This is a genomic window from Xenophilus sp. Marseille-Q4582 (genome assembly GCF_916700565.1).
Taxonomy (GTDB): Bacteria; Pseudomonadota; Gammaproteobacteria; order Burkholderiales; family Burkholderiaceae_C; genus Xenophilus.
This window is the reverse complement of record NZ_CAKAKO010000002.1, coordinates 901,368-958,446: the sequence shown is the minus strand read 5'-3', so window position 1 is coordinate 958,446 and position 57,079 is coordinate 901,368. Positions and strand designations below refer to the sequence as shown.

At 70.5% G+C, this 57,079-nt stretch carries 45 protein-coding genes, 1 tRNA gene, 3 pseudogenes and 1 other annotated feature (2 of these 50 only partly in view); of the genes and pseudogenes, 29 read left to right on the top strand and 20 right to left on the bottom strand.

Annotation, left to right across the window (positions count from 1 at the left end; translation table 11 throughout):
- The 4 genes from LG388_RS09675 to LG388_RS09660 all read right to left on the bottom strand — a co-directional run.
- Nucleotides 1-2,765: the 5' portion of a bifunctional cytochrome P450/NADPH--P450 reductase gene (locus LG388_RS09675; RefSeq protein ID WP_225782590.1), read on the bottom strand. Its footprint begins 472 nt before the window's first position; the window shows 2,765 of its 3,237 coding nt (coding positions 1-2,765); the start codon lies at nt 2,763-2,765; its stop codon lies beyond the left edge, outside the window.
- A 97-nt stretch (nt 2,766-2,862) separates the two neighbouring features.
- Nucleotides 2,863-4,110, bottom strand: a complete 1,248-nt coding sequence (locus LG388_RS09670) for a branched-chain amino acid ABC transporter substrate-binding protein (RefSeq protein WP_225782589.1) — start codon at nt 4,108-4,110, stop codon at nt 2,863-2,865.
- 60 nt (nt 4,111-4,170) lie between these two features.
- Entirely contained in the window at nt 4,171-5,148 is a 978-nt protein-coding gene (locus LG388_RS09665) for a tripartite tricarboxylate transporter substrate binding protein (RefSeq protein ID WP_225782588.1), read from the bottom strand.
- A 101-nt stretch (nt 5,149-5,249) separates the two neighbouring features.
- The gene (locus LG388_RS09660; RefSeq protein WP_225782587.1) at nt 5,250-5,945 is read right to left on the bottom strand and encodes a TetR/AcrR family transcriptional regulator; all 696 of its coding nucleotides are present in this window, start codon (nt 5,943-5,945) and stop codon (nt 5,250-5,252) included.
- Nucleotides 5,946-6,041: 96 nt separating this feature from the next.
- On the opposite strand from LG388_RS09660, the gene LG388_RS09655 reads away from it, so the two are divergent.
- The 5 genes from LG388_RS09655 to LG388_RS09635 all read left to right on the top strand — a co-directional run bounded on the left by LG388_RS09655 (nt 6,042) and on the right by LG388_RS09635 (nt 14,551).
- A complete protein-coding gene (locus LG388_RS09655) occupies nt 6,042-7,664 on the top strand; it encodes an AMP-binding protein (protein ID WP_225782586.1) in 1,623 nt (540 codons plus the stop codon).
- Between the two features lie 121 nt (nt 7,665-7,785).
- Nucleotides 7,786-11,172: a carboxyl transferase domain-containing protein gene (locus tag LG388_RS09650; protein ID WP_225782585.1), complete on the top strand. Its 3,387-nt coding sequence runs from the start codon at nt 7,786-7,788 to the stop codon at nt 11,170-11,172.
- 66 nt (nt 11,173-11,238) lie between these two features.
- Nucleotides 11,239-12,648, top strand: coding sequence for a GDSL-type esterase/lipase family protein (locus LG388_RS09645; protein ID WP_225782584.1), 1,410 nt, complete (start codon nt 11,239-11,241; stop codon nt 12,646-12,648).
- A gap of 155 nt (nt 12,649-12,803) precedes the next feature.
- Nucleotides 12,804-13,232, top strand: coding sequence for a YXWGXW repeat-containing protein (locus LG388_RS09640; protein WP_225782583.1), 429 nt, complete (start codon nt 12,804-12,806; stop codon nt 13,230-13,232).
- 356 nt (nt 13,233-13,588) lie between these two features.
- The gene (locus tag LG388_RS09635; RefSeq protein WP_225782582.1) at nt 13,589-14,551 is read left to right on the top strand and encodes an IS110 family transposase; all 963 of its coding nucleotides are present in this window, start codon (nt 13,589-13,591) and stop codon (nt 14,549-14,551) included.
- 16 nt (nt 14,552-14,567) lie between these two features.
- Here the strand turns inward: LG388_RS09635 and LG388_RS09630 are convergent, their stop codons facing one another.
- The 5 genes from LG388_RS09630 to LG388_RS09610 all read right to left on the bottom strand — a co-directional run bounded on the left by LG388_RS09630 (nt 14,568) and on the right by LG388_RS09610 (nt 17,395).
- On the bottom strand, nt 14,568-15,002 hold the full coding sequence (locus LG388_RS09630; protein WP_225782581.1) for a PaaI family thioesterase: 435 nt from the start codon (nt 15,000-15,002) through the stop codon (nt 14,568-14,570).
- Nucleotides 15,003-15,006: 4 nt separating this feature from the next.
- Nucleotides 15,007-15,255 carry a GlsB/YeaQ/YmgE family stress response membrane protein gene (locus LG388_RS09625; RefSeq protein ID WP_225782580.1) on the bottom strand — a complete coding sequence of 83 codons (249 nt, stop codon included), beginning with the start codon at nt 15,253-15,255 and terminating at the stop codon, nt 15,007-15,009.
- 47 nt (nt 15,256-15,302) lie between these two features.
- A complete protein-coding gene (locus tag LG388_RS09620; RefSeq protein ID WP_225782579.1) occupies nt 15,303-16,151 on the bottom strand; it encodes a creatininase family protein in 849 nt (282 codons plus the stop codon).
- Nucleotides 16,152-16,172: 21 nt separating this feature from the next.
- A protein-coding gene (locus tag LG388_RS09615) for an IS5-like element ISStma16 family transposase (RefSeq protein WP_086009121.1) occupies nt 16,173-16,965 on the bottom strand; the annotation gives its coding sequence in 2 pieces (ribosomal slippage) (nt 16,173-16,707 and nt 16,706-16,965; 795 coding nt in all).
- A 103-nt stretch (nt 16,966-17,068) separates the two neighbouring features.
- Nucleotides 17,069-17,395, bottom strand: coding sequence for a hypothetical protein (locus tag LG388_RS09610; protein ID WP_225782578.1), 327 nt, complete (start codon nt 17,393-17,395; stop codon nt 17,069-17,071).
- A 242-nt stretch (nt 17,396-17,637) separates the two neighbouring features.
- Here LG388_RS09610 and LG388_RS09605 point away from each other — a divergent pair, with 242 nt between their 5' ends.
- The 5 genes from LG388_RS09605 (at nt 17,638) to priA (ending at nt 25,435) form a co-directional block, all read left to right on the top strand.
- Nucleotides 17,638-18,381 (top strand): alanyl-tRNA editing protein, encoded by a 744-nt coding sequence (locus LG388_RS09605; protein ID WP_225782577.1) that lies wholly within the window; start codon nt 17,638-17,640, stop codon nt 18,379-18,381.
- Nucleotides 18,382-18,463: 82 nt separating this feature from the next.
- On the top strand, nt 18,464-20,698 hold the full coding sequence (locus LG388_RS09600) for a protein-disulfide reductase DsbD (RefSeq protein ID WP_225782771.1): 2,235 nt from the start codon (nt 18,464-18,466) through the stop codon (nt 20,696-20,698).
- A 139-nt stretch (nt 20,699-20,837) separates the two neighbouring features.
- A complete protein-coding gene (locus tag LG388_RS09595; RefSeq protein WP_225782576.1) occupies nt 20,838-21,530 on the top strand; it encodes a thioredoxin family protein in 693 nt (230 codons plus the stop codon).
- Nucleotides 21,531-21,745: 215 nt separating this feature from the next.
- Nucleotides 21,746-22,870, top strand: a complete 1,125-nt coding sequence (hemE, locus tag LG388_RS09590) for a uroporphyrinogen decarboxylase (protein WP_225782575.1) — start codon at nt 21,746-21,748, stop codon at nt 22,868-22,870.
- A 393-nt stretch (nt 22,871-23,263) separates the two neighbouring features.
- The gene (priA, locus tag LG388_RS09585) at nt 23,264-25,435 is read left to right on the top strand and encodes a primosomal protein N' (protein WP_225782574.1); all 2,172 of its coding nucleotides are present in this window, start codon (nt 23,264-23,266) and stop codon (nt 25,433-25,435) included.
- A 332-nt stretch (nt 25,436-25,767) separates the two neighbouring features.
- Here the strand turns inward: priA and LG388_RS09580 are convergent.
- A protein-coding gene (locus LG388_RS09580; protein WP_225782573.1) for an IS3 family transposase occupies nt 25,768-26,993 on the bottom strand; the annotation gives its coding sequence in 2 pieces (ribosomal slippage) (nt 25,768-26,705 and nt 26,705-26,993; 1,227 coding nt in all).
- Nucleotides 26,599-26,715, bottom strand: a sequence feature (AL1L pseudoknot). Its footprint overlaps the gene before it by 117 nt.
- A gap of 9 nt (nt 26,994-27,002) precedes the next feature.
- On the opposite strand from LG388_RS09580, the pseudogene LG388_RS26805 reads away from it, so the two are divergent.
- From LG388_RS26805 to LG388_RS09560, 4 genes and pseudogenes are all read left to right on the top strand, one after another.
- Nucleotides 27,003-27,128: pseudogene (locus tag LG388_RS26805) on the top strand (DUF2188 domain-containing protein); the annotation flags it as partial.
- Between the two features lie 81 nt (nt 27,129-27,209).
- Nucleotides 27,210-27,398 (top strand): annotated as a pseudogene (locus LG388_RS09570) (transposase); the annotation flags it as partial.
- Between the two features lie 187 nt (nt 27,399-27,585).
- Nucleotides 27,586-28,674 carry an IS5-like element ISCte5 family transposase gene (locus LG388_RS09565; RefSeq protein WP_225781276.1) on the top strand — a complete coding sequence of 363 codons (1,089 nt, stop codon included), beginning with the start codon at nt 27,586-27,588 and terminating at the stop codon, nt 28,672-28,674.
- Nucleotides 28,675-28,882: 208 nt separating this feature from the next.
- Nucleotides 28,883-29,694, top strand: a protein-coding gene (locus tag LG388_RS09560) for an IS5 family transposase (protein ID WP_225782572.1) whose coding sequence is annotated in 2 segments (ribosomal slippage) — nt 28,883-29,219 and nt 29,219-29,694 — 813 coding nt in all. Because the reading frame shifts where the segments join, the coding sequence is not laid out codon by codon here.
- Here LG388_RS09560 and LG388_RS26800 read toward each other — a convergent pair.
- A complete protein-coding gene (locus LG388_RS26800) occupies nt 29,691-29,843 on the bottom strand; it encodes a twin-arginine translocase TatA/TatE family subunit (protein WP_225782571.1) in 153 nt (50 codons plus the stop codon). The two genes, LG388_RS09560 and LG388_RS26800, sit on opposite strands and share 4 nt — an antisense overlap.
- Before the next feature lie 280 nt (nt 29,844-30,123).
- Between LG388_RS26800 and LG388_RS09550 the strand changes: the two genes are divergently transcribed.
- Nucleotides 30,124-31,029, top strand: a complete 906-nt coding sequence (locus LG388_RS09550) for a phytanoyl-CoA dioxygenase family protein (protein WP_225782570.1) — start codon at nt 30,124-30,126, stop codon at nt 31,027-31,029.
- Nucleotides 31,030-31,050: 21 nt separating this feature from the next.
- Here the strand turns inward: LG388_RS09550 and LG388_RS09545 are convergent, their stop codons facing one another.
- Entirely contained in the window at nt 31,051-32,037 is a 987-nt protein-coding gene (locus LG388_RS09545; protein WP_225782569.1) for an AEC family transporter, read from the bottom strand.
- A gap of 262 nt (nt 32,038-32,299) precedes the next feature.
- Here LG388_RS09545 and LG388_RS09540 point away from each other — a divergent pair, with 262 nt between their 5' ends.
- The 3 genes from LG388_RS09540 to LG388_RS09530 are packed head-to-tail and all read left to right on the top strand — an operon-like array spanning nt 32,300 to nt 36,020.
- Complete coding sequence (locus LG388_RS09540) at nt 32,300-34,378, top strand: ATP-dependent helicase (RefSeq protein WP_225782568.1); 2,079 nt, start codon at nt 32,300-32,302, stop codon at nt 34,376-34,378.
- Complete coding sequence (locus tag LG388_RS09535) at nt 34,375-34,815, top strand: hypothetical protein (protein ID WP_225782567.1); 441 nt, start codon at nt 34,375-34,377, stop codon at nt 34,813-34,815. Before LG388_RS09540 ends, LG388_RS09535 begins: the two co-directional genes overlap by 4 nt.
- On the top strand, nt 34,812-36,020 hold the full coding sequence (locus LG388_RS09530; RefSeq protein ID WP_225782566.1) for a phospholipase A: 1,209 nt from the start codon (nt 34,812-34,814) through the stop codon (nt 36,018-36,020). The genes LG388_RS09535 and LG388_RS09530 overlap by 4 nt, the downstream gene beginning before the upstream one ends.
- Nucleotides 36,021-36,199: 179 nt before the next feature.
- Here the strand turns inward: LG388_RS09530 and LG388_RS09525 are convergent.
- A tRNA-Arg gene (locus LG388_RS09525) sits at nt 36,200-36,274 on the bottom strand.
- A 29-nt stretch (nt 36,275-36,303) separates the two neighbouring features.
- Entirely contained in the window at nt 36,304-36,993 is a 690-nt protein-coding gene (locus LG388_RS09520; RefSeq protein ID WP_225782565.1) for a TetR family transcriptional regulator, read from the bottom strand.
- 202 nt (nt 36,994-37,195) lie between these two features.
- On the opposite strand from LG388_RS09520, the gene LG388_RS09515 reads away from it, so the two are divergent.
- The 8 genes from LG388_RS09515 to LG388_RS09480 all read left to right on the top strand — a co-directional run bounded on the left by LG388_RS09515 (nt 37,196) and on the right by LG388_RS09480 (nt 48,485).
- Nucleotides 37,196-38,503: an efflux RND transporter periplasmic adaptor subunit gene (locus LG388_RS09515; RefSeq protein WP_225782564.1), complete on the top strand. Its 1,308-nt coding sequence runs from the start codon at nt 37,196-37,198 to the stop codon at nt 38,501-38,503.
- A 30-nt stretch (nt 38,504-38,533) separates the two neighbouring features.
- On the top strand, nt 38,534-41,698 hold the full coding sequence (locus LG388_RS09510; protein ID WP_225782563.1) for an efflux RND transporter permease subunit: 3,165 nt from the start codon (nt 38,534-38,536) through the stop codon (nt 41,696-41,698).
- A 10-nt stretch (nt 41,699-41,708) separates the two neighbouring features.
- The gene (locus LG388_RS09505) at nt 41,709-43,160 is read left to right on the top strand and encodes an efflux transporter outer membrane subunit (RefSeq protein WP_225782562.1); all 1,452 of its coding nucleotides are present in this window, start codon (nt 41,709-41,711) and stop codon (nt 43,158-43,160) included.
- A 92-nt stretch (nt 43,161-43,252) separates the two neighbouring features.
- Nucleotides 43,253-43,897: a cytochrome c5 family protein gene (locus tag LG388_RS09500; protein ID WP_225782561.1), complete on the top strand. Its 645-nt coding sequence runs from the start codon at nt 43,253-43,255 to the stop codon at nt 43,895-43,897.
- Between the two features lie 453 nt (nt 43,898-44,350).
- Entirely contained in the window at nt 44,351-44,797 is a 447-nt protein-coding gene (locus tag LG388_RS09495; protein ID WP_225782560.1) for a tripartite tricarboxylate transporter TctB family protein, read from the top strand.
- 27 nt (nt 44,798-44,824) lie between these two features.
- Nucleotides 44,825-46,351, top strand: a complete 1,527-nt coding sequence (locus tag LG388_RS09490) for a tripartite tricarboxylate transporter permease (RefSeq protein ID WP_225782559.1) — start codon at nt 44,825-44,827, stop codon at nt 46,349-46,351.
- 29 nt (nt 46,352-46,380) lie between these two features.
- Entirely contained in the window at nt 46,381-47,070 is a 690-nt protein-coding gene (locus LG388_RS09485) for a response regulator transcription factor (RefSeq protein WP_225782558.1), read from the top strand.
- A gap of 26 nt (nt 47,071-47,096) precedes the next feature.
- Nucleotides 47,097-48,485, top strand: a complete 1,389-nt coding sequence (locus tag LG388_RS09480; protein ID WP_225782557.1) for a sensor histidine kinase — start codon at nt 47,097-47,099, stop codon at nt 48,483-48,485.
- A 10-nt stretch (nt 48,486-48,495) separates the two neighbouring features.
- Here the strand turns inward: LG388_RS09480 and LG388_RS09475 are convergent, their stop codons facing one another.
- Genes LG388_RS09475 through LG388_RS09465 form a run of 3 tightly spaced genes read right to left on the bottom strand, consistent with a single transcriptional unit; the run spans nt 48,496 to nt 50,552 of the window.
- Nucleotides 48,496-49,023, bottom strand: coding sequence for a DUF2946 family protein (locus LG388_RS09475; protein WP_225782556.1), 528 nt, complete (start codon nt 49,021-49,023; stop codon nt 48,496-48,498).
- A gap of 36 nt (nt 49,024-49,059) precedes the next feature.
- Complete coding sequence (locus tag LG388_RS09470; RefSeq protein ID WP_225782555.1) at nt 49,060-50,052, bottom strand: YheT family hydrolase; 993 nt, start codon at nt 50,050-50,052, stop codon at nt 49,060-49,062.
- A 44-nt stretch (nt 50,053-50,096) separates the two neighbouring features.
- Nucleotides 50,097-50,552 (bottom strand): nuclear transport factor 2 family protein, encoded by a 456-nt coding sequence (locus LG388_RS09465; RefSeq protein WP_225782554.1) that lies wholly within the window; start codon nt 50,550-50,552, stop codon nt 50,097-50,099.
- Nucleotides 50,553-50,674: 122 nt separating this feature from the next.
- On the opposite strand from LG388_RS09465, the gene LG388_RS09460 reads away from it, so the two are divergent.
- From LG388_RS09460 to LG388_RS09450, 3 genes and pseudogenes are all read left to right on the top strand, one after another.
- Nucleotides 50,675-51,295: a LemA family protein gene (locus LG388_RS09460; RefSeq protein WP_225782553.1), complete on the top strand. Its 621-nt coding sequence runs from the start codon at nt 50,675-50,677 to the stop codon at nt 51,293-51,295.
- 118 nt (nt 51,296-51,413) lie between these two features.
- Nucleotides 51,414-52,291: pseudogene (locus LG388_RS09455) on the top strand (YgcG family protein).
- Nucleotides 52,291-52,833, top strand: a complete 543-nt coding sequence (locus LG388_RS09450; protein WP_225782552.1) for a TPM domain-containing protein — start codon at nt 52,291-52,293, stop codon at nt 52,831-52,833. The pseudogene LG388_RS09455 and the gene LG388_RS09450 overlap by 1 nt, the downstream one beginning before the upstream one ends.
- 267 nt (nt 52,834-53,100) lie before the next feature.
- Here the strand turns inward: LG388_RS09450 and LG388_RS09445 are convergent, their stop codons facing one another.
- The 3 genes from LG388_RS09445 to LG388_RS09435 all read right to left on the bottom strand — a co-directional run.
- On the bottom strand, nt 53,101-53,688 hold the full coding sequence (locus LG388_RS09445) for a cyclic nucleotide-binding domain-containing protein (protein ID WP_225782551.1): 588 nt from the start codon (nt 53,686-53,688) through the stop codon (nt 53,101-53,103).
- Nucleotides 53,685-54,449 (bottom strand): ligase-associated DNA damage response endonuclease PdeM, encoded by a 765-nt coding sequence (gene pdeM, locus LG388_RS09440; protein ID WP_370630133.1) that lies wholly within the window; start codon nt 54,447-54,449, stop codon nt 53,685-53,687. Before pdeM ends, LG388_RS09445 begins: the two co-directional genes overlap by 4 nt.
- Nucleotides 54,450-54,636: 187 nt before the next feature.
- A protein-coding gene (locus LG388_RS09435) for a ligase-associated DNA damage response DEXH box helicase (RefSeq protein WP_225782550.1) crosses the window boundary here: on the bottom strand, nt 54,637-57,079 show its 3' portion. Its footprint extends 248 nt past the window's final position; only the last 2,443 of its 2,691 coding nucleotides appear in the window; its start codon lies off the right edge, out of view — the gene reads right to left on this strand; the stop codon is at nt 54,637-54,639.

The window sequence follows — 57,079 nt, the reverse complement described above, 5'->3', positions numbered from 1 at the left end:
AAGCCGTCGGCCGTGCTGCCGCGCACGAAGCCATGCACCGTGTCGCCTTCCTGCGCGCGCGCTAGAAAGCTGGAGCACACGCCCTCGAACTCGCCGCGGCCCGAGCGCGCCGGGCCCCGGACCACGCCCACGGTCACGCTGGCCCGGCGCGCGTCCACCGCGGGAGAGGACGAGATCGAGTAGTAGCGCGGCGACAGCGGGGACAGCATCTCCAGGTAGAGCGCGAAGGGCAGCTCCACGGCCGGGAATTCCTCGAGCAGGTCCAGCACCGACTTGCGCGAGGCCAGCACCTCGGCCTTGTAGCGTGCGGCGGCCGCCTCGTCGTCGTTGCCCAGCCAGGCGCCCAGCGACTTCTGCGTGAAGGGGCAGCGCGTGTGCGCGGCCAGCACGCCGATCTGCCGGCGCGTGGCCACGTCCTGCAGTTCCACGTAGTCGGACAACAGGCGTTCCACGGCGATGGCCTCGCCCACCGGCAGCACGGCCTTGCGGCCCGGCGCGGCGGCCAGGCGCACGTGCGCATCGCGCGCCAGGCCGAAGCGCTGCATGACGCGCGCGACCACGGCGGCGCCGTTGCGCGGCACGATGCTCAGATGATCACCGGCGCGGTAGTGCACGCCCTCGGGCAGCAGCAGCTCGATGTGGCGCGTGGAACGCTCGGGCGGGGCATCGCCCTCGCCGCGCTGCAGCTCGCGGTTGACGGCCACGCGCAGCGGCACGGCGCCCAGCGCATCGACCGGGCCGCCGGCCTGCGGCGGCGGCACTTCTTCCACGGTGTAGAGCGGCTGCGCGGCCGCGGGCTGGCTGGCCTCGGCCTTCAGGCCGAAGTGCCCGGCCAGCGCGGGCCACAGGCTCTGGGCCCAGGCCTGGAAGGCGCCGTCCATGTCCTCGCGCGCATCGCCTTCGCCGCGTGCATGCACGCGCGTGGCGCCCAGCTCGGCCAGGCGCTCGTCCAGCCGGCGCGGCACGGCCTGGTAGGTGGAAGCCCAGTCCGTGTTGCCGCAGCCGAACACGCTGTAGGCGACGCCGTTCAGGGAGCCCTGCGCATCTTCGAGCCAGCGCCAGAACTCGACCGCGTTGTCGGGCGCGGCGCCGTTGTACGACGCACTGACGATGGCCACGGCGCCGGCCGCGGGCAGCCGCTCGGCATAGTCGTCGAGCGAGGCCATCTGCACCGAATAGCCGCGCAACTGGCCGGCCTCGGCCAGCTGGCGCGCCAGGTCTTCGGCGCTGCCCAGGTTGGAGCCGTGCAGCACGAGCAGCGAAGTGCCATGGCGCGCGGCGGAAGGCTGGGCTGTCGGAGCGGCCGCGGTGGTGGTGTCGGCACTGGCTGCCGCCCCCGTCGGCGGTCGGGCGGCGCGCATCGCCGCCAGGTCGCGCGGCACCACCTTGATCTTGAAGCCCTCGGGCTTGATCGTCAGCGCCTCCTTGACCTTGAGCGGGTAGTGGGTGTGGTCGATGAGCCTGAAGCGCTGCACGATCATGCCCAGCGTGAGCATCGCCTCCTGCAGCGCGAACTGGCGGCCGATGCAGGCGCGCTGGCCGGTGCCGAAGGGTTTGTAGGCGTTGGGCGGCAGGGCGCGCTCGGCTTCGCGCGAGAAGTGATCCGGGTTGAATTCATCCGCATCCTCGCCCCACACGCGCTTGTCGCGGTGCATGGCCAGCGCATGCAGGATGATCATGTTGCGCTTGTGGATGCTGTATTTGCCGCCCTCGCCGATCCGGGTGTTGGCCAATGCGCGCTTGGCCACGGCGGGCGCCGTGGGGTACAGGCGCAGCGCTTCCTTCAGGATCTGCAGGATGTACTGCAGCCGGTTGACCTGCGCGTAAGTGGGGCGCTGCGTGAGATCGGTGCCGAACACGCTGTCCACCTCGGCCTGTGCCTTGGCCAGGATCGCAGGGTTCTTGAGCAGGTAGTAGATGGCGAAGGACAGCAGGCCGCTCGTCGTTTCGTGTCCGGCGATGAGGAATTCGATGCACTCGTCGCGGATCATCTTGTCGTCGAGCTTCTCGCCGCTCTTCTTGTCCACGCCCGCGATCATGTAGCTCAGCAGGTCGGGCTTGGTGGCGATGTCGGCCCCGCTCGCGCGGCGCTCGCGGATGATCTCCTCCACCATCTGGTGCATGAACTTGATGTCCTTGCGCTGCTGGGCAAGCTGCTTCTTCATCATCAGCTCTTCCAGCGGCAGGCCGCGGCGGTCCTGCACCGTCTCCAGCGTGCGCACCATCGCGTCGACGAAAGGGTGGAAGTTCTCGCGATAGAAGGAATTGAAGCGGTAGCCGAAACCGCACAGGCCGATGGTGTCGAGCGTGAGCGCGGTCATGTCGCGCGTCACGTCCACCTCGTCGTCGAAGTTCAGGCGCTCCCACTTGGTCACGAGCTGCTCGGCGATGTCGAGCATCATCGGGTGGTAGGCCTGCATGGCCCGCTGGCTGAAGTTGGCCAGCAGGATGTTGTGCGGCTTGCTCCAGGTGGGCTCGTGCGTGTCGGAAGTGAAGAGGCCGTGCGAGGCCGCGCGCAGCCGGCGCAGCGCGCCGTTGGTGCTCTTGTCGAAGCGCTTCTCGTCGACCAGCTCGTTCACCAGCTCGTGGTCGGAGATCACCACCACCGGCATGCCCGGCATGTCGAGCCAGTAGATGCCGCCCAGCTCCTGGGCGATCTTCCACATGTCGAGCACCGGCGAATCGGAGCCGATCGACAGCAGGTTGCCCACGATGGGCTTGCGCGCCGGGTGGGGAATGGGATGCAGCGGGTTCTTCTGGGCCATGCAGGCTCCCTGGGACATGGGGAGCCGGCAGTATCCCGAGGCGGCGGGTGGGGTCGGGGGCGGGATATTCCCTGATGAGCCGCCCTCCGGATGCGGCTTACGGCCGCTGCATCTTGCAGTCCGTGCCCTGCGCCACCTCGTTGCCGGTGTACACGGCGTCGGTGCGGAAGCCGTAGTCGGTGCCTTCCCAGCCCACGGTCACGGCCTTGCCGTCGACCTTGGCGATGGTGTTGACCACCTGCGGAATCAGCAGTTGGTGGTCCTCCGCGCGCATGCGCACCTTGCCGATCACCGAATCGAACTCCAGGCCTTCCATCGCACGCGCCACCTTCAGGCTCTCGGTGCTGCCGGCCTTGTTGATGGCGGCGGCCAGGATGCGCGGCGTCATGTCGATGCGCGGCGCCAGGAAGTCCTTGCCCGTGCGCGCCTTGTAGGCCTGGGCCAGCGCCTCGGCCTTGGGCACGCCGGCCTGGCCCGGATGCCATTCGGCGACCCAGGTCACGCGGCCCATCTTGGCCTGCGACACGGCCGTCACGGTGCCCGGCGCCGCGCCCGCGCTGTGGTTGAAGTAGCGCAGGTCGTAGCCCGCATCGCCGGCGGACTTGAGCAGCAGGGTCATGTCCTGGCCCCAGTTGCCGGTGATGACCGAGTCGGCGCCCGACTGGCGGATGTTGGCCACGTAGGGCGCGAAGTCCTTCACGCGGCCCATCGGGTGCAGCGTCTCGCCCACGAACTGGATGTCGGGCCGGGCCAGGCCCACCAGCTGGCGGCCGTAGGTGGCCCACTGCTTGCCGTGGGCGTAGTCCTGGTTGAGCAGGAAGACCTTCTTCACCTCGGGCGTCTTCTTGATGTAGTTGGCGATGGCCTTCATCTTCATGGCCGTGTTCGCCTCGGTCTGGAAGTGCCAGAAGTTGCAGCTCTTGCCCGTCAGCTCGGGGTCGATGGAGGAATGGTTCAGCACCACGATCTCCTTGCCCGGGTTGCGCGAGTTCCAGCGGTTGACCGACTGCACGAGCGCCGCCACCACGGAGGAGCCCGAGCCGCCCGTGATCACGGCCTGCGCGCCCTGGTCGATGGCCGCCTGCAGCGCGCTCTGGCTTTCCTGGGCCGAAAGCTTGCTGTCGAACTGCAGCAGCTGCATCTGGGTGCCGCCCAGCACGCCGCCCTTGGCGTTGATGTCCTCCACGGCGTACTGCACGTGCGTGAGCATGATCTCGCCCACGTTGGCGAAGGGGCCCGACAGCATGTCGATGTAGGCGACCTTGTAGGTGTTCTGCGCGGCGGCCTGCGTGGCGCCGAGGACGGCCAGGCTGGCCAGGAGGGTGGTCGAGATCAGTGAACGCATGAGTGAAAGTCTTCTGAAGGTGCCACGAGGGCGGAAAAACAGAGGCGGCGCGCCGCCTGTTCAGTCGAGCGTGATGCCCAGGCTGCGGATCAGGGGATGCCAGCGCGCGCGTTCTGCCGCGATGAGCTGGGTGAAGGCCTGGGGCGTGTTGCCCACGGGCTCCAGCCCCACGTCCAGGTAGCGGCTGCGCACCGAGGGGTCGGCCAGCGCCTGTGCGATGTACTTCTGCAGTGCCTCGACGGCCGCATCGGGCGTGCCGGCGCGCACCGCCACGCCGACCAGCGCCGTCGCCTCCACGCCCGGCAGGCCCAGTTCGGTGAAAGTCGGCACATCGGGCAGGCGCGGGTGGCGCTGGCCATCCGCGATCGCCAGCGCCCGCAGCTTGCCGGACTGCAGGAAGCCGCCAGCGGCCGCGTAGTCGCTCATCACGGCCGGGATCTGGCCGCCGGCGAGGTCGCCCAGCGCCGGTGCGGAGCCCTTGTAGGGGATGTGGGTCATGCGCAAGCCGGCCTGGTGCATGAGCATTTCCATGGCCATGTGCTGCGGCGTGCCCGCGCCCGCCGAGCCGAAGTTGAGCGCGCCCGGCTGGCTGCGCGCCTGCGCCAGGAACTCCTTCACATCCTTGGCCGGGTGGTTGGGGCCGACCACCAGGATCATGGGTGCGCGCGCCAGCAGGCTCACCAGCCGCAGGTCCTTGTCGGGCGCATAGCCCAGCTTGCGGTAGAGCACCGGGTTGAAGACCAGCGTGCCGTTGTCGACGTTGATGAGCGTGTGGCCGTCCGGCGCGGCGCGCAGCACGTCGGCCACCGCGATGGCGCCGTTGCCGCCGGGCTTGTTGTCGACCACCACGCCCTGGCCCGCCAGCACCGACAGCGGCTGGCCCACCACGCGCGCCATGAAGTCGGAGCCGCCCCCGGCGGGATAGGGCACCACCCAGCGCAGGGGCCTGGACGGATAGGAAGCGGCGGCCCAGGCGGCCGGGCCCAGGCCCAGCGTGGCGCCGGCCAGCATCGCCAGGGCGCTGCGTCGATTCTGCATGTCGGGTTCCTTGAAGTCTGACGGGTCGAAAACGGGGCCGGCGGCGCCTGTGCAACGCGCCTTGCCGGAAAGAAGAAGAAGAAGGGAGGAGGCGAAGCGGCTCAGGCGGCGCGGGCGCCCTCCTGCGAAGCGCGCCGGCGCAGCCCGATGACACGGGCCGCCAGTTGCGTCAGTTCCTCGGCCACCTCATCGGGCGGCAGCTTGCCGTCGGGCCGGTACCAGCTGTAGAGAAAGCCCGGCAGGCTGCACGCGGCCAGCGCCGTGATCTTGGTGTCGTTGAAATCGAGGTCGCCGTCGCGGCGCGCCTGCTCCAGCAGCGGGCAGAGCTTGTCGTAGAAGTGGTGCGCCAGCTTCTTCACGGCCTCGATGTACTCGGGCCGGTAGACCTGCGGCTCCCGGTAGGGGAAGAAGGCGACCGGATGGTGCGCGATGGTGGCGCGGATCAGGCGCCCCAGCCCGTCGATGACCTTCTCGCTCGCGCGCCGCGGGTCGGTGTCGGCGAAGTCCAGCGCGGTGAAACAGTCCACCGACGGGCGCCAGGACAGCGTCTCGAAGATCTCCTGCTTGTCGCGGAAGTAGTAATAGACGAAAGGCTTGGTCGCGCCCAGCTCGCGCGCCATCTGGTCGATGGTGGTGTTCGCATAGCCCTGCGCCGCGAACAGGCGCGCCGCCACTTCGAGGATGCGGTCACGCTGCGCCTCGGTGCTGGCGGTGTTCGCTTTCTGCCGGCCCGTGCCCTGCGGGCGGTGCGCGTTCAACGCCGGGGGTTTACGCGCTGTCTCCAAAGTTCTACCCATCGGTAGGATTGTTGGAGCACCATTGACGCATGGCAAGCGACTCCAGCGTTTTGCCGGCTATGGATAACCCTCAGAACGAGACACCCGAGAGACACCATGGAACCCCAACAGCTTCCGGTGCGGCCCCAGCAGCCGCTGCATGCATACCTGCGCGACAACGCACGCCAGCGCCCCGATCACCCCGCGTGCATCTGGTACGGCAGCACGCTCACTTGGGCCGAGCTGGACCGCGCCAGCGACGCCTTCGGCGCCCGCCTGCAGGCGCTGGGCGTGAAGAAAGGCGAGCCGGTGGTGCTCTTCCTCAACAACTGCCCGCAGTACCTGGTGGCGCACTACGGCATCCAGAAGATCGGCGCCATCGTGTGCCCGAGCGGGCCGCTCAACAAGGAGCACGAGCTGGCCTACCAGGTGGGCGACCTGAAGGCGCGCGTGATCGTCGCCGCCTCGCCGCTGCTGCCGGTGGTGGAGCGCGTGCGGCCCGAGAGCTCGCTCGAGCACGTGTTCGTGGTGCACTACGCCGACCTCCTGCCCGCCGCGGGCGCCACGCTGGACCTGCCGGCCGAGCTGGTCGCTGCGCAGAAGGAATCCCGCAGCGTGCCGGCCGGCACCGAGGACTTCCTGGCCGCCATGCGCACGGATGCGAAGCCCGCCCCCGTGGAGCTCTGGCTCGACGACGTGGCGCTGATGACCTACACCTCGGGCACCACGGGCCTGCCCAAGGGCGCCATGCTCAGCTACGGCAATGCGCTGTTCAAGACCACGCTGTGCGCCGACTGCAATGCCGTGCAGCCCCATGACGTGCTGCTGTCCGTCGCGCCGCTGTACCACATCGCCGGCATGCTGATGGGCGTGAACGTGCCGGTCATCACCGGCGCCACCAGCGTGCTGCTGCACCGCTTCGACCCGCATGCGGTGCTGCAAGCCATCGACCGCTACAAGGTCAGCTGGTGGTATTCCATCGCGCCCATGAACGTAGCCTGCATGCAGCAGCCCGACATCCGCAGCTTCGACCTCTCCAGCCTCAAGATGAACCCGGTGACCAGCTTCGGCATCGCCTTCACCGAGCCGCTGGCGCAGCAGTGGCGCCAGTTCGCGCCCAACAGCCTGTCGCAGGAGGCGGCCTATGGCCTGTCGGAAACCCACACCTGCGACACCTACACGCCGCCGGGCAAGGCCAAGTGGGGCACGCAGGGCATTCCGATGCCCGGCGTGACCATCCGCATCATCGATCCCGAGACGGGCGCGGATCTGCCCGCCGGCCAGCTGGGCGAGATCGTCCTGCGCAGCAAGGGCAACTTCAAGGGCTACTGGAACAAGCCCGAAGCCACGGCCGCCACCTTGCGCGACGGCTGGGTGCACACGGGCGACATGGGCAAGTTCGACGAGGAGGGCTACCTCTGCTTCACGGGCCGCTTCAAGGAAATGATCAAGGTCTCGGGCTACAGCGTGTTCCCCGAGGAAGTGGAGACCATCCTCATCAAGCACCCCGCCGTGGCGCAGGCTGCGGTGATCGCCCAGGCCGACGCCGAGAAGGGCGAGGTGGTGAAGGCCTTCATCGTGAAGAAGCCCGGCGCCGACGTGACGGCCGAGCAGCTCATCGCCTGGTCGCGCCAGAACATGGCGCCCTACAAGACCCCCAAGCATGTGCGCTTCATCGACGCCCTGCCCGCCACCGGCGCCGGCAAGGTGCTGCGCCGGCTGCTGAAAGACGTGGAGTGAGACTGCGCATGCCGTTCAAGAAAGTACTGATCGCCAACCGCGGCGTTCGCGCGTCAGCGCGGGGCGAAGCCCAAATTGCAGAACGCGCGCAGCGCGTGCGGCGATGAGCCGCGGAGACACCATGTTCAAGAGAGTACTGATCGCCAACCGCGGCGAGATCGCCGTGCGCCTGGTGCGCGCCCTGCAGGACCTGGGCATTGCCAGTGTGGCCGTGTATGCGCGCGACGACGCGCAGGCCCTGCACGCCCAGCTGGCCGACACGGCCGTGGCACTGCAGGCCAGCGGCCCCTCGGCCTACCTCGACATCCCCGCGCTGCTGGCCATCGCCCGGGCCGAAGGCTGCGACGCCGTGCACCCGGGCTACGGCTTCCTCAGCGAGCGCGCCGACTTCGCCCAGGCCTGCGCCCAGGCCGGTGTCACCTTCATCGGCCCCACGCCCGAACAGCTCTCGCTCTTCGGTGACAAGGCCGCCGCGCGCGCGCTGGCCCAGCAATGCGACGTGCCCGTGATGCCCGGCAGCGCAGGCGCCGTGTCCTTGGCCGAAGCCCAGGCCTTCTTCGCGGAGCAGGCCCGGGACGGCGCCGGCGTCATGGTCAAGGCCATCGGCGGCGGCGGCGGGCGCGGCATGCGCGCCGTGCTGCGCGCCGAGGAGCTGCCCGACGCGCACGCACGCTGCATGTCCGAAGCCAAGGCTGCCTTCGGCGTCGAGGGCGTGTACGTCGAGCGCCTCATGACCCGCGCGCGCCACATCGAGATCCAGGTGCTGGGCGACGGCAGCTCGGTCGCCAGCCTGGGCGAGCGCGAATGCACCTTGCAGCGGCGCTTCCAGAAGCTCGTGGAGATCGCCCCCAGCCCCACGCTGCCGGCGGCCCTGCGCGACACCATCACGCGCGCCGCGCTGCGCATGGCCCAGCAGGTGGGCTACCGCGGCCTGGGCACCTTCGAGTTCCTGGTCGACGAGCAGGCGATCGAGCCGCCGCCGGGCCGCCCCAAGGCGGCGAGCGCCCCCTCGGGGGGCAGCGAACCTCGCGAAGCGGGGAGCGTGGGGGCCATTTCTTTGCCTTTCGTGTTCATCGAAGCCAACCCGCGCCTGCAGGTGGAGCACACGGTGACCGAAGCCGTGACCGGGCTGGACCTGGTGCAGCTGCAGATCGGCGTGGTCGCCGGCCAGTCGCTGGCCGACCTCGGCATCACGGCCGGCGCGACCGCGCCGCAGAAGGGCTTCGCCATCCAGTGGCGCATCAATGCCGAGACCTTGGATGCCCAAGGCAACGCCCGCCCCGCCAGCGGCACCCTTGCGCGCTTCGACCTGCCCACCGGCCCCGGCGTGCGCGTGGACACGCACGGCTACGCGGGCCTGGCCCCGTCGCCGCACTACGACACCCTGCTGGCCAAGCTGATCGTGGCCAGCGCCTCGCCGCGCTTTGCCGACGCGCAGCGCCGCAGCCTGCGCGCGCTGGCCGAATGCCGCATCGAAGGCCTGGCGACCAACCTGCCGCTGCTGCGCGCCATCGGTACCCGGCCCGAGTTCGAGACGCAGGCCGTGCACACGCGCTTCGTCGAAGAGCAGTTGCCGGCGCTGCTCGATGCCGCGAACGCCTTCGAGGCCGCTGCGCCACGCGCGGGCGCTCCTGTTGCCGCAGCACCGGCGGCCGCAGCCCTCGCCGACGACGGCGACACCCGCCCCACCGTGCGCGCCCCCATGCCCGCCAAGCTCGTGCAGTTCGAAGTGGAGGTGGGCGACGTGGTGCCGGCCGGCGCCCAGGTTGGCGTGCTCGAAGCCATGAAGATGGAACACCTGCTGCACGCGCCCGCGGCCGGCCGTGTGGTGGCCCTGCTCGCGCAGCCCGGCGACTACCTGGTCGAAGGCCAGCCGCTGGTGCGCCTGGAGCCGGTGGACGCCGACCAGGTGCAGGCCCAGGCCGCGGCCGAACTGGACCTGGACGCCATCCGCCCCGACCTGCAGCGCGTGATCGACCGCCATGCCTTCACGCTCGACGCCAACCGCGAGAAGGCCGTGGCCAAGCGCCACGCCCAGGGCGGGCGCACCGCGCGCGAGAACGTGGCCGACCTGTGCGCGCTCGACGCCAACCCGGGCAACTTCATCGAATACGGCCAGCTGGCCGTGGCCGCGCAGACGCGCCGACGCACGCTGGAGGACCTGATCGCCAACACCCCGGCCGACGGCATCGTCACGGGCATCGGCAGCGTCAACGCCGATCAGTTCGGCGCCGAGGATTCGCGCTGCGTGGTGATGGCCTATGACTACACCGTGCTGGCCGGCACCCAGGGCATGCGCAACCACCACAAGCAGGACCGCATGCTGGCGCTGGCGCACCAGCTGAAGCTGCCGATGGTGCTGTTCGCCGAAGGCGGCGGCGGCCGGCCGGGCGACACCGACATGCCCATCGTGGCCGGGCTGAACAACCACACCTTCAGCCAGTTCGCGGCGCTGTCGGGCAAGGTGCCGGTGGTGGGCGTGGTACACGGGCGCTGCTTCGCGGGCAACGCGGCCCTCTTGGGCTGCTGCGACGTGATCATCGCCACGCGCGCGAGCAACATCGGCATGAGCGGGCCGGCCATGATCGAGGGCGGCGGCCTGGGCACCTACACGCCCGAGCAGATCGGGCCCAGCCACGTGCAGTCGGCCAACGGCGTGATCGACGTGCTGGTCGAGGACGAGGCGCAGGCCGTGAAGGTGGCCAAGCAGTACCTGTCGTACTTCCAGGGGGCGACGAAGGACTGGCAATGCGCCGACCCGCGCGCGCTGCGCCATGCGGTGCCCGAGAACCGGCTGCGCGTGTACGACGTGCGGGCGGTGATGCAGGGCCTCTTTGACAGCGGCTCGGTGCTGGAGCTGCGCGCGGGCTTCGGCGCGGGCATGGTGACGGCGCTGGCGCGCATCGAGGGCCGGCCCGTGGGCGTGATCGCCAACAACCCGCACCACCTGGGCGGCGCCATCGACGCGCCGGCCGCCGACAAGGCCGCGCGCTTCATGCAGCTGTGCAATGCGCACGGGCTGCCCATCGTCTCGCTGTGCGACACGCCCGGCTTCATGGTGGGGCCGGACATCGAGGCGCAGGCGCAGGTGCGCCACGTGTGCCGCATGTTCATGATCGAGGCGCACCTGCGCGTGCCCTTCTTCACCGTGGTGCTGCGCAAGGGCTACGGGCTGGGTGCGCAGGCCATGGCCGCCGGCGGCTTCGATGCGCCGGTGTTCACCGTGGCCTGGCCCACGGGGGAGTTCGGTGCGATGGGGCTCGAAGGCGCGGTTCGGCTGGGCTACCGCAAGGAGCTGGAAGCGGTGCCCGCCGGCCCCGAGCGTGATGCGCTGTTCCAGCAACTGGTGGCACGCCAGTACGAAGACGGCCAGGCCATGCATATGGCGCAGACGCTGGAGATCGACGCCGTGATCGACCCCGCCGACACGCGCGCCTGGCTGCTTCGCGGCCTGCAGTCGTCCACGCGCGCGGTGGATGCGCCGATGGCCTACGTCGACACCTGGTAGGCACCGGCCGCCGGCCCGGCGGCGCGTGCGGCATCATGCAGGGCCCTGCCACTGCCCATGCTGTGCATGCCCGCTGACCGCGCGACCGCCTCGCCCCCTTCCGATGCCGGGCCGGCGCTTCACGCCGCCGGCTCGCGCCCCTGCTCCGCGGACGGCTTCGCAGACGAAAGTCCTGCTCCGGGCCCCACGGGCCGCCTCACGCGCCGCGACTGGCTGCTGGGCCAGCTCGGCCTGGCCTTCGGCAGCGCCGGCATGGCGGCCCCGGCCCTGGCGCAATCCGCCACGCCTGGCCCGGACGACGCCCGCTGGGTGGCCGCCTGGGCGGTGGCCGAGCGGGATTACCGCCAGCAGATGGTCGCCCCGGGATGGCCCACGCGCCCGCCGCGTGTGTTCAACGACCAGACGGTGCGCCTGCGCGTGCAGGTGGCGCTGGGCGGGCGGCAGTGGCGCGTGCGCCTGTCCAACCGCTGGGCGCTGGAGCCGCTGCTGATCGACCAGGCCACGCTGGGCCTGTCCACCGGCGGCGCGGCACTGTCGCCGCGCAGCATCGTGCCGCTGCGCTTCGACGGGCAGGCCGGCCTCACGCTGGCGCCCGGCGCCACGCGCTGGAGCGACCCCGTGCGCTTCACGGCGCGCGCGGGCCAGTCGCTGGCGCTGAGCTACCACCTGGCCCGCCCCTTCGCGCTGGCCGCCGGCTACCCAATCACGCGCGAGGGCGGTGCCGGCTGGGTGATGCCGGGCGACCAGTGCGCCCAGGCGCAGCCGCGCGAGGCCCAGGCGCTGGACTGGGCGCCCGCGCTCAGCGCGCTCGACGTGCAGGCCGCGCGCGACACGCGCCTGCTCGTCGCCTTCGGCGATTCACTGACCGATGGCGGCGGCGCGGGCGATCCGCAGCTGGGCAGCTACCCGCTGCGGCTGGCCGCGCGCGTGCGCGACCTGCGCCCGGCCGTGTCGGTGGTCAATGCCGGCATCGGCGGCAACCGCCTGCTGCGCGACGGCGTGGCCGACAGCGCGCTCAAGCGCTTCGAACGCGACGTGCTGCGGCAAAGCGGCGTCACCCACGTGCTGATGCTGATCGGCATCAACGACATCGGCTTCGGGAGGATGAACGGCGAGCTGTCGCCCCTCGCGCCGGCCGCGCAGCTGGCCGATCCGCCGCAGCTCATCGCGGGCTTCGAGCAGCTCATGGCCGCCGCACGCGCGCGCGGCGTGCAGGTGCTGCTGGGCACGCTGCTGCCCTTCGGCGGCGCGGCCACCTGGAGCGAGGAGAACGAGCGCACGCGCCAGGCCGTCAACCGCTGGATCCGCGGCCGGCAGGACGTGGCGGCGGTTGTGGATTTCGACGCGGCCCTGCGCGATGCAGCCGTGCCGCAGCGCCTGCGCGCGGACTTCGACAGCGGCGACCATCTGCATCCCAACGCCGCCGGCATGGCCGCGATGGCCGACGCGGTGGACCTCGGCGAACTGCGCGAATGAGCGGCTGCGGGCCTTCGGTCGCGCCCGAAACGCCCTGGCGCGCCTCTTTTCGCGCTCGACACCCACGCGCACAAGACTTCGCCACGCGTTGACATCCGCTTCACACGCGGGGCCGAGCATGGAGCTTCCTGAACGGACATCCCAGAGGAGCCACCATGCGCACACTTTCCCGCATCACCCTCAGCACCGCGGCCGCGGCCGTGCTCTCCTTGGGCAGCTTCGCACTGCCTTCCGTCGCGCAGGCCCAGCCGGTCATCAACGTGCAGATCGGCCAGGCCCCGCCACCGCCGCGCTTCGAACGCGTGCCGCCGCCGCGCCGCGGTTACGTGTGGTCGCCCGGCCATTGGGAATGGCAGCGCGGCCGCCACGTGTGGGTCGCGGGCACCTGGCTGAAGGCCCGCCCCGGCTACGCCTATCGCGCCCCGCAATGGGTGCAGCACGACGGCCGCTGGGACTACCGCGCCGGCCGCTGGGACCGCGATCGCGGCCATCCGGGCCGCGGCCATGCGCACGGGCGCGACCGCGACCGGGACGGCGTGCCGAACCGCTATGACGCCCGGCCGAACAACCCGTACCGCCATTGAGGCGCAAGCCCCCCCCGGAGCGGCCTGAACCCTGCCCCTGCATGGGGCAGGGCACGGGGCCGGCAAAGGGCGCCGACGCCGCGCCCGGACGCGCAGGCGGCGCCGGCGCCCCGGTCCTGCGCGCTTGCCCGCGCCGCCGCGCGTGAAGCCCCTTGTATCTTTAAACCAGACCAGCGCGGTAGAGTCTGACCGCCGTTGAGGCGGCCAGACCGGCCCGTGCAGTTTGGTAGCGGCTGGGGTGATCGAGCCCGTTTCTGAGTACAGAACGCACGGCCGCCGCGCTGGTCTCCGTCAAGCCCGAACGGTTACGCGCGCCTTCGATGAGTGCGCATGCACAAGCAAGGGTTCTGGAGATCATGTCTGTTTTGTCAGTGACGGTGGGCATCGACGTGGCCAAGGCGCACGTGGATGTCTGTGTGCTGGGTGCCAAGAGCGAAGCCCAGCGGTTGAACAACGATGCCGAAGGCCATTCGGCGCTGGCGGCGATGCTGCTGCCTGTGGGCGTGGGCCTGGTGGTGATGGAGGCCACCGGCGGTTACGAGGCGGCGCTGGCCTGTGCGCTGCAGGCAGCGGGCCTGCCCGTGGCCGTGGTCAATGCGCGCCAGGCACGCGAGTTTGCCAAGTCCATGGGCCGTCTGGCCAAGACCGATGCGGTGGACGCGCGCATGCTGGCCGAACTGGCGGCGGTGCTGGTACGCCGTGAGGACCTGGAGCGTTTCCTGCGCCCGCTGGCCGACGAGCGCCAGCAGTGGCTGGCAGCCCTGGTCACGCGCAGGCGTCAGCTGTTGACCATGATGCATTCGGAGCGCCAGCGGCTGCAGATCCCACCCAAGAAGCTGCACGTCAGCATCGATGCGATCGTGGCGGCAATCAAAGCACAGCTCGACGAGATCGAGGCGCAGATGCTCACCCACGTGCGCGAGCACTTCGCAGAGCTGGACAGCTTGTTGCAGTCCACGGCGGGGATCGGCCCGGTGGCCAGTGCGACGCTGATTGCCGAACTGCCAGAGCTGGGCAAGCTGAATCGACGCGAGATCGCTGCGCTGGTGGGCGTGGCGCCCATGGCCAACGACTCGGGCAGCAGCAAGGGGCGAAGGCGCGTGCAGGGCGGACGCTTTGAGGTCCGGCGCGTGCTGTACATGGCCACGCTGACAGCCACACGCTACAACCCGGCCATCAAGACCTTCTACGAGCGATTGAAGGCCGCGGGCAAGCTGCCCAAGGTCGCCCTGGTCGCCTGCATGCGCAAGCTGTTGACCACGCTCAACGCCATGGCCCGAACCGGCAAACATTGGGATAAATCGCTTCTCGGCGCTTGACTTCAAAGACGGTTACTCAGAAGTCGCCGGCAATCACCGCCATCGTGGCGTTGAACTTGGCCACCAGCACGCGGGCCTCGCCGCGCTGTCCGTAGACCTCGGCTTCCACCACATGCAGGTTGCGGCCGGGCTTGAGCACCACGGCCCGGCATTCGAGCCGCTCGCCCTGGCCGGGGCGCAGCAGGTTGATCTTGAATTCGGCCGTGACGACGGTCTGGCCCGGCGGGCAGACGGTCTGGGCCGCGGCCCCAGCCGTGTGGTCGGCCAGCGTGCTGATCACGCCCGCATGGGCGACGCCCCCGTGCTGCAGGTGCCGCGCGCCCAGCGGCAAGGCGGTTTCGCACCAGCCCATGCCGACGCCGACCAGTTCCAACCCCATGTCGGTGACGAAGGGCGCGCCCTCGAAGATGCGCGCCACGCGCGCATGCAGCGCCGGGTCCGTGGCGGTCACGGACTCAGCCCTTCTTCTTGACCATGCCCCAGAGGAAGAGCAGCACGATGGCGCCGAGCACGGAGGCGATCCAGCCGGCCGGCTGCCCCACGGCATAAAGGTTCAGCGCCTGGCCCACGTAGGTGGCGACCAGCGAGCCCAGCACGCCGATGATGGTGGTGACGATGAAGCCGGCCGAGTCATCGCCGGGCTTGAGGGCGCGAGCGATCAGGCCGACGACGAAGCCGATGAGGATGGTCCAGATGATGCCCATGGTGCAAGTTTCCCTGTGGTGAAGTTCTGCGCGCCCCGGCTTGCGCCTCAGGGCTTCGCCGGCCCATCATAGCGAGGCGGATGCGATGCCAGCGTGTCCAGCGGCAGGCGGGACACCTCGTCCAGCAGCGCCGCGAAAGCGCGGGCCGCGGCGTCGACCAGCGCCCGACCCTGGGCCGCCGTGGCGGCGGCTGCGTTGCCGGCGGCACCCGCGGGGTGGTAGTCCTGCATCGCCCAACCGAGCTTGGCACTGCGGCCGTTGCCCAGGATCGGGTAGTCGCGCGCACGCTGCTGCGACGTCGGGCGGAAGTTGCGCGCCAGTTCCTGGCGCACCAGGCCGGGCGCGAGCGCGAGCATCATGGCCGTTTCGGATTCGCCCGCATGCACGTCGAAGCGGTCCAGCGTCAGGGGCTGGCCCTGAGCGTCGATCAGCGGCAGGTTGAACCAGCTCACGCTATAGACCAGCAGGTCATGCGCCTCGCGCAACTCGCGCGCCACGATGTCCATCGGGCCCGCATGCCCGCCGTGCGCATTGAACAGCACCAGCTTGCGCAGCCCGGTACGCGCCACGCCGGCGCCGATTTCCTTCCACAGGCGGATCAGTGTTTCGGCCGACAGGGTCAGCGTGCCCGCGAAGCGCGCATGCTCGGGGCTCAGGCCGACAGCCTGGGTGGGCAGGAAGAGGATGGGCAGGTCGGCGGGCAGTTGCGGCAGCGTCGCCTGCACCAGGCCGTCGGCCAGCAGGCTGTCCACCCCCAGTGGCAGGTGCGGGCCGTGCTGCTCGGTGGCGCCCAGCGGCAGCACGGCCACGGTGCGGGCCGGGTCCAGCGCCTCGATATCGCGGGTGGTGAGCTCGGCCCAGAAGCGGGGCAAGGAAAGGCGCGGCGCGGCGGTCATGGGCGCCATCTTAGAGCGTGTTCAAAGTCTCTTGAGCAAGAGCACCAAGAATGCCAAGTGGACGAACTGCAGGCTGGTGTTGAGCCATCGCTCGCAGTTCTTCCACAGCCTCCTGTTCTTGTCCAGCCAGGCAAAGCTGCGTTCCACGACCCAGCGCTTGGGCATCACCTTGAAAGTGTGAAGCTCGCTTCTCTTGGCGATCTGCACCGTCACATGCCCTCCCAGAATCTGCTGCACGCCTTGCGCGAACGGCCGACCGATGTAGCCTGCATCGCACAGCAGGCTTTGTAGCCGGCTCAACCGGGGCTTGCAGCGCTGTAGCGCCTGCAGTGCGCCTTTGCGGTCCGTCACCTCGGCCGTGGTCACCGCTATCGCATGCGGCAATCCCTGGGTGTCCACCGCGATGTGGCGCTTGATGCCCGAGACCTTCTTGCCTGCGTCATAGCCCTTCAAGCCCGCCGTGTCCGTGTTCTTCACGCTCTGCGCGTCCACGATCAAGAGCGTGCTGCAGGCGTTGCGCCCCAGTTTCTCGCGGGCCGCGCCAACCTGATTTTTTTAATGCCTGCTCCAGCAGGCTGCCACCCTCGCGTGGCTCGCTCCAGATGGCAAAGTACGAGTGCACGGTGCGCCACTTGGGAAAGTCACTGGGCAGTGCCCGCCACTGACAGCCCGTGCGCAGCAGGTAAAGCACGGCGCAAAACACCTCGTACAGCTCCACTTTGCGTGGGGCAGTCTTTCTGCGCGCACTCTCCAGCAATGGCCGGATCACCTCGAACTGCTCGCGCTTGATGTCGCTGGGGTAGCCTTTTCTCACCCACCGAGCTTCTCACATCAAGAGGGTGAGACTTTGAACACGTTCTTAGGCCCCGCTCCCAGGCAGCGGGCCAACGCGGCGCCGGCCGCCGGCGCCGCACGGGTCAGCGCACCGGCGCTTCGGCCCGCAGGCCGGCGCGGTCGCTCAGGCGTTCGGCGCGTGCCACGGCGGCCTCGAGCACGGCGATGTCCGAGGCGCTGCCCTTGAGCCGGCGCGCCTCGGCCTGCAGCAATTGCTTGCTCTGGTCGCCTGCCAGTTCGGCCAGCTGCGACGTGAGTTCGCGGCGGCGGCGCACCAGCGCCACCATCTGTGTTTCGCGGGGCCGCCGGTCCTTGGGCTTGCGTGGGTTCGCGCGCTGCATCACCACCAGAACCACCAACAACACCAGCCCGGCGCCCACGGCGAGCCAGCTCAAGAGGGAAGCATCCATGACCCGAATTCCCAAGTTGACGCCGATGCGTCAATTTAGGACGAAAGTTAACAGACCGACTCCCTGATCTGACCAAAAACGTCAGAATTTCGGGCTCATTCTGTGAAGCCCTCCCGCTTGTCTGGCCTGACGCACCTTCCAGTGCCAAAAAACGTCACCTCGAATGTGCCATGTCAGTCTTCACTCCGCAACCACAAATACCCAGGCGCAAGGGCTTGTGCGGGCGCCGCTACCATCCCGGCATGACCGAGGATCTGTTCCGCACCGATGCCTACCTGCGCCAGTGCGAGGCGCGCGTGCTCGCCGTGAAGGCCGAAGGTGTGGTGCTGGACCGCACGGTGTTCTACCCGCTGGGCGGCGGCCAGGCCGGCGACAGCGGCGTGCTGCGGTTCGCCGGCGGGCGCAGCCTGCGCATCGCCGACACGCGCAAGGCCAAGGATGCCGAAGGCCGGCCCACGGCCGAGATCCTGCATGTGCCCGCCCCGGACCAGGAAGCGGCGCTGGCGGCGCTGGCCCCCGGCGACACGGTGCAGGCCGCGCTGGACTGGGAGCGCCGCCACCGGCTGATGCGCTTCCACACCGCCACGCACCTGCTGTGCCACCTGGTGGCGCAGCCGGTCAACGGCTGCTCCATCACGCCCGAGCATGCGCGGCTGGACTTCCACATGACCGAGGCGCTGGACAAGGACGCGCTGACGGCCGGCCTGGCGCGGCTGGTCGCCCAGGCGCATCCGCTGACGGTGGGCGCGGTCAGCGACGCCGAGCTGGACGCCAACCCGTCGCTGGTCAAGAGCATGAGCGTGCAGCCGCCGCGCGGCACGGGGCAGGTGCGCACCATCCGCATCGGCGCCGGCGACGTGCTGATCGACCTGCAGCCCTGCGGCGGCACGCACGTGGCCAACACGGCCGAGATCGGCGCCCTGCAGGTGGTGAAGGTCGAGAAAAAGAGTGCGAGTTCACGGCGCGTGGTGCTGGGCTGGGCATGACACCGGTCCCGCCAGCCCCCGCGCCGCGGCGCATCGCCCGGAACTTCGCAGGCGCGCCCGGCGTCGCAGCTGCGCCATGAGCATGCTTTTCCCCCTTCTTCGTTGCTTCGGCGCCGCCCTGCTGGCCGGCGCTGTGGGGGGGCCCGCCGCCGCGCAGCCGCAAGGGCCGGCGGGCGCATCCGCCGCGAGCACGCTGACCACGCCCTATGTGCAGGCCGAGCTGCTGGCCCAGGCGCCGCAGGGCCTGGTGCCGGGCGCCACGGTGTGGCTGGGCCTGAAGATCACGCACCAGCCCGAGTGGCACACCTACTGGAAGAACGCCGGCGACTCGGGCCTGCCCACCGAGCTGCGGTGGACGCTGCCGCCGGGCCTGGTGGCCGGTGACATCGCCTGGCCCACGCCCCAGAAATTCCCCATCGGGCAGCTCGCCAACTACGGCTATGAAGGCACGGTGCTGCTGCCGGTGCCGGTGCAGGTGGCGCCGGACTTCCGGCCGCCTGCCGCGCTGGTGGGCGCGGCGACGGTGCCCATCGAGCTGCAGGCCTCCTGGCTGGTCTGCCGCAAGGAGTGCATTCCGGAAGAAGGCCGCTTCGTGCTCAAGCTGCCGGCGCAGGGCTCCACGGCCTCGCACGGCGCCGAGTTCGAGGCCGCGCTGGCCGCCCAGCCCGCGCCGCTGACGGATGCCGGCACGGTCACGGCCGAGGCCGACCGCCTGCAGGTGCGCGCCGACGGCCTGCCCGCCGCCGCGCACGGCAAGACGCTGGGCTTCTATCCCGAAACCGGCGAGGTGATCCGCAATGGCGCCGTCGCGGGCCAGGACTGGACGCAGGCCTGGACCGGCGGTGTGTGGACCGCCTCGCTGCCGCTGGACCCGCAGCGCAGCGCCAGCCCCGCGGTGATGCCCATCGTGCTGGCACTGGAAGGCGAGGACCGGCGCGCCGCCGCGCGGGCCGGCCAGCCGGTGGCCTGGCGCATCGAAGCGCCGGTGCAGGGCAGCTGGCGCGCGGTCGCGGCGCCCGCGGGCGTGTCGCCCGCCTTGCAGGCGGCGCTGGACGCCAACCGCGCGGCCGCCGAAGGCACGGCGGCAGCGGCGCCCGCCGCCCCGGGGACCCGCACCGGCCTCGTGGCCGCGCTGATCGGCGCGCTGCTGGGCGGCCTGCTGCTCAACCTGATGCCCTGCGTGTTCCCGGTGCTGGCCATCAAGGTGCTGGGCTTCACCCGGCAGGCCCATGACGGCGCCGGCCACCGCCGCGCCGCGCTGGCCTACACGGCCGGCGTGCTGCTGTCCTTCCTGGCGCTGGGCTGCCTGATGCTGGCCCTGCGCGCGGCGGGCGCCCAGCTGGGCTGGGGCTTCCAGCTGCAGTCACCGGCCGTGGTGGCCGCGCTGGCGGCGCTGTTCACGCTGCTGGGGCTGAACCTGGCGGGCGTCTTCGAGTTCGGCATGCTCGCGCCCGCGGCGCTGAGCCAGCGCCAGCTCCGGCATCCGGTGGCCAACGACTTCCTCTCGGGCGTGCTGGCCGTGCTGGTCGCCTCGCCCTGCACCGCGCCCTTCATGGGCGCCTCGCTGGGGCTGGCGATCAGCCTGCCGGCCGCCCAGGCGCTGCTGCTCTTCGGCGCGCTGGGCCTGGGCCTGGCCCTGCCCTACCTGCTGGCCGGCTTCGTGCCCGCCGTGGCGCGGCTGCTGCCCCGGCCCGGTCCGTGGATGGACACGCTGCGCCGCCTGCTGGCCTTCCCGATGTTCGCCACCGTGGCCTGGCTGGTCTGGGTGCTGGGGCAGCAAAGCGGCATCGACGGCGCCGCCGCGCTGCTGATGCTGCTGGTGGCCGGCAGCGCGGTGGTGTGGGCCATGACCCTGCGCGGGCGCGCGCGGCTGGCGCTGGGCGGCGTGCTGGCGGCGGCTCTGGTGGGCTTGGCGGCTGTGCTGGGGCCGGCCGTGCTGCGCGAGGCCGCGCCCGGCCCGGCGCAAGCCGCGATGGGCGAGCGCTGGCAGCCCTGGTCCGAGGCGCGCGTGGCCGCGCTGCAAGCCGAAGGCCGGCCCGTGTTCGTGGACTTCACCGCCGCCTGGTGCGTGACCTGCCAGGTCAACAAGCACGGCGCCCTGGCCGATGCCGGCGTGCTGGCCGATTTCGACGCGCGCCGGGTCGGCCTGCTGCGCGCCGATTGGACGCGGCGCGATCCCGCCATCACGGCCGCGCTCGCGGCGCTGGGCCGCAGCGGCGTGCCGGTCTACGTGCTGCACGCGCCCGGCCGGCCGCCCCAGGTGTTCAGCGAACTGCTGTCCGCGCGCGAGTTGCGCGCAGCGCTGGCGCGGCTCTAGGATGCGCCCACCCACCACACCCTGTCACACGCACGTGAGGAACTCGACCTAAGCTCTCGCTGTCATTGAAATAGTTGAAGACAGGAAGACGCCAAGGATGACCATTGAACCGTCGCTCGACGAAGGAGTTGAGAAGACCATGTCCGCCGCCCCGAACAACGCCGCCCATCGCTCGCTGCGCGCCGCGCGCGAGGCCCGCGCCGCACTGAGCCGCGCCTCGCGCCGCGCCGTGATGGCCGCCGCCATGGCGCTGGGCGCCTCGCTGCTGATGGCGCAGGCCCAGGCCGCTCCCGCCGTGGGCCAGAAGGCCCCCGACTTCGTGGCCGTGGACACCAGCGGCCAGCGCCACCAGCTTTCGGATTTCGCGGGCAAGTACGTGGTGCTGGAATGGACCAACCCCGGCTGCCCCTTCGTGCGCAAGCACTACGGCAGCGGCAACCTGCCCGCCACTCAGAAGGCCGCCACCGACCGGGGCGTGGTCTGGCTGGCCATCAACTCCACCGAACGCGCCGCCAGCGACTACCTGCCGCCCGACAGGCTGGCCGCCTGGATGAAGGAACAGAAGGCCGCGCCCACGGCGGTGCTGATGGACGAGGACGGCGTGCTGGGCCAGGCCTACGGTGCGCGCACCACGCCGCACCTGTTCATCATCGACCCGCAGGGAACGCTGGTGTACGCGGGCGGCATCGACAGCATCGCTTCGGCCCGGGTGGACGACATCCAGCACGCCACCAATTACGTGAACCAGGCCCTGGGCGAAGCGCTGGGCGGCAAGCCGATCTCGGCCGCCTCCACCAAGGCCTACGGCTGCACCATCAAATACAAGACCTGAACGCAAGACGGAACGGCGCAACGACACGCGCCGGGGCGCCCCTTCGGGGGCACCCGCCAAGGCCGGCCGCATCGCGCTTGCCGGCCTTTTTTGCGTTCAGGGCCCGTGCTTCCGGGCTGTCGCACTTTTGACGTGGAGCCAGAGGCGGCCAGGCGGCCCCGCGGCCCATCACCGCGCTGCGCTGCGCCCTCGCCTCGCGCGACGACAATGGCGCCATGCCCTTCGCCCCGCTCCAGAACGACAGCTTCCTGCGCGCCTGCCGCCGCCAGGCCACCGACCACACCCCCGTCTGGCTGATGCGCCAGGCCGGCCGCTACCTGCCCGAGTACCTGGCCACGCGCGCCCGGGCCGGCAGCTTCATGGGATTGGCGACGAACGTGGACTACGCCACCGAGGTCACGCTGCAGCCGCTGGAGCGCTTCCCGCTCGATGCCGCCATCCTGTTCTCGGACATCCTCACCGTGCCCGACGCCATGGGCCTGGGCCTGTCCTTCGAGGCCGGCGAAGGCCCGCGCTTCGCGCGCCCGGTGCAGGACGAGGCCGCCGTGGCCGCGCTGCAGGCGCCCGACCTTGACAGGCTGCGCTACGTCTTCGACGCCGTCGCCAGCATCCGCCGCGCGCTGAACGGCCGCGTGCCGCTGATCGGCTTTTCCGGCAGCCCCTGGACGCTGGCCTGCTACATGGTCGAAGGCGCGGGCTCCAGCGACTACCGGCTCGTCAAGTCCATGCTCTACGGGCGGCCCGACCTGATGCACCGCGTGCTGAGCGTGAACGCCGATGCCGTGGCGGCGTACCTCAACGCCCAGATCGACGCCGGGGCGCAGGCCGTGATGGTCTTCGACAGCTGGGGCGGCGTGCTGGCCGATGGCGCCTTCCAGGCCTTCAGCCTGGCCTACACCGCGCGCGTGCTGGCCCAGCTGAAGCGCACCGGCGCCGACGGCCAGGACGTGCCGCGCATCGTCTTCACCAAGGGCGGCGGGCTGTGGCTGCGCGAGATGGGCACGCTGGATTGCGAAGTGCTGGGCCTGGACTGGACCGTGAACCTGGGCGCCGCCCGCGCGCAGGTGGGCGAGGGCGCGCAGGGCAAGGCGCTGCAGGGCAACATCGACCCCAACGTGCTGTTCGCGCCACCCGCCGCCATCGAGGCCGAGGTGGCCAGGGTGCTCGACAGCTTCGGCCGCCCGCACACCGACCCGACCCGCCGCGGCCCCACGCACATCTTCAACCTGGGCCATGGCATCAGCCAGCACACGCCGCCCGACCACGTGGCGGCGCTGGTCGCGGCCGTGCATGCGCATTCGCGGCGCCTGCGCGTCCGCAGGGGCACCGCGACATTGTGAAAAATCAGCGCCAAAGCATTGACAAATGCGGCTGTCAAGTCTTTTGGACGTGAAGAGCAACTGACTTATGCACAAAACGCGTGCTGCGATGCGCAAAATCATCCGAACGCACTACCCCCGCACTATGCGTCCAGCCTCTCTCGCAAGTCATTGATTTGAAAAGAGATTTGTTTTTGCCTTTTTGGCGGGCAATCCGGCGGAAGCCTTGATCCATGCGGCTTGGGCGCGTTTCGAGCCCCGCTATCAACAAAGTTATCCACAGATTTTCTGGGCGATGTGCAAAACATCGTCAAATCAACCACTTAGCCCCCCCTTGTTCCACATCGCCTCAGAAACACGCGCCAACCGGCACCTGCTGCCGTCCACCGGCCGGTGCGCCAGGACGGTGCGCTGATGGACGCCGCCTGGGTCCTCGCCGTGGCGGTGCAGACCCCCGCCCATGCCGGGCTGGGCGATGTGCTGAGCTACGCGCACACGGCCCCCCTGCCGGCGGGCACGCTGGTGCGGGTGCCGCTGGGCCGGCGCGAGGTGCTGGGCGTGGTGTGGGACAGCCGCGCCGCCGATGGGGCCCAGGCGCTGCCCGACGGCCGCGTGGCCGACGCCGACGGCGTGCTGCTCAAGCCCGTCACCGCCGCGCTCGATGCGCTGCCGCCGCTGGACGCCGCATGGCGCGACCTGGTCGCCTTTGCCGCCCGCTACTACCAGCGCGGCCTGGGCGAGGTGGCGCTGGCCGCCCTGCCCCCGCAGTTGCGCGAGTTGGACGGCACGCAGCTCGCGCGGCGCCTGAAGCGGCGCGACCGGCAGGCGCGGCCGGTTGCTGCAGGCACCGCCGAGGCGCCCTCTGCCGAAACGGCGCTGGCCCTGAGTCCCGAGCAGGCCGCGGTGCTGGCCGCCCTGGCCGAGGAAAGCGCCACCCCTGCGCCGCGCCCGGCGTTGCTCTTCGGCAGCACGGGCAGCGGCAAGACCGAGGTCTACCTGCAGGCCGTGGCGCGCTGCCTGGCGGCCGACCCCGGCGCACAGGCGCTCGTGATGGTGCCCGAGATCAACCTCACGCCCCAGCTCGAGGCGCGCTTTCGCGCCCGCTTCGCCGCCTGGGGCGACACCGCCGTGGTGGCGCTGCACAGCGGCATGACGAACCCGCAGCGCCTGCAAAGCTGGCTGGCCGCGCTCACAGGCCAGGCGCGCATCGTGCTGGGCACGCGCATGGCGGTGTTCGCGCCCTTGCCGGCGCTGCGCCTGATCGTGGTCGACGAGGAACACGACCCCAGCTACAAGCAGCAGGAAGGCGCGCGCTATTCGGCGCGCGACCTGGCCGTGTGGCGCGGCCGGCGCCAGAACGCGCAAGTGCTGCTGGGCTCGGCGACGCCCTCGCTCGAAAGCTGGCACCACAGCCGCCCGGCCGACGGCGAGGCGCCGGCAGGCCGCTACCTGCGCCTTCAGATGCCCAGCCGCATCGGCGCCGGCGAACTGCCGCGCGTGCGGCTGGTGGACATGCAGCAGCAGCCCGCCAAGACCTTGATTTCGGCCGGCCTGCTGGACGCCATGACGCAGCGCGTGACGCGCGGCGAACAGTGCATGGTCTTCCTCAACCGGCGCGGCTACGCGCCCGTGCTGGCCTGCAGCGACTGCGACTGGAAAAGCGAGTGCCCGCACTGCAGCGCCTACCGCGTGTTCCACAAGATCGACCGCACGCTGCGCTGCCACCATTGCGGCTTCACCGAGCGCGTGCCGCGCGCCTGCCCGAGCTGTGGCAACCCCGACATCGCGCCCGTGGGCCGCGGCACCGAGCGGCTGGAAGAGCAGCTGGCCACGCTGTTCGCCGGCGTGCGCCGACCCGACGGCGAGCCGGTGCGCATCGCGCGCATCGACGCCGACAGCACGCGCCACGAAGGCGCCCTGGAGGCGCAGTTGGCACTGGTGCACAGCGGCGAGGTGGACGTGCTGGTGGGCACGCAGATGATCGCCAAGGGCCACGATTTCCGGCGCATCACGCTGGTCGCGGCCGTGAACCCCGACAGCGCGCTCTTTTCCAGCGACTTCCGCGCGCCCGAGCGGCTGTTCAGCCTGCTCATGCAGTCGGCCGGCCGCGCGGGCCGCGACAGCGCCTGGCTGGCCGCGCAGGGCAGCCAGGCCGAGATGTGGATCCAGACCTTCCACCCGCAGCACCCGCTGTTCGACGCGCTGCGTCGGCACGACTACCCGCGCTTCGCCGCCCAGCAGTTGCAGGACCGCGAGGCTGCCGCCATGCCGCCCTTCGCCTTCCAGGCGCTGGTGCGGGCCGACGCGCGCACGCAGGAGGCGGCGCAGGCCTTCCTCAACACCGCGGGCGAGGCCGCCGACGCCCTGCCCGAAGCCGCGGGCGTGATGCGCTACCCGGCCGTGCCGCTGGCCGTGCAACGCGTGGCCAACGTGGAGCGCGCGCAAATGCTGCTCGAAAGCCCCTCGCGCGCCGCCCTGCAGCGCCTGCTGGCCGCCTGGCAGCCCGTGCTGCACGATCTGCGCCGCAGCCCCGTCGGGCAAGGCGTGGTGCGCTGGCTGGTGGACGTGGATCCGCAGAGCATCTGAGTAGCGGCGGGGGAGCGTCGCTGCACCTCAGCGATCGTGGATGAGGTTTGAGCATGTTCAATCCGGGTTGAATGGCCAATACTTCGCGAGACCTTGCGCCCCTCAAAATTCCAAAGGAACGTCTGTGCTCAATGACGCAGAACGGCCAGAAGCGGCCGGTCGCATCACCGGCAAAAAACCGTCATCCAACGAATAAGCTCAGCGGGCAACGAAGCCGTCCGCTGGAGCGGTTTGTAGACAGCTGCCTCACGGTCGCACCAACTCGGCTGGAAGGACAAACTCTGACGTACCTGTGAACCGCCCCGGTTTTCGCGGAGGCTGGTTGGCTTGAGTCAGGCCGAGCTGGCCTGCCGCTCAAGATTGCGATAGTAGGTGGTCTCGAACTCGGCGGGCGGCACGTAGCCCAGCGGGGCCATCAGCCGATGGTTGTTGAACCATGACACCCACTCCAAGGTCGCTAACTCCACCGCCTCTCTGGTCTTCCAGGGCGCCCGGCGATGGATCAACTCGGCCTTGTACAGCCCGTTGATCGTCTCTGCCAGAGCGTTGTCGTAGGAGTCGCCCTTGCTGCCCACCGATGGCTCGATGCCGGCCTCGGCCAACCGCTCGGTGTAGCGAATGCTGACGTATTGCGACCCGCGGTCGCTGTGACACACGAGCGAGCCTTCCTGGCCGGGCTGGCGGGCGTACAGGGCCTGCTCCAGGGCATCGAGCACGAAGTCCGTGCGCATGCTCGTGCTCACCCTCCAGCCCACGATGCGCCGCGAGAACACGTCGATCACGAAGGCCACGTACAGCCAGCCCTGCCAGGTGGACACGTACGTGAAGTCGCTCACCCACAGCTGGTTCGGGCGCTGCGCGCTGAACTGCCGGTTGACCAGGTCCTGCGGGCATGGCGCTCGCGCATCGCCGATCGTTGTGCGCACCACTTTGCCGCGCACGACCCCACGCAGCCCCATGCGGCGCATCAGGCGCTCGACGGTGCAGCGCGCCACCGTGTGGCCTTCGCGTTGCAGTTGCCGCCAGACCTTGTCAGCGCCGTAGACCCGCAGGTTGGCCTGCCACACCCGTTCGATGTGGGCCATCAGTTCCTGGTCTCGCTGGGCTCGGCCGCTGAGCAAGGCCGCATCGCGCTGCCGGGCAGCGTGCCGCCGGTAGGCCGATGGGGCGATCTGCAGCAGCCTGCAGATCGGCTCGACCCCATGCCGCCGGCGGTGCCGGTCCACGAAGGCGTACATCACTTCAGCCGGCGGTCGAGCTCCGCCTGGGCGAAAAACGCGCTGGCCAGCTTGAGGATCTCGTTGGCGCGGCGAAGCTCGCGCACTTCGCGCTCCAGTTCCTTGACGCGCTTGGCCTCGGCCGTGGTCACGCCTTCGCGTTGACCCGTGTCACGCTCGTGCTGACGCACCCAGTTCAGCAGCGTCTGCGGCGTGCTGCCGATCTTGCCGGCGATCGACACCACCGCCGCCCACTGCGATTCGTACTCTGCTCGGTGATCGAACACCATGCGCACCGCACGCTCGCGAACCTCCGGCGAAAACTTCACTGACTTCCTCATGATGGCTCCATCTTCTCAAACGAGGGAGCCTCCGCGAAAACCGGGGCGGTTCAATCAGTCGGTCGCGCACGCGGTATCGCCATCAATCAACGGAGCGAGTTGTTCATTCAGGGACGAGACGGGCAGCTCCGCGAGCGGAACAGCTACGGCGATGATCCGTTCCCGCCTAAGGAACATCTGCAAAACCCGTTCATCGAGCCAGACTTCATCGCCGAGCGTGTGGAGAAGATGAAGGCGAGCATCCGCGCCAAGGTCGAGCACCCGTTCCGCGTGCTCAAGCGCCAGTTCGGCTTCACCAAGGTGCGCTACCGAGGCTTGGCGAAGAACACGGCGCAGCTCGTCACGCTGTTCGCGCTGTCGAACCTGTGGATGGCGCGCCGGCAATTGCTGGAGGCCCAGGGATGAGAGCGTCCGCGGCGCAGCGAATGCGCGAGGAGCGGCATCAAACCGCCGCGCCCAACAACCTTCTGAGTAACCGTCTTTGAAGTCAAGCGCCGTGAAGCGATTTAGCAGGCCGTTGAAAAATCCCCTGCGAGCGTCCGCGTCGGCCGCTACGATCTGAAGCCATCCCGGAACAACTGCGACAAGAAAGATGAGAGGCAACCAAGACTTCCAGGGGGCGATGTTTAGCTACATCAGCCTTGAAGAAAGAGTGCCAGCGGCACACCCGCTGCGCAAGTTGCGCGCCGTGGTGGATGCGCTGCTGTCGAGCATGAACAGCGAGTTCGAAGCGGTGTACGCCCGCCGTGGCCGCCCCTCGGTGCCGCCGGAGATGCTGCTCAAGGCCTTGCTGCTGCAAATCCTGTTCTCCATCCGCAGCGAACGCCAGCTGGTCGAGGCGGTCAACTACAACCTGCTGTACCGCTGGTTCGTGGGCCTGAACATTGAAGACAAGGTCTGGGACCACTCCACCTTCAGCGCCAACCGCGAACGCCTCTTCAACGAAGACCTGGCGCGCGCCTTCTTCGAGCGCGTCAAGCTCAGCGCCCAGTGGGGCCGGCTTGCCAGCGACGAACACTTCAGCGTGGACGGCACGCTGATTGAGGCCTGGGCCTCGCACAAGAGTTTCAAACGCAAAGACGACGACAGCGGCACGCCACCCGGACGCAACCCCGAGGTGAACTTCAAAGGGCAGGAGCGCTGCAACGACACCCACGCCAGCACCACCGATGCCGATGCCCGGCTGTTCAAGAAGAGCGCGGGCGACAAATCTCGCCTGTGCCACATGGGGCACATCCTCATGGAGAACCGCAACGGGCTGATCGTGGATGTGGAGATCACACATGCCAGTGGCACCGCCGAGCGCGAGGCGGCGCTGGCGATGCTCAAACGCCGGGGAAACAAGAACAAGCGGGCCACGGTCGGGGCCGACAAAGGTTACGACAGCCAGGCCTTCATCAAGGGCTGCCGAAAGCTCAAAGTCACGCCACACGTGGCGGCCAAGGACAAGCACTCGGCGGTCGATGGCCGCATCCGGCGCCACGAGGGCTACAAGACCAGCCTCAAAGTGCGCAAGCGCATCGAGGAGGCCTTTGGCTGGATCAAGACAGTGGGTGGTCTGGCCAAGACCAAATTGATCGGTCAGGCCAAGCTCGCGGGCCAGGCGCTGCTGTGCTTTGCCACCTACAACCTGGTGCGCATGGGCAGTCTGGGCGGCTGGTGGGACGCGCATCATGCGTGAACCATGGGATACGTGCGCCCGGAACGGGCAAAACGGCCTGCAAACAGGCCGAAATGGCCGCTCCAATCGCTGCGCAGGCCAGTTTGGGCGATCCGTTTCTTCGAAATCCACGACCCTGGCGCGTTCGATGAGCATTTTTTCAACGGCCTGTTAGAGCTACTAACAAAACCATGTCATCATCGAGCGCTTGATTGGTGTTTGATGAGGCATGGGTCGAAACAGGAATAGAGAAATCAGCGCCGCGCTGTTCAAGAAGGTTGCCCCGCTGTTGCCGGTAGTCGTTGCCTCGGCCAAAGGCGGTCGCCCACGAGTGAGCGACGAGATGGCCCTGAACGGCATTCTGTTCGTGCTGCGCACCGGCATTCCCTGGGAGGAGTTGCCCCAGGAACTGGGCTTCGGCAGTGGCATGACCTGTTGGCGGCGTCTGCGTGATTGGCAGGCTGCGGGCGTGTGGCATCGCCTGCATCTGTTGTTGCTCGGTGAATTGCGCGGCGCCGGCAAACTGGACTTCAGCCGTGCGAGCATGGACGCGGCCAGTGTGGCCAGCCCCCGGGGGGCCACTACACCGGCCCCAACCCCACGGACAGGGGCAAACTCGCAAGCAAGCGCCACATCATCACGGACCGCCAAGGCATCCCACTGATCTTCTGCGTCACGGGCGCCAACGGGCATGACTCGGTGGTTTTCGAGCAACTGGTCGACGCGTTGCCAGCGGTACGTGGCTGTCGCGGTCGGCCCAGGCGCTGGCCGCACAAACTGCATGCCGACAAGGGCTATGACTATGCTCGCTGCCGCTTTCACCTGCGCAAGCTGGGGATCACCGCGCGTATTGCCCGGCGCGGCATCGAACGCAACGACCGGCTCGGGCGTCATCGCTGGGTGGTCGAGCGCACGCACGCCTGGCTGGCCGCCTTCGGCAAGCTGCGTACTCGTTTCGAGCGCCGCATCGACATTCATGTCGCGTTGCTCTCGCTGGCCTGCTGCGTTATCTGCATTCGCCATCTCCCACCGTTTTGTTAGCCGCTCTCAGCCTCACGCCGACTATTTGCCGGCTGAGCCGAATACAGTAACTTGAAGGCTGCAGGGACTGATCCAAGCCGACGCACTCCAAACATCAGGACGACGATGAGAGCGATGATCAACCAGTGCCAGATGCTGAGTGATTTCATGCCGATGGAACTCCTCTATGAACGCGCGTTTTCGCGCGTTGCCTGAGATCACCGGGGCGCAGCGGAAGGTGGCAGGCCAATGTGCCCTGCGCGCGGCCACCGTGCAAGCGCTTCGCAAGCAATTTGCCTGCGACTCGCTCTCGGCGCGATGTCGTCTTTGGGTACGTAGCCGTCCTCCTTCCAACTCAAAGCCACCATTCGGCCCGGCGCGCTATTCTGGCGGGCACAAGCCCCATTGAGGGCTGTCCGGCAAAGACGCCGCAACACCTTCACACCCGCCATGCAGCCCGCTGACCTCGCCCGGCCCCCGCAACCGCAGCTCATGCTCGATGATCCGGCCACCTGGCGCCGTCTGGCCCCGGCGCTGCATGTGCAAGACACCGCCTTTCTGAGCGATCAGCAGCCGCTGGCGCTGGACGCCGACGCGCTGGCCCAGGTGCAGCGGGCGGTGCGCGAAGACGGCTACTTCCATCTGCCGCCGCAGCCGTGGAACCTGCCCACGCAGGCGATGGCCGATGCCATCCGCCGGCTCGACGCCCAGGGCATTCCCCTGCCTTTCGCCTTCGTCTACGACGAGTTCTGGCTGCTGTTCTGGCGCATGCACCGTGTGCTGGAGGGCCTGCTGGGCCCGGCCTATCTGCGGCTGCCCGATTTCTGGGCCTGGCTGATCGACCCGCAGCGCAACGACAGCGGCTGGCGCCCGCACCGCGACCGCAGCCAGGGCGCGCTGTTCGACGACGGCTCGCCGCGCGCCTTCACGCTGTGGCTGCCGCTGACCGATGCCACGCCCGACACCAGCTGTATGTACGTGGTGCCGGCCCAGCGCGACCCGACCTACGGCAAGGGCCGCATCGAAGGCTGGCAGCCGGCGCTGGCCGACATCCGCGCGCTGCCCGCCGCCGCCGGCAGCGCGCTGGGCTGGACGCAGGAGCTGCTGCACTGGGGCTCGTCGGCCCGCCCGCGCGAAACGCGCGTGCGCATCTCGGTGGCCATGGAGTTCCAGTCCGCGCAGACGCCGCCGTTCAACCAGCCGCTGATGGCCGCCGACCAGTTGCCGGCCTTTGCCATGCGGCTGCAGCTGATCGGCAAGCAGATCCTGCAGTACCGCCACATGTATCCGCTGAGCGACGCGGTGGCCGACTTGGCGCAGCGCCTGCAGGCCGGTCTGGCAGCGCCCGCGCGCTGAGCGGCAGGCCCGCGGCGGCGCTCAGCGCACCCAGTCCACCACCAGGGGGTAGCTGAAGAAGGTGGCCACCGTGGTCCAGAGAATGATGCGCGCGATGCGGCCGTTGTCGGCCCCGAAGCGCTCGGCCAGCAAGGACACATTGCTGGCGCTGGGCAGGGCCGCGGCCAGCACCAGCACCGCGAAAGCGGCCGGCGCCAGCGGCAGACCGGCGCGCAGGGCGGCCCAGCCCAGGCCCGCCACCAGCAGCGGATGCACGGCCAGCTTGACGGCCACCACCGGCAGCACGCCCTGCAGCCCGGCGCGGCGGGCGGGCCGCTCGGGGCTCGACTTCGCCAGCAGCGTGGAACGCGCCAGCACCGCGCCGATGGTGAACAGCGCCGTGGGCGAGGCGGCGTCGCCCAGCATCGCCAGCGTGCGGTCGAGCGGGGCCCAGGGCTTCCATTGCAGCGCCGACGCCAGGGCGCCCAGCCCGATGGACCAGGCCAGCGGGTTCATGGCGGCGCCGCGCAGCGCCTTGCGCGCGGCCGCCAGCGCGGCCCGGCCGCCGGCGCCGCCGTCATGCTCGTCCAGCCGCGACAGCGCCAGGCACAGCGAGGACGTGAGCACCATGTCCACCAGCATGGTCAGGATCACCGGCCCGGCCGCCATTGGCCCCAGCAGCGCCACCAGCAGCGGCACGCCCATGAAGCCGGTGTTGGGAAAGGCGGCGACCAGGGCGCCGAACGCCGCGTCGTTCCAGTTCGTGCCGCCGCGCCGCGCCAGCGCCACGGCCAGGCCCACGGCCGCCAGCGCCGCCAGGCCCCAGACCAGCGCGGCGCTGCCGTCCAGCAGCTGCGCGATGGGCGTGTTGGCGCCGAAGCGGAACAGCATGCAGGGCAGCGCGAAATACAGCAGGAACAGGTTCAGGCCGGGAATGGCCTCCAGCGGCAGCAGCCGCGTGCGGGCCGCCCCATAGCCGGCCGCGACCAGGGCGAAGAAAGGAAAGGTGACGGAAAAGATGGCCAGCACGGGCGGTCCAGGTGCGGCCGGGCCGCGGGTTCGGCAAGGGAAGGCGCATGCCGAAGGGCGGCAGGGGCGCCTGAATGTTAGGCCAGGGCCGCGACACACCCGGTCACGTCTCTCACAAGCGGCCGTGCGGGCCTGGGGTTTCAGGCCGCGCCCCGTATGATTGCGCGCTTCGTGCGGCCCAGGTGCCCTCAGGGCGCCGATGCCCGTTTCGCGCCCCGCTGCGCCCTTTCGCTTTCTTCCCCCGAGCCACCGTCCTTCGCCCATGTCCGCCGGCCTGAACCTTGCCCAGCAGGAAGCCGTCAACTACCTGCACGGCCCGTGTCTCGTGCTCGCGGGGGCCGGCTCGGGCAAGACGCGCGTGATCACGCACAAGATCGCGCGCCTCATCCAGGCCGGGCTGGAGCCCAAGCGCATCGCGGCCATCACCTTCACGAACAAGGCGGCGGCGGAAATGCGCGAGCGCGCCAAGGGGCTGATCGGCCGCGACGCGCGCCATGTGGTGGTGTGCACCTTCCACGCGCTGGGCGTGCGCATGATGCGCGAAGACGGGCACGTGCTGGGCCTCAAGCCCCAGTTCAGCATCCTCGATGCGGACGACGTGACCAAGATCCTCAAGGACGCCGGCGGCACCACCGACGCGGCCACCGCGCGCACCTGGCAGTGGACCATCAGCAAGTGGAAGAACATGGGCCTGAACGCCGCCGAGGCCGAGGCCCAGGCGGCGGATGACAACGAGCGCATCATCGCCCGCATCATGGCGCGCTACGAGGAACGCCTGGCCGCCTACCAGAGCGTGGACTTCGACGACCTGATCGGCATGCCGCTGGCCCTTCTGCACAAGCACCCGCAGGTGCGCGAGAAATGGCAGAAGGCGCTGGGCCACATCCTGGTCGACGAGTACCAGGACACCAACGCCACGCAGTACGAGGTGCTCAAAGCGCTGGCCGGGCAGCGCGGCAGCTTCACGGCCGTGGGCGACGACGACCAGTCCATCTACGGCTGGCGCGGCGCCACGCTGGACAACCTCAAGAAGCTGCCCATCGACTACCCGCAGCTCAAGGTCATCAAGCTGGAGCAGAACTACCGCTCCACCAGCGCCATCCTGCGCGCGGCCAACAACGTGATCGGGCCGAACCCCAAGCTCTTTCCCAAGACGCTGTTCAGCGAACTGGGCGAGGGCGAACCGGTGCGCGTGGTCGACTGCGACAACGAGCAGCACGAGGCCGAGCGCGCCGTGGCGCGTCTCTTGAGCCTGCGCGAGAACTCGCCCTACAAGGAATGGCGCGACTTCGCCATCCTCTACCGCGCCAACCACCAGGCGCGCGTGTTCGAGCAGGCACTGCGCAAGGCCGGCATCCCGTACAAGGTGTCGGGTGGCCAGAGCTTTTTCGACCGCGCGGAGATCAAGGACCTGTGCGGCTGGTTCCGCCTGTGGGTCAACAACGACGACGACCCGGCCTTCCTGCGCGCCGTGACCACGCCCAAGCGCGGCATCGGCCACACCACGCTGCAGCAGCTGGGCGCGTTCGCCACGCAGTACAAGCTGAGCCTGTTCGAGGCGCTGTTCTCCAACTCCTTGCCCAGTGCGGTCGGCAAGCGCGGCATCGAAGGCTTGCACGAGTTCGGCCGCTACATCAACGACCTGGAATACCGCGCGCGCCACACCCGCGGCGCGCAGGACGCCCGCGCCTTCCTCGACAGCTGGTTGAAGGAGATCGAGTACGAGCAGCACCTGTACGACGGCGAGGAAAGCGAGACCGCCGCCGCCACGCGCTGGGGCCATGTGATGGAGTTCTGCGACTGGATGGCGCAGCGCTGCGGCGGCCAGACCGACGACGCGAGCGGCGCGGACGCGGTCACGCAGGAGCCCAAGAGCCTGCTGGAAGTGGCGCAGACCATCTCGCTGCTCTCCACCATCAGCGAGCGTGGCGACAAGGAGCAGAACGTGCTCACGCTGTCCACGCTGCACGCCTCCAAGGGACTGGAGTGGCCGCACGTGCTGCTGGTGGGCGTGAACGAAGGCCTGCTGCCCTTCAAGCTGGACGACGACGAAGGCCGGCAGGAGAAGGTGGCCGAGAACACGCTGGAGCGCCTGCAGGAGGAGCGCCGGCTGATGTACGTGGGCATCACACGCGCGCAGCGCAGCCTGGCCGTGAGCTGGGTCAAGCGGCGCAAGAAGGGCCGCGAGATGGTGCGTGCGCTGCCCAGCCGCTTCATCGCCGAGATGGCGCTGGACCAGAACACCGCCAAGGAAGACCCGCGCGAGAAGCTCAAGGCGCTGCGCGCCGAGTTCGCGCGCAAGGCGCAGGAAAGCGCGGCCCAGGCCGCGAAGATGGCATGAGGGCGATCCGCCTGATCGGCCCGCTGCAGGTGGCCGCATCCGCCCTGCTGCTCGCCGCCTGCGCCGCCCCCGATCCGAACTGCCCACCCGCCGGCGCCCGCCTGCCGCCCGGCGCGCTCTACGGCGCGTGGGAAGCGCGCATCGGCAGCGATGACGCCCTGCCGCTGCGCGTGGACCTGCAGCCCCACCCCGACTACGCAGGCGTGCGCGGCCAGGTGCAGCGCGGCGGCGGCGCGCCCGCGCAACTGGCCGGCGACGTCAACGACGACGGCCTGCTGCTGCTCGACGAATCGGAAGACGGCCTGCGCATCAGCGCCGTGTGGGAAGGCGAAATTCAGGCACGCAGTTGCGGCCGTGTCTTTCGTGGCCACTGGCGCCGCGCCGGCGAAGATCAGGGCCAGCCCTTCGTGCTGACCCGCCTGCCCTCCACACCATGAACCTGATTGCTCCCTCTTCCACGGCGCGCGCCTGCGCGCTGGCGCTGGCCGCTCTCGGTGGCGCCGCGCCGGCCTTCGCCCAGGCCCCGGCCAGCGGCCCCGCGCCCGGCCTGCCGCCGAGCCCGCTGGCCGACGCGCAGCTGACCTGGCAGCAATGCACGCGCCTGGGCGGTGACGACGCGGCACGCCTGGCCTGCTTCGACCGCTGGGCGCAGCAGCAGACGCTGCCTGCGGCCGCGGTGCCGCCCGCGCCGCCGGCCCTGGCCAGCGCGCAACCGTCGAACGCGCCCTCCGCCACCGTGCCGGTGGAAGCCGCCCTGCCCGCCACGCGCGTGGTCACGGTGGACAGCGAGCGCTGCCGCGACCGGCAGTACTCCACGCTGTCGCGCTTCTGGGAACTGGAGGAAGGCACCGACTGCGGCACCTTCACCTTCCGCGGCTACCGGCCGCTGTTCGTGGGCGTCTCGGTGGCTGACAACCAGCCGGCCACGCCCACCTCGCCCGCCGCAGGCCACACCGCCGAGCCCGTGGACTACCAGGCGCATGAAATGCGCATCGGCCTGTCGGTGCGCACCAAGCTGGCCCAGGGCCTGCTCACGGGCAACGATCCGGCGCGCAAGGACTCGCTGTGGTTCGCCTATTCGCAGCAGTCGACCTGGCAGCTGTTCAACGGCGACATCTCGCGCCCCTTCCGCACCACCGACCACGAACCCGAGCTGATGTACGTCTACCCGACCGACATCAAGCTGCCCGGCGGCTGGCGCTGGCGCTACGCGGGCGTGGGCATCGTGCACCAGTCCAACGGCCAGAGCCTGCCGCTGTCGCGCAGCTGGAACCGCGTGTTCCTGATGGGCGGCGTGGAGCTGGACAACCGCTTCACCATCACCGGCCGCGTCTGGCGCCGCGTGCAGGAAAGCGGCACCGACGACGACAACCCGGACATCGTCAAGTACCTGGGCCACAGCGAGATCACGGGCAGCTGGAACGTGAACCCGGCGAACACGCTGTCGCTGACGCTGCGCGGCCTGATCGGAGGCACCGGCCGCGGCGGCGCGCGCCTGGAATGGATGCGCGCGATCGGCGATCCCGCCAGGAGCAACCTGCGCTGGCATGCACAGCTCTACCACGGCTATGGCGACACGCTGGTGGACTACAACCAGCGCCGCACGGTGCTGAGCCTGGGCGTGAGCCTGGTGGACTTCTGACCCCCGCGGCCGCGGGCCGATGCGCGCGACCCCGGCGCCCGCTTCGCCGCGGGCACGGACGCCCCGCCCGCCGAGCGTCACGTGCTGCAGGCGGCTGAACGGCGCGAGCGGGCCGGGTTCCGAGCCAAGAGGCACAACAAAAAAGGCCGGACTAGCTTGAACTAGTCCGGCCTGGTATCTGGTCCCGCCGCCAGGAATCGAACCTGGATCTCAGCCTTCGGAGGGCCGAATTCTATCCGTTGAAATACGGCGAGAGTGCCGCGCACGAAGCGCGAACCCGCGATTATGGCCGATCGCGCGACGCGAAGGGCGCGGGCTTCGCCCCCGTGGGGACATCGGGCCCGTCGGCCGCGCCCACGGGCAGCCCCAGGCCGCGGATGTAGGTGCGGAACAGGCGCCGTCCGGCAGGCAGCAGCGCGAAGCTGTCGGGGTCCAGCAGCCAGTCCTGCATCAGGCCCGAGACCAGGGCATGCAGGCCCAGCGCCGCCGTGCCGGCCGGAATGCTGAGCTTGACGCGCGCCTGCACCGCAGCCAGGCGCAGGGCCTTCTCGAAGTCGTCGATGCAGCCCTGGCGGCCGCTGAAATGGCGCTCCTGCACGGCCGACATCTCCTGCGTGTACTCGACCTTGTACGAGGCGATCTCGAACACGCGCCGCACCTGCGGGTCGGAGGTGGCGAGGCGGAAGGCGTCCATGATGCCGCGCTCGAGCAGCGCGATGGGGTCGACCTCCCCCGCATCCACGGCCTGGCGCATGCCTTCTTCCATGGGCAGCGTCACGCGCTCCATCATGGCGTTGAACAGATCGGCCTTGTCCTTGAAATGCCAGTAGATGGCGCCCCGCGTGGCGCCCGCCTTCTGGGCGATCTGCTGCAGCGTGGTGTGCGACACGCCCTGGGCCTGGAAAAGCAGCTCGGCGGCGTCCAGCAGGCGCTGGCGCGTGGCGAAAGCCTCTTCCTTGGTGCGACGGACCACTGTATCTTCTGTGAAACGGCGTGAATGACCACACAGACGCGGAAGGTCATTCATCGATTGTCATTAATATACATGCACGAATGTATGTAAACTGCCGGCCTGCTCATTACCATGGCGCCCGTGTCGGTCTTTCAGGACCGCGGGCACCGTGGCCGTGGCTGCCGATTCGCCACAACAACACCTATCACTGCCGAGGATTCGCATGCCTGGATTGCATGTTTCACGCTCCCTGTTTTCGCCGCGCCTGACCGCGACCCTGTCGGCGCTGAGCCTGGCCGTGCTGCTGGCGGCCTGCGGCCAGAAGGATGCCGCGGCCCCTGGGGCGGGCGGCCCGGGCGCCGGCGGCGGCGCACCGCCCCCGCCTGAAGTGGGCGTGGTGGTGGCCACCCCCGGTGACGTGGGGCTGGTCACGGAACTGCCGGGCCGCCTGGAGGCCTCGCGCGTGTCGCAGGTGCGGGCGCGTGCCGCCGGCATCCTGCAGGAGCGCCTGTTCCGCGAAGGCTCGGACGTGAAGGCCGGACAGCCGCTGTTCCGCATCGACCCCGCCCCGCTGCAGGCCGCGGCCCAGAGCGCGCAGGCCAGCCTGGCGCGCTCCGAAGCCAACGCCGCGCAGGCCAAGGCCCTGGCCGACCGCTACAAGCCGCTGGTCGAGGCCAATGCGGTGAGCAAGCAGGAATACGCCAACGCCGTCGCCTCGTGGAAGGCCGCCGAGGCCGACGTGGCCGCCGGCCGCGCCGCAGTCGCCACGGCCCGCATCAACCTGGGCTACGCGACCGTGACGGCGCCGATCTCGGGGCGCATCGGCCGCGCGCTGGTGACCGAAGGCGCACTGGTGGGCCAGAACGACGCCACCCAGCTGGCCACGATCCAGCAGATCAACCCGCTGTACGTGAACTTCACGCAATCGGCCACCGACGCGCTGCGCCTGCGCCGCGCCATGGAAGCCGGCACGCTCAAGAGCGCGGGTGCGGGCGCGGCCGAGGTGCGCATCGTGCTGGAGGACGGCAGCGAATACCCGCAGCCGGCCAGGCTGCTGTTCACCGACCTGACGGTGGATGAGGCCACCGGCCAGGTCACGCTGCGCGCCGAAGTGCCCAACCCCAAGGGTGACCTGCTGCCGGGCCTGTACGTGCGCGTGCGCATGGCGCAGGCCCAGGCCAGCAACGCCATCGCGGTTCCGCAGCAGGCCGTGACGCGCACGGAGACCGGCGACACGCTGACGGTGGTGGGCGAAGGCGGCAAGCTGGAAAAGCGCACCGTGAAGGTGACGGCTGGGCAGAACAACCGCTGGATCGTGACCGAAGGCCTGAAGGCCGGCGAGCAGGTGATGGTGGACGGCTTCCAGAAGCTGCAGATGATGCCGCCGGGCACGCCGGTCAAGCCGGTGCCCTGGACGGCGCCGGGCGCTGCGCCCGCCACTGCGTCCAAGCCGGCCGACGGCGCACCCGCTGCGCCCGCGGCTGCCCCTGCCCCGGCTGAGCCGGCCCCCGCCGCGGCCCCCAAGCAATAAGCAAGAAGAAGCACCGCAACAAAGGCAACCATGGCCAAGTTCTTCATCGACCGCCCGATCTTTGCCTGGGTGATCGCACTGTTCATCATCGTGATGGGCGCGGTGTCGATCACGCAGCTGCCGATCGCGCAATACCCCCCCGTCGCCCCGCCGGCGATCGTCATCAGCACCACCTATCCGGGCGCTTCCGCGCAGACGCTGGAGGACAGCGTGCTGTCCGTGATCGAGCGCGAAATGAACGGCGCGCCGGGGCTGATCTACATGGAATCGGTGGCCCAGGCCGACGGCACCGGCACGCTGACCATCACCTTCGAACAGGGCACCAACGAGGACCTGGCGCAGGTGGAGGTGCAGAACCGCCTGTCGCGCGCCACCTCGCGCCTGCCCGCGTCCGTGACGCAGCAGGGCGTGCTGGTCGAAAAGTCGCGCGACAACTTCCTGCTGTTCGCGATGCTGAGCTCGGACAGCCCGAGCTTCGACACCACGCAGCTGGGCGACTACGCGGCCCGCAACATCCAGCCCGAGCTGCAGCGCATCAAGGGCGTGGGCAAGGTGCAGCTGTTCGGCTCCGAAACCGCCATGCGCATCTGGATCGATCCGGCCAAGATGCAGGGCTTCGGGCTGTCCTCGGCCGAGGTCTCGGCCGCCATCCGCTCGCAGAACGCCCAGGTCGCCTCGGGCACCATCGGCGACCTGCCGAACATCGCGGGCCAGGGCATTGCGGCCACGGTCAGGGTCAAGGGCCAGCTGTCGAACGTCGAGCAGTTCAGCAACATCGTGCTGCGCGCCAATCCCGACGGCTCCACCGTGCGCCTGAAGGACGTCGCGCGCATCGAGCTGGGCGTGCAGAGCTACGCCACCTCCGCCCGCCTGAACGGCGTGCCCGCCGTGGGCCTGGGCGTGCAGCTCGCGCCCAGCGGCAACGCCATGGAAACCGCGCGGCTCACGCGCGAGAAGATGGAAGAGCTGTCCAAGCTCTTCCCGCAGGGCGTGAAGTGGGACATCCCGTACGACAGCTCGGAATTCGTCAGCATCTCCATCGAACAGGTCACGCACACGCTGTTCGAAGCCGTGGCGCTGGTGTTCCTGGTGATGTTCCTGTTCCTGCAGAACTGGCGCTACACGCTGATCCCCACGCTGGTGGTGCCGATCGCACTGCTGGGCACCTTCGCCACCTTGCTGGCGCTGGGCTTCTCGATCAACGTGCTGACCATGTTCGGCATGGTGCTGGTGATCGGCATCGTGGTGGACGACGCCATCGTGGTGGTGGAGAACGTCGAGCGCATCATGAGCGAGGAAGGCCTGCCGCCGCTCGAAGCCACCAAGAAGGCCATGCAGCAGATCTCGGGCGCCATCATCGGCGTGACGGTGGTGCTGATCTCGGTGTTCGTGCCGCTGGCCTTCTTCGCCGGCTCCACCGGCAACATCTACCGCCAGTTCTCGGCGGTGATGGTGGCCTCGATCGCGTTCTCGGCCTTCATGGCCCTGTCGCTCACGCCCGCGCTGTGCGCCACGCTGCTCAAGCCGGTCGAGGCCGGCCACCACCACGAGAAGCGCGGCTTCTTCGGCTGGTTCAACCGCGGCTTCTCGCGCACGGCCAAGGGCTATGAAAGCGTGGTCTCGCGCATCCTCAAGCGCGCCGCGCGCTACCTCGTCATCTACGCCGCCATCATCGGTGCCGTGGTCGTGATGTACCAGCGCCTGCCCACCTCCTTCCTGCCGCAGGAAGACCAGGGCAACATCATCGTGAACGTGCAGCTGCCGCCCGGCGCCACGCAGGAGCGCCTGACCAGCGTCATCGAGCAGGTCGAGGGCTACCTCCTCAAGCAGCCAGAAGTCGAAAGCATGGTCAGCGTGCTGGGCTTCAGCTTCTCGGGCCAGGGCCAGAACGCCGGCCTCGCCTTCGTCACGCTCAAGGACTGGAACGAACGCAAGGGTGAGGGCGAATCGGCCAGCGCCCTGGCCGGCCGGGCCTTCGGTGCGCTGTCGGGCATCCGCGACGCCTTCATCTACCCGCTCAGCCCGCCGCCCATTCCCGAACTGGGCGCGGCCAGCGGCTTCAGCTTCCGCCTTCAGGACCGCTCGGGCCAGGGCCACCAGGCGCTGGTGAACGCACGCAACCAGCTGCTGGGCATGGCCTCGCAGAGCAAGGTGCTGTCGCAGGTCCGTCCGGACGGCCTGGAAGACGCGCCGCAGCTGGAGGTCGACATCGACCGCGACAAGGCGCAGGCGCTGGGCGTGGGCTTCGACGCCATCAACACGGCGCTGTCCACGGCCCTGGGATCGAGCTATGTCAACGACTTCCCGAACCGCGGCCGCCTGCAGCGCGTGGTGGTCCAGGCCGATGCGCCCGCGCGCATGCAGCCCGAGGACCTGCTCAAGCTGACGGCGTCGAACGCGCAGGGCCAGCCGGTGCCGCTGTCGGCCTTCGCCACCACGCGCTGGGTCACCGGCGCGCAGCAGACCGTGCGCTACAACGGCTACCCGTCGATGCGCATCAGCGGCGACGCCGCCCCGGGCTACAGCACGGGCGCCGCGATGGCCGAGATGGAAGCGCTGGCCGCCAAGCTGCCGCCGGGCTTCGGCTTCGAATGGACCGGCCAGTCGCGCGAGGAAAAGCTCGCCGGCTCGCAATCCATCATCCTGTACGGCTTCGCGATCCTGGCGGTGTTCCTGTGCCTGGCCGCGCTGTACGAGAGCTGGTCCATCCCGCTGTCGGTGATCCTGGTGGTGCCGCTGGGCATCCTGGGCGTGCTGGGCGCCACGCTGCTGCGCGGCATGTCCAACGACGTGTACTTCCAGGTGGGCCTGATCACCATCATCGGCCTGTCGGCGAAGAACGCGATCCTGATCATCGAGTTCGCGAAGGACCTGCAGGCGCAGGGCAAGAGTGCGATCGCGGCCGCGCTCGAGGCCGCGCACCTGCGCTTCCGCCCCATCATCATGACCTCGCTGGCCTTCGGCCTGGGCGTGGTGCCGCTGTTCATCGCGTCGGGCGCCGGCTCGGCCAGCCAGCGGGCCATCGGCACCGGGGTGATCGGCGGCATGGTCACGGGCACCGCGCTCGCCGTGTTCTTCGTGCCGGTGTTCTTCGTGGTGGTGCGCACGCTGTTCAAGGGCAGCAAGCGCCAGCAGGAACTCAACAAGCGGCATGCCGAAGCGGCCGGAATCTCCGAAGATCAAAGCCATGCCTGAGACCCCAACCATGCGAAAGCTTCCCCTCGCGCCCCTGGCGCTGGCCGCCGCGCTGTTCCTGAGCGGCTGCTCGCTGATCCCGACCTACGAGCGTCCGGCCGCGCCGGTGCCGACCACCTTCCCCGGTGACCCGGCCCAGCCGGCCGGCCCCGCGGCGGCGGCGCTGCCCTGGCAGCAGTTCTTCACCGACCCTCGGCTGGCGGGGCTGATCGAGACCGCCCTGGCCAACAACCGCGACCTGCGCGTGGCCGCGCAGAACGTGGAAGTGGCGCGCGCGCAGTTCGGCGTGCAGCGCGCGGCGCTGTTTCCCTCCGTGGGCCTCTCGGCGGACGGCTCGCGCAGCAGCCCCAACCCGGCCCGGGTCTACAACCCGAACGCGGGCAGCGTGGCGCAGAGCTTCTCGGTCGACCTCGGCATCACGGCCTGGGAGATCGACTTCTTCGGCCGCCTGGCCAGCCTGCGCGAGAGCGCGCTGGCCCAGTACCTGGCGACCGAGGAATCGCAGCGCGCCGCGCAGACCAGCCTGATCGCCGCCGTCGCCAACGGCTGGCTCACGCTCCTGGCCGACGAGGAGCTGCTGGCCATCACGCGCCAGACGCTGGCCACGCGCGAGGACACGCTCAAGCTCACGCAGCTGCGTTTCGACAACGGCGTGTCCTCCGAAATCGACCTGCAGCTGGCCAATTCGCTGGCCGAGTCGGCGCGCGCCACCTACGCGCAGCAGCTGCGCCTGCGCCGCCAGGACGAGAACGCGCTGGCCCTGCTGCTGGGCGCGCCCGTGCCCGGCAGTGCGCTGGCCGGCATCGAGGGCGGCTTGGCGCGCGTGCAGCCCATGCCCGACGTGCCCGCGGGCCTGCCTTCGGACCTGCTGGCCGAGCGCCCCGACATCCGCGCCGCCGAACAGCAGCTGATCGCCGCCAACGCCAACATCGGCGCGGCGCGCGCGGCTTTCTTCCCGCGCGTGTCGCTCACCAGCAGCATCGGCACGGCCAGTTCCGAGTTCTCGAACCTGTTCCACAGCGGCACCAAGGCCTGGGCCTTCGCGCCCGCGGTCTCGCTGCCGATCTTCGACGCCGGCCGCAACCAGGCGAACCTCGACGCGGCGCGTGCGCAGCGCGAGATCGCCGTGGCGCAGTACGAGCAATCGATCCAGAGCGCCTTCCGCGAGGTGGCCGACGCGCTGGCCGGGCGCGAGACGCTGGGCGAGCAGGCCCGCGCCCTGCAGGCCACGGCCGAAGCGGAGAACCGCCGCTTCCAGCTGTCGGACCTGCGCTACCGCAACGGCGTGGCCAGCTCGCTGGACCTGCTGGACGCGCAGCGTTCGCTGTTCGCGGCGCAGCAGCAAGCGGTGCAGGTGCGCCTGCTGCAGCTGCAGAACCAGGTGCTGCTGTACAAGGCGCTGGGCGGCGGCTGGAAGTCCACGGCGACGGCGGCCAGCCCGGCCGGCCAGTCGCCGGCGTGACCGGCCCGCTTGCCACCTAGTGAAAGCCCCTGCAGGGGGGCTCCCTATAATCCTTGGCTGATCCGTACAAAGCCCCCGATACCGAGGACGCCATGAGCGACAGCGCGCAGAACCACGCCACGGAAGAAGCCCACACCGGTCCGATCAAGAACCCGAAGCAATTGCTGACGGCCGTCTTCTTCAGCTTCATCGTTCCCATCCTGGTGATCGTCGGGCTGGTGTTCTTTGTGGTGTCGGGCCTCAAGCCCTCGGGCGCCGTGCAGGGCGAAGGCATGGGCCTGTACGGCGTGAGCCAGGATTCGCGCGAACGCGACGTGGGCCTGCGCCTGGCCAAGGTGGGCTCCATCGAGATCCGCGACGCGAACCGGCCGCTGGCCACCGGCGAGGCCGTGTTCAAGGTGCAGTGCGTGGCCTGCCACGGCACGCCCGGCATTCCCGGCGCCCCGCACCTGAACGATGCCGCCGCCTGGGGCCCGCGCATCGGCCAGGGCTATGCCACGCTGCTGGAACATGCCCTCAAGGGCAAGGGCGCCATGCCCCCGCAGGGCGGCGGCGACTACGAAGACGTGGAGATCGGCCGCGCCGTGGTCTACCTGGCCAACTCGGGCGGCGCCAAGTTCGAGGAACCCCAGCGCCCGGCCCCGGCCGAAGGCGCAGCCGCCGAGGGGGGTGCCGCTCCCGCCGCCGGCACGGCTGCTGCACCGGCCGCCGAGGGTGCGGCCAAGCCCGCGCAATAAGCACGCAGGAAGCCAGCCACCGGCCGGCGAATCCTGCCGCCGGCCGGGCCGCCGCAGGCCATCGATGAAGCCGCCTTCGGGCGGCTTTTTCGTCGCCGGGCCGCCCCAGGTGAAAAGCGCGCCCTCGGGGGGCGGCGGACCTCGCGCAGCGGGGGCGCGTGGGGGCCATTTTTTCATGCCCCGCCCGCGGCGCGCGATGCAGCGCCCGCCGGTCCGTGCGCCCTTGCAGCAGGCCCCCAAGCAAAGCCCGGACGCTCAGTTTCCGGTCAGCCTCGCACTTCTACGCTAGCGGCGCGTTCGATCCCGGCCCGCGGGCACAGGGACGCGCGCATTCGTGCCTGCCCGCGTGCGGCGCCTGCCGCCCGGGCAGCGCCACGTGTCCTTGCCCTGCGCCGCGGCGCCCGGGCTTGCGGGGGGCCTTTGCCCTTCCTTTGCACCCGCATCCACGCATTGATGAAAACCACTCGAGACATCCACGACATTGTCGGCGGCTTGCTGATGACCGCCGCCGGCCTCTTTTTCGCGCTCTACGGCAGCCGCTACACCATGGGCACCGCCGACCGCATGGGCCCGGGCTACTTCCCCATCGTGCTGGGCTGGGTCCTGGCCGTGCTGGGCATCCTGGTGGCGCTGCCGGCCTGGTGGCGCCAGGGCAGCGGCATCACGGTGCAATGGAAGAACCTGATCTGGTGCGTGGCCAGCCTGGTGGCCTTCGCGCTGGGGCTCAAGACGCTGGGCGTGGTGGCGGCGTCCTTCATCGCGGCGCTGCTGGCGCTGGTGCCCAGCGCCATGCCGCTGCGCACCCGGCTGACGGTGTGCGCCGTGGTCGCGGGCATCACCGCGCTGATCTTCCCGCTCGCGCTGCAGATGGTGCTGCCCATCTGGCCCTGGAGCCTCTGACGGCCCGTCGGCCAAGGAACCCCGATCATGGATCTTTTCAGCAACCTCTGGCTCGGCCTGCAAGTGGCCGTCGAGCCGGTCACGCTGGCCTACTGCTTCTTCGGCGTGCTGCTGGGCACGGTGGTGGGCGTGCTGCCCGGCATCGGCTCGCTGGCGGCGATCTCGCTGCTGCTGCCCCTGACCTACCACATGACCCCCACGGCGGCCATCATCATGCTGGCCGGCGTGTACTACGGCGCGCAATACGGCGGCTCCACCGCGTCCATCCTGCTGAACCTGCCGGGTTCGCCCTCCTCGGCCGTGACCTGCCTGGACGGTTATCCCATGGCCAAGAAGGGCAAGGCCGGCGTGGCGCTGTTCGTCACCACCATCGCCTCGCTGGCCGGCGCCATGTCGGGGCTGGTGCTGCTGGTGCTGTTCTCGCCGGCGATCTCGGAGATCGGCCTCAAGTTCGGCCCGGCCGAGTTCTTCTCGATGATGGTGCTGGGCCTGGTGGCGGCCTCGTCCATGACCACCGGCTCGGCGGCCAAGGGGCTGTGCATGGTGGTGTTCGGGCTGCTGCTGGGCATGGTGGGCACGGACGTCAATTCCGGCGTGGCGCGCTTTTCCTTCGACGTGCCCGAACTGATGGACGGCATCAACCTCATCGCGCTGGCGATGGGCCTGTTCGGCGTGGCCGAGGTCGTGCGCTGCATCAATTCGGCCGACGTGAACAAGAAGCCGGACAAGGTGACGCTGCGCTCCATGGTGCCCACGCGCGAGGAATTCCGCGCCACGGTCAAGCCGATGGTGCGCGGCTCCGCGCTGGGTTCGGCCCTGGGCGCGCTGCCCGGCGTCGGCCCGTCGATCGCCTCCTTCATGTCCTATGCGATCGAGAAGAAGGTGGCCAGGGACCCGAGCCGCTTCGGCCAGGGCGCGATCGAGGGCATCACGGCCCCCGAGTCGTCGAACAACGCCGCCGCCCAGACCGCCTTCGTGCCTTCGCTGTCGCTGGGCATCCCGGGCGACGCGGTGATGGCCGTGATGCTGGGGGCGCTGATCATCCATGGCATCCAGCCCGGCCCCATGCTCATCAGCCAGCAGCCCGAGCTGTTCTGGGGCCTGGTGGTGAGCTTCGGCATCGGCAACATCATCCTGGTGATCCTGAACCTGCCCACCATCGGGCTGTGGGTCGCGCTGCTGCGCATTCCCTTCGCGTGGATGTACCCGGCCATCCTGGTGTTCGTGGCGCTGGGCGTGTTCAGTGTCAACAACAACGAGTTCGACATCTACTCCGTGGCCGTGCTGGGCGTGATGGGCTATGCGCTGATGGTGCTGCGCTTCGAGCCGGCGCCGCTGCTGCTGGGCTACATCCTCGGGCCGATGCTCGAGGAGAACCTGCGCCGCGCCATGCTGCTGTCGCGCGGCGATCCGATGGTCTTCATCGAACGCCCGATCAGCGCCACGCTGCTGGCCTGCACGGCGCTGATGCTGGCCTGGGCCGTCGTCTCCACCGTGCGCAAGACGCTGCGCGCGAAGGAGGCGCTGGACGCGGCCAAGGCCGCCGCGGCCTGAACGGCGGGCGCAGCTGATAGGCTTGCAGCATGCGAATCCTGCTGGTTGAAGACGACGCGGTGCTGCGTGAGGTGATGGCGCGCAGCCTGGCCGACGCCGGCCACCGCGTGGACCAGGCGGCCCATGCCGAGGAAGCCGCGCACCTGTGGCGCGTGCAGCCCTTCGACGCGGTGCTGCTGGACCTGAACCTGCCGCAGCATGCACGCCCGGGCAGCGGGACGGCCAGCGGCCTGGCCGTGCTGCGCGCCGCGCGCCAGCGCGGCGACCGCACGCCGGTGCTGGTGCTCACGGCGCGCAACCGCACCGAGGAGCGCATCGCCGGCCTGGACGCGGGCGCCGACGACTACCTGGGCAAGCCCTTCGACCTGGCCGAGGTGGAGGCGCGCCTGCGCGCCCTGGTGCGCCGCGCCACCGGCGCCGAGGACGTGGCCCGCCTGGGCCGGCTGGTGCTGGACCGGCGCGCGCGCCGCTTCACCCTCGCCGAGGCGCCGCTGGAGCTGCCCGCGCGCGAATTCGAGGTGCTGTGGGAGCTCATGAGCCCGCCCGGCCATGCGGTGAGCAAGCGCACCCTGTCCGACAAGCTCTCGGGCTTCGACGCCTCGCTGGGCGACAACGCGCTCGAAGCCTTCGTCTCGCGCCTGCGCAAGAAACTGGCCGGCAGCGGCGCGGCGATCCGCACGCTGCGCGGCATCGGCTACCTGCTGGAGCCCGAGGCTTGATCCCGCACGAGGGCGCAGGCGCCGCGGTGAGCGCTTCGCCCTCGCTGCGCACGCGCGTGCTGCGGCACGTGATGCTGCCGCTGGCCCTGGCCTGGCTGGCGGGCGCCGTGGTAACGCTGGTCGTGTCCAGCCACTTCACCGAACAGGCTTTCGACCGCGCGCTGCTCGACGACGCCTATTCCATTGCCTCGCATGTGCGGACCGGCAGCGACGGCCGCGTGGGGCTGCAGCTCTCGGCCAACGAACTGCGGGCCGCCCTGTTCGACCAGGCTGAATCGGTGCATTTCTCGGTGCTGGGTCCCGACGGTCAGCGGCTGGCGGGCGGCGAGCTGCCGGACCTGCCGGTTCCGCCCGGCGAGTCCTACCGCTACCGCGAGATCGTCCATGAGGGCCAGCTGATGCGCATGGTGGCGCTGCGCCACACCGTGGAGGGCCGCGCCTACCGGGTGCTGATGGCCCACACCACGCGCGTGCGCGGCGCCCTGGGCCAGCAGCTGCTGCTGTACGCGGCCCTGCCCCAGTTGCTGCTGCTGGTGCTGCTGGTGCTGTGGCTGCGCCGCGGCATCGGCCGGGACCTGGCCCCGCTGCACCGGCTGCAGACCGCGCTGTCGCACCGTGACGCGCGCGACCTCTCGCCTGTGCAGGTGCCGCCGTCCACGCAGGAGATCGAGCAGCTGGGCCAGACCGTGAATGCGCTGTTCGCGCGCGTGGAACACAGCGTGCGGGCGCAGCGCGAGTTCGCGGGCAACGTGGCACACGAGCTGCGCACGCCGCTGGCGGGCATCCGCGCGCTGGCCGACTACGGGCTCGGCCACACCGATCCGGCCGTCTGGCGCCAGCAGCTGCAGCAGGTGGCCGGCAGCGTGGTGCGCGCCAGCCACCTGGTCGACCAGCTGCTGGCGCTGGCGCTGGCCGACGAAGGCGAGCAGGCGCTGCGGCGCGAGCGCCTGTCGCCCGCCGAGCTGCTGCAGCAGGCCGTGCTGCGCCACCTGGACAAGGCCGACCGCCAGGGCGTGGACCTGGGCGCGCGCGGCGTGGACGCCGAGGGCGCCGAAGCGCTGGCCATCGTGGCCGACGCCGCCCTGGTGGGTGCCATGCTGGACAACCTGATCGACAACGCGCTGCGCTATGGCGGGCGCATGCTCACGCTGGAGCTGGCCGCAGGCCCCGCGCAGGACGAGGTGACGCTGGCCGTGGTGGACGACGGCCCCGGCATCCCCGAGACGGCCCGGCGCGCGCTGCTGCAGCGCTGGTCGCAAGGCATCGATGGACAGCGGCTGGGCCAGGGCGCCGGGCTGGGCCTGTCCATCGTCGCGCGCTATGCGCAGCTGCTGGGCGCACGCCTGTGGCTCGAGGATGCAGCGCCGCCGGGCGGGCTGCGCGCGGCGCTGGTGTTCCCGCGCGCGCCGGACTGAAGCGCAGCCCTCAGCGCGGCTGGCCCGCGGCCGGGCTGCGCACGAAACCGTACTGCGATGGCAGCAGCTCCGCCTGCACCTCGCGCGGCTGCCAGCGCCCCTGCTCGATGGCGTCGGCCGCCAGGCCCACGTCCTGCGTGTGCAGCAGGCCCAGGCCCTGGGCCGCCACGAAGTACAGGTGCCCGGCCTCGTCGAGCAGGCAGTCCGTCGGCACGGCCGGCGCGCCCGTGTGGGACGACAAGGAAAAGTCCTCGGCCATGCGCCAGATCCAGGGCGTGGCTTCCAGCTCCACATACACGCGCTGCGGGCCGTTCTGGAAGAACCACTGCCCCGCCTCGTCGTGCTCGTAGTTGCGGTGGATGAAGTCGATCAGCTTGTCATGCCGCAGCAGCGAGCCGCGCGCCCGCGGGAACGGCCCCGCCGCCTGCGTGCGGTCGTCGCGCATGTACCACTGGCCGCGCGCGTCCAGGCCCAGCCAGCCGTAGCAATGGGGAACGTTGGGCCATTTGGCGATGGCCTGCCTGACGATGTCATCCATGGCGGCATTGTGCGCCGCCCGGCCGGCGCCGCGCTGTCAGAGATGCGCGCGCAGCCAGGCGATCACCGCCTCGGGCATGGATCGCACATGCCCCGGCGGCGGCCCCATCGCAAAGCCCACATGTCCGCCATGCGCGGGCTGCCACAGCGTCACCTGAGAGCCGACCTCGTGCGCGCCGGGCAGGCTGGCGGCGGGCACGAAAGGGTCGTTGCGCGCGTTCACCACCAGCGCGGGCACGCGGATGGCGCGCAGGTGCGGCTTGGCGGAAGCGCGCGCCCAGTAGTCCTCGGTGTTGCGAAAGCCGTGCAGCGGCGCCGTGAACACGTCGTCGAAGGCGTACAGGTCGCGCGCCGCGACCAGCCGCGCGCGGTCGAACAGGCCGGGGTGCTGCGCCAGCTTGGCCAGCGCCTTGGGCTTCATGGTCCGCAGGAACATGCGCGTGTAGACCTGGCGGCTGAAGCCGCGCCCGATGGCCGCGCCGCCGGCCGCCAGGTCCAGCGGTGCGCTCACGGCCGCGACGGCGCGCACCGCCTGCGCGGCCGTGGCGCCGGCCTCCTCGGCCCAGCGCAGCAGCGCATTGCCACCCAGCGAAACGCCGGCGGCCAGAATGGGAGCGCCTGCGCGCGCCCGCTCCCGCTCGGCAAAGCGCCGCAGGATCCACCCGATCTCTTCGTAGTCGCCCGAGTGGTACGCGCGCGGCGCCCGGTTGATGGTGCCGCTGCAGCCGCGGAAATGCGGCACCGCGAAGGCCAGCCCCTGGGCGCGCGCATGGGCCGCGAAGGCTTCGGCATAGTGGCTGCGCGAGGAACCTTCGAGGCCGTGGAACAGCACCAGCAGCGGGGCGGCGGCCGCACCGCTCGTCTGGGGCGGGTCCTGGAAATCCACGTCGATGAAATCGCCGTCGGGCGTGTCCCAGCGTTCGCGCCGGTACACGGGCGCCGGCCCGTCATGCCGGCGCGACCACAGCGCGGGCCAGATGGTCTGCAGGTGGCCGCCGGGCAGCCAGCGCGGGGATCGGTAGTCGTGCATCGCGCAGGCCGGGGCCGTGCCCCGCGCTCCCAGGCTCCGGCGTCTCAGTGCAGGAAGCCCGGCGCGTCGTGCCCCTCGGCGGGCTCGGCGGCCGTGCCGGGGCTGGCATGGTGGGCCACCATGCGCCAGCCCTGCGCGGTCTTGTGGTAGACGTTGGTGGCCAGCACGAAGGCATGCTTGGGGCCCTCGGCCGTCAGCACCTCGATGCGCTCGAGCACGTTGTGCACGCTGCTGGCCAGCGATTCGATCTTGCGCACGCGCGCGGGCTGGGCGTCGATACGCCCGCCCCCGTCGAACATCTGCTCGAAGGCGGCGCGGATGGCGCCCGTGCCCACCAGCCGCGGGCCGCCGGGGTGCACGCAGAACACCTCGTCCTCGTCGGCCCAGCAGGCCATCAGCGCGTCGATGTCGCCGCGCTGCAGCGCTTCGTAGAAAGCATGCTCGATGTCGTCGGCGCTGCCGCCCAGGGCGGCGGCGCGCAGTTTGGTGCGGGTGGGCATGGAGGCCGATTGTGCCTCCAGGCGGTGACAGGCAGACCCGCCGGTGTGCTACCTTCGCCGCCTGCGCGGCCGGGAGGTCGGCCGCGCCCATGCATCGCATCGCGCACTCAGAGGAGCACCCCATGACCCGACGCTGGCTTCCCGTACTGCTGCTGGCCGCCGCCCTCAGCGGCTGCGGCTACAACGATTTCCAGAAGCTGGACGAGAGCAGCAAGGCCGCCTGGAGCGAGGTGCTGAACCAGTACCAGCGCCGCGCCGATCTGGTGCCCAACATCGTCGCCTCGGTCAAGGGCGAAGCGAACTTCGAGCAGGAAACGCTCACGCGCGTGGTCGAGGCGCGCGCCAAGGCCACCTCCATCCAGGTCACGCCCGAGACGCTGAACAACCCGCAGGCCTTCAACCAGTTCCAGCAGGCGCAGGGCGAGCTGTCGAGCGCGCTGTCGCGCCTGATGGTGGTGGCCGAGCGCTACCCGCAGCTGCAGGCCAACCAGGCCTTCCGCGACCTGCGCGTGACGCTGGAAGGCACCGAGAACCGCATCACCGTCGCGCGCAACCGCTACATCCAGACCGTGCAGGAATACAACGTGCTGGCGCGCAGCTTTCCCACCAACCTGACGGCGATGGTGTTCAGCTACGAGCCCAAGCCCACCTTCTCGGTGCAGAACGAGGCCGAGATCTCGCGCCCGCCGACGGTGGACTTCGGCACCGGCGGCAGCGCGCCGGCCCCCGCGCCCCGGCAGTGAGCCGGCGCCCCGCGCCCGCTTGCGCCCCCCGCTTCCCGCGCCTTCGACCGCCGTGCCCGCTCTGCTCCTGCGCCGCCTGACCGCGCTGTTCCTCGTCGCGGCGGCCTTCGGCGCCTTCATGGCCGCGGCCTGGGCGCAGCCGCTGCGCGAGGTGCCCGGGCTCACGTCGCGCGTGATCGACCAGACCGGCACGCTCGCGGCCGGCGAGCGGCAGGCGCTGGAAGCGAAGCTGGCCGCCTTCGAGCAGCGCAAGGGCACGCAGATCGTGGTGCTGATGGTGCCGGCCACGGCGCCCGAGGACATCGCGGCCTATGCCAACCGGGTGGCCAACGCCTGGAAGATCGGCCGCCGCGACGTGGGCGACGGCCTGCTGCTGATCGTCGCCAAGGACGAGCGGCGCATGCGCATCGAGGTGGCCAAGACGCTGGAGGGCGCGGTGCCCGACATCGCGGCCGCGCGCATCATCGACCAGCAGATGAAGCCCGCGTTTCGCAACGGTGACTTCGCGGGCGGCATCAATGCGGCGCTGGACCAGCTGATGGCGCGCATCGCGGGGGAGGCGCTGCCCGAGGTGCAGGACGATGGCCCGCGCCGCGGCGACGCGCTGTTCGACGCCGACTGGCAGGACCTGGCCATCCTGCTCTTCTTCGGCGTGGTGGTCGGCGGGCCGATCCTGCGCGGCGTCTTCGGCCGCACGCTGGGGCCGCTGCTCACGGGCGGCGCGGCGGGCGGCATCGCCTACGTCGTCACGGCCAGCCTGCTCGCGGCGGGCTTCGCGGGCGTGGCCGCGCTGCTGTTCACGCTGTTCGCCAGCGCCACCACCGGCCTGAGCGGCGGCCGCGGCGGTGGCCGGGGCTACGGTGGCGGCTATGGCGGCGGGTACGGCGGGGGCTGGAGCGGCGGATCGTCCTCCGGCGGCTGGAGCGGCGGCGGCGGAGGCTTCAGCTCCGGCGGCGGGGCGATTTCGGGGGCGGCGGCGCCTCGGGAGACTGGTGATGCCGGGACGCAAGACCTATCCGCCCACGCTGGCCGGCCGCCTGCGGCGCCTGCTGCGCAACCGCCTGACCGATGCGGCCGACGTGCGCCGCGCCTTTCCGCCCGAAGTGCTGCAGCGCCTGGGCGAGCGCGTGCGCGCGAGCGAGCAGCGCCACACCGGCCAGATCCGCATCTGCATCGAAGCCGGCCTGCCCTGGAGCTACATCCGCCGCGATGCGCCCGCGCGCCAGCGCGCGGTCACGCAGTTCGGCAAGCTGCGCGTCTGGGACACGGCGCACAACAACGGCGTGCTGATCTACCTGCTGCTGGCCGAACATGCGATCGAGATCGTGGCCGACCGCGGCATTGACACCCACGTGGACGCCGCCGAGTGGCAGGCCATGGCCCGGCGCATGGGCCAGGCCTTTTCCGAGGGCCGCTTCGAGGATGGGGTGACGCTGGCGCTGGAAGAGGTGTCGGCGCTGCTGGTGGCCCACTTTCCCGCAAGCCCCGGCACCCACCGCCACAGCAACGAACTGCCGGACACGCCCGTGGTGATCTGAGCCTGCGCGCAGCGCTGCGCAGCGATCGCTGGGCCCCGAAAGAAAGTCGTCACCGGGCGCTGCACTGCGGCCCGCGAGCCGGCGCCACGGCGTCCCCGGCCGGCGGGCCTGTTCAGTCCGCCCGGATGTCGGCCCGCGCCGCACGGCGCGCAAGCGACGCAGCGCTGAGCGGGCCCGATTTCGCCCCAACCCTTCGGGCAGCCGCCTTGGAGACACTGAACAGGCTCTGAGCACCTCGGCCAGCGTGGCCGGGGGGGGCGGACCTTTTCAGCGCCGGGGCGTGCCGTCCTGCCCGTCCAGCAGGCGCCGGTTCACGGCATGCGTGGCATCGAGCTCGCGCTGCAGCGCGCGCGTGACGCGCAACAGCGTGCGAAAGCGCCGGTTGCTTTCCCGCACGCGCTCGGCCATGGCCTGCGCGATGGCCAGCAGCAGGCGCGCGGCCACGGCCGGCTGCACTTCCACCAGCCCGCGCAGGGCCGCGCGCGACAGGATGCCCAGCTTCAGGTCGGTGAGCGCCGTGCAGGTGGCCGAACGCGGCTCGCCGTCGAGGATGCCCATCTCGCCGATCAGCTGGCCCGGGCCGATGATGGAGATCACCACCTCCTCGCCGGGCATCTGCGAGGCGCTCTCGGCCCGCACCTGGCCTTCGAGCAGCAGGGCCATGTAGTCCACGTCCTCGGACTGGCCTTCCGTCATGATCACCGTGCCCGCTTCCACGAACAGCGGCCGCATCGCGTCGACCACCACGGTGGCCTCGTGCAGGTCCATCTCGGCCACGAAGGACGAGCGCATCAGCATGCGCGCGGCCTCGTCGCGCAGCGAAGGGGCCGTGCTGCGCAGGTTGCGTTCGTTCATGGCCCAAACCTCTGCGGCGCGAGACCGCCCATGGCACCTGCCGCGCGTGCCGGTGCATCGGCGCCGCGGCCGGCATCGGGCAAGGCCCAGACGGCCTCGCCGCCCACGGCATGGAAGCGGCGCCCCGGGGCCGGCGGCACCAGCCAGCCGCCCGTGAATTCCCCGAAGGCGGGCAGCACCGCGCGGCCCGCGTCCTGCACGAAGCAGGGCAGCCGCAGCCGGTCGCGCCCCGCACCGTGCAGGCTGCACACCGGGTGCGCGTGCCCGGCCAGCACGAAATGGCTCGCGTGGTCCTGCGGATGGTGGCAGGCCGCGAAGGGGCCGAGCAGGTGCGGCTCGTCCACCACGGCGATCTGCAGCGCGGCCGGCGGATCGCCCGCGCGGTCGTCATGGTTGCCGCGCACCAGCGTCATCGCGAGCGCCGCATGGCGCGCGCGCCATTGCGCCAGTGCCTGCAGCAGCGCCGGCGTGCGCGCCTCGCGCGCATGCAGGAAGTCGCCCAGGAACACCAGCCGCGCGGGCGCGTGGGCGGCGATCAGCGCATCCAGCCGCGCCAGGTTGCGCGCCGTGGTGCCGCCCGGCACCGGCTGGCCCAGCGCGCGGTAGCTGGCGGCCTTGCCCAGGTGCAGGTCGGCGACGAACAGCGTGCGCTGCGCCGGCCACCACAGGGCCGGTGCCGGCAGCAGTTGCAGCGATTCGCCGGCCCAATGGACGATGGCCGGCACGGTGGCCGGTGCAGTGGCCTGCGCGGCGGCGGGCACGGCCGCGCCCCGGCCCGACGAGGAAGGCAAAGGAGGCGAAGGAGAAGAAGAAAACAAGGAAGGCACGGATGCAGGAAGAGTCGGCGGCCAGTGTCAGCGTTTGTGTGCGCCCTCCCCCCTGTCCCGGAGTGTAGGTGGCGCCGCGGCACCGTGCCCGGCCGGAGCGCCCGCGGGGGCGCCGCCGGGCTCAACCCGGCGCGCCACGCCGCCGGCTGCGGCTGCCGCGCGACCGCGCCTCGCGCGGGGGCGGGCGTGGCGGCTCGGGCGCGTCGAAGGCCAGGGCTTCGCGCACCTGCGGCGGCGCGGCCTCGGGCCGCAATTCGCCCCCGGCCGCCTTTTCCAGCTGCGCGACCATGCGCGCGATGCGGTCCGCCACGCTTTCGTTGCTGAGCTTCTCGCGGAAGCGCTCCACCATCAACGGAAAAGCGAAGGGCGTGGGCCGCGCCAGCCCCTTCACCACCAGGGCCTGTCCGCGCATGCGCGAGAGGCTGGCGCGCAGGCGGCCGATCTCCAGCTCCTGCGCCAGCAGCTCCTGCTCGGCCTGCAGCAGCAGGCGATTGGCCGGATCGTATTTGCGCAAGACCTCCCAGAACAGCGAGGACGAGGCCTGCAGTTGCTTGTTGCTGCGCTTCTCGCCCGGGTAGCCCTGGAAGATCAGGCCCGACACGCGCGCGATCTCCCGGAAGCGCCGCTGCGCCAGTTCGCTGGCGTTGAGGCTTTGCAGCACTTCGTGCAGCAGGGCCTGGCGCTCGCCCTCCTGCGGGCTGGGGGGGTCCAACGCATCCTGCGCTGCGGCATCGTGGCCGGTGCGCAGCACCCCGGGCAGCAGCGCGGGCCAGTCCACTTCGGTGGCGCTGAGCAGCTCGAAGCCGTAGTCGTTCACGGCGATGGAGAAGGTGCGCGGCGCATGCTGCGCCACACGCCAGGCCAGCAGGTTGGCCAGGCCCAGGTGCACCTGCCGGCCTGCGAAGGGGTAGAGGAAGAGGTGCCAGCCCTCGCGCGTCTTCAGCGTCTCGGCCAGCAGCGTGCCCGGCGTGGGCAGGGCCGACCAGCGCTGCTGGATCTCCAGCAAGGGGCGCACGCACTGCAGCTCGGGCGAGTCGTAGCGGCCGTCGCCGGCCCGCGCCAGCTGCTGCACCACCGCATCGGCCAACGTGGTCGACAGCGGCATGCGCCCGCCGTTCCAGCGCGGCACGGCGGGCCGCGCACCGCTCGCGCGGCGCACCCAGGCCGTCATCTCGCGGATGCGCACCATCTCCAGCAGCCGGCCGCCGAAAAGGAAGCAGTCGCCCGGCTTCAGGCGTGCGGCGAAGCTCTCTTCCACCGTGCCGAGGCGCGCGCCCCCCACGTACTGCACGTTCATGCTGGCGTCGCTCACGATGGTGCCGATGTTCATGCGGTGCCGGCGCGCCAGGCGCGCGTCGGGCACGCGCCACACGCCCTCCTCGTCGGGCACGGCGCGCCGGTAGTCCGGATAGGCGGCCAGCGAAGGGCCACCCTGGCGCACGAAACCCAGGCACCAGTCCCAGCTCTCGCGCGAGAGCCGGGCATAGGCCGCCGTGCGGCGCACTTCCGCGTACAGCGCCTCGGGCACGAAACCGCCGCCCAGCGCCACCGTGACCAGGTGCTGCACCAGCACATCGAGCGGCTGCTCGGGCGTGCTGCGCGCTTCGATGTGGCCGGCCGCGATGGCTGCGCGCGCGGCGGCGCCCTCGACCATCTCGATGCTGTGCGTGGGCACGAGCGTGATGCGCGACGGCCGCCCCGGCGCATGGCCGGACCGCCCCGCGCGCTGCAGCAGCCGCGCCACGCCCTTGGGCGAGCCGATCTGCAGCACGCGCTCCACGGGCAGGAAGTCCACGCCCAGGTCCAGGCTCGACGTGCAGACCACGGCGCGCAGCGCGCCCTTCTTGAGGCCCAGCTCCACCCATTCGCGCACGCCCTTGTCCAGCGAGCCGTGGTGCAGCGCGATCAGCCCGGCCCACTCGGGCTTGGCCTCCAGCATGGCCTGGTACCAGATCTCGGCCTGCGAGCGCGTGTTGGTGAAGACCAGGGTGGTGCGGCTGCCTTCGATCTCGGCGATCACCTGCGGCAGCATCATCAGGCCCAGGTGGCCGCCCCAGGGAAAGCGCTCGGCGCGCCCCGGCAGCAGCGAATCGACCACCAGCTGCTTGGGCACCTGGCCCTGCACCAGCGTGCCGGGCGGCCCGCCTTCACGCGGGCCGAGCAGCGTGTGCATCGCCTCGTCGAGGTTGCCCAGCGTGGCCGACATGCCCCAGGTCATGAGCGACGGGTTCCAGGTCCGCAGCCGCGCCAGCGCCAGCTGCACCTGCACGCCGCGCTTGTTGCCCAGCAGCTCGTGCCATTCGTCGACCACCACCAGCTTCAGGTGGCAAAACAGCGCCTGCGCATCGGCACGCGAGAGCAGCAGCGACAGGCTTTCGGGCGTGGTGACCAGGGCCGTGGGCAGCCGCCGGTCCTGCCGCGCGCGCTCGGCCGACGCGGTGTCGCCGCTGCGCGCCGCCACCGACCAGTGCGGCGCCAGCGCCTGCAGCGGCTCCTGCAGCGCGCGCAGCGTGTCGGCCGCCAGCGCGCGCATGGGGGTGAGCCAGAGAACGGTGAGCGGCGGG

Bases quoted from the DNA above. Each gene is read 5' to 3' on its own strand.
- LG388_RS09670 (WP_225782589.1), bottom strand. From the start codon at position 4,110: ATGCGTTCACTGATCTCGACCACCCTCCTGGCCAGCCTGGCCGTCCTC.
- LG388_RS09665 (WP_225782588.1), bottom strand. From the start codon at position 5,148: ATGCAGAATCGACGCAGCGCCCTGGCGATGCTGGCCGGCGCCACGCTG.
- LG388_RS09660 (WP_225782587.1), bottom strand. From the start codon at position 5,945: ATGGGTAGAACTTTGGAGACAGCGCGTAAACCCCCGGCGTTGAACGCG.
- LG388_RS09655 (WP_225782586.1), top strand. From the start codon at position 6,042: ATGGAACCCCAACAGCTTCCGGTGCGGCCCCAGCAGCCGCTGCATGCA.
- LG388_RS09650 (WP_225782585.1), top strand. From the start codon at position 7,786: ATGTTCAAGAGAGTACTGATCGCCAACCGCGGCGAGATCGCCGTGCGC.
- LG388_RS09645 (WP_225782584.1), top strand. From the start codon at position 11,239: ATGCCCGCTGACCGCGCGACCGCCTCGCCCCCTTCCGATGCCGGGCCG.
- LG388_RS09640 (WP_225782583.1), top strand. From the start codon at position 12,804: ATGCGCACACTTTCCCGCATCACCCTCAGCACCGCGGCCGCGGCCGTG.
- LG388_RS09635 (WP_225782582.1), top strand. From the start codon at position 13,589: ATGTCTGTTTTGTCAGTGACGGTGGGCATCGACGTGGCCAAGGCGCAC.
- LG388_RS09625 (WP_225782580.1), bottom strand. From the start codon at position 15,255: ATGGGCATCATCTGGACCATCCTCATCGGCTTCGTCGTCGGCCTGATC.
- LG388_RS09620 (WP_225782579.1), bottom strand. From the start codon at position 16,151: ATGACCGCCGCGCCGCGCCTTTCCTTGCCCCGCTTCTGGGCCGAGCTC.
- LG388_RS09610 (WP_225782578.1), bottom strand. From the start codon at position 17,395: ATGGATGCTTCCCTCTTGAGCTGGCTCGCCGTGGGCGCCGGGCTGGTG.
- LG388_RS09605 (WP_225782577.1), top strand. From the start codon at position 17,638: ATGACCGAGGATCTGTTCCGCACCGATGCCTACCTGCGCCAGTGCGAG.
- LG388_RS09600 (WP_225782771.1), top strand. From the start codon at position 18,464: ATGCTTTTCCCCCTTCTTCGTTGCTTCGGCGCCGCCCTGCTGGCCGGC.
- LG388_RS09595 (WP_225782576.1), top strand. From the start codon at position 20,838: ATGTCCGCCGCCCCGAACAACGCCGCCCATCGCTCGCTGCGCGCCGCG.
- hemE (WP_225782575.1), top strand. From the start codon at position 21,746: ATGCCCTTCGCCCCGCTCCAGAACGACAGCTTCCTGCGCGCCTGCCGC.
- priA (WP_225782574.1), top strand. From the start codon at position 23,264: ATGGACGCCGCCTGGGTCCTCGCCGTGGCGGTGCAGACCCCCGCCCAT.
- LG388_RS09565 (WP_225781276.1), top strand. From the start codon at position 27,586: ATGAGAGGCAACCAAGACTTCCAGGGGGCGATGTTTAGCTACATCAGC.
- LG388_RS26800 (WP_225782571.1), bottom strand. From the start codon at position 29,843: ATGAAATCACTCAGCATCTGGCACTGGTTGATCATCGCTCTCATCGTC.
- LG388_RS09550 (WP_225782570.1), top strand. From the start codon at position 30,124: ATGCAGCCCGCTGACCTCGCCCGGCCCCCGCAACCGCAGCTCATGCTC.
- LG388_RS09540 (WP_225782568.1), top strand. From the start codon at position 32,300: ATGTCCGCCGGCCTGAACCTTGCCCAGCAGGAAGCCGTCAACTACCTG.
- LG388_RS09535 (WP_225782567.1), top strand. From the start codon at position 34,375: ATGAGGGCGATCCGCCTGATCGGCCCGCTGCAGGTGGCCGCATCCGCC.
- LG388_RS09530 (WP_225782566.1), top strand. From the start codon at position 34,812: ATGAACCTGATTGCTCCCTCTTCCACGGCGCGCGCCTGCGCGCTGGCG.
- LG388_RS09515 (WP_225782564.1), top strand. From the start codon at position 37,196: ATGCCTGGATTGCATGTTTCACGCTCCCTGTTTTCGCCGCGCCTGACC.
- LG388_RS09510 (WP_225782563.1), top strand. From the start codon at position 38,534: ATGGCCAAGTTCTTCATCGACCGCCCGATCTTTGCCTGGGTGATCGCA.
- LG388_RS09505 (WP_225782562.1), top strand. From the start codon at position 41,709: ATGCGAAAGCTTCCCCTCGCGCCCCTGGCGCTGGCCGCCGCGCTGTTC.
- LG388_RS09500 (WP_225782561.1), top strand. From the start codon at position 43,253: ATGAGCGACAGCGCGCAGAACCACGCCACGGAAGAAGCCCACACCGGT.
- LG388_RS09495 (WP_225782560.1), top strand. From the start codon at position 44,351: ATGAAAACCACTCGAGACATCCACGACATTGTCGGCGGCTTGCTGATG.
- LG388_RS09490 (WP_225782559.1), top strand. From the start codon at position 44,825: ATGGATCTTTTCAGCAACCTCTGGCTCGGCCTGCAAGTGGCCGTCGAG.
- LG388_RS09485 (WP_225782558.1), top strand. From the start codon at position 46,381: ATGCGAATCCTGCTGGTTGAAGACGACGCGGTGCTGCGTGAGGTGATG.
- LG388_RS09475 (WP_225782556.1), bottom strand. From the start codon at position 49,023: ATGGATGACATCGTCAGGCAGGCCATCGCCAAATGGCCCAACGTTCCC.
- LG388_RS09470 (WP_225782555.1), bottom strand. From the start codon at position 50,052: ATGCACGACTACCGATCCCCGCGCTGGCTGCCCGGCGGCCACCTGCAG.
- LG388_RS09465 (WP_225782554.1), bottom strand. From the start codon at position 50,552: ATGCCCACCCGCACCAAACTGCGCGCCGCCGCCCTGGGCGGCAGCGCC.
- LG388_RS09460 (WP_225782553.1), top strand. From the start codon at position 50,675: ATGACCCGACGCTGGCTTCCCGTACTGCTGCTGGCCGCCGCCCTCAGC.
- LG388_RS09450 (WP_225782552.1), top strand. From the start codon at position 52,291: ATGCCGGGACGCAAGACCTATCCGCCCACGCTGGCCGGCCGCCTGCGG.
- LG388_RS09445 (WP_225782551.1), bottom strand. From the start codon at position 53,688: ATGAACGAACGCAACCTGCGCAGCACGGCCCCTTCGCTGCGCGACGAG.